Origin of the sequence: Halofilum ochraceum (genome assembly GCF_001614315.2) — a bacterium.
GTDB lineage: Bacteria > Pseudomonadota > Gammaproteobacteria > XJ16 > Halofilaceae > Halofilum > Halofilum ochraceum.
In genome coordinates this window covers 1-57,671 of sequence record NZ_LVEG02000020.1, presented here as the reverse complement: position 1 = coordinate 57,671, position 57,671 = coordinate 1, and the positions used below count along the sequence as shown (strand labels likewise).

At 63.1% G+C, this 57,671-nt stretch carries 44 protein-coding genes (1 of these 44 running past the window's edge); 41 read left to right on the top strand and 3 right to left on the bottom strand.

The window, feature by feature from the left end:
- On the top strand, nucleotides 1-235 hold the 3' portion of the coding sequence (locus A0W70_RS15255) for an SCO family protein (protein ID WP_067563921.1). Its footprint begins 374 nt before the window's first position; only the last 235 of its 609 coding nucleotides appear in the window; the start codon falls outside the window, past its left edge; the stop codon is at nucleotides 233-235.
- A 576-nt stretch (nucleotides 236-811) separates the two neighbouring features.
- Here the strand turns inward: A0W70_RS15255 and uvrA are convergent.
- The gene (gene uvrA, locus A0W70_RS15250) at nucleotides 812-3,670 is read right to left on the bottom strand and encodes an excinuclease ABC subunit UvrA (RefSeq protein WP_067563918.1); all 2,859 of its coding nucleotides are present in this window, start codon (nucleotides 3,668-3,670) and stop codon (nucleotides 812-814) included.
- A 596-nt stretch (nucleotides 3,671-4,266) separates the two neighbouring features.
- Between uvrA and A0W70_RS15245 the strand changes: the two genes are divergently transcribed.
- The 36 genes from A0W70_RS15245 to miaB all read left to right on the top strand — a co-directional run bounded on the left by A0W70_RS15245 (nucleotide 4,267) and on the right by miaB (nucleotide 50,928).
- Nucleotides 4,267-5,625, top strand: coding sequence for an MFS transporter (locus A0W70_RS15245; protein WP_067563915.1), 1,359 nt, complete (start codon nucleotides 4,267-4,269; stop codon nucleotides 5,623-5,625).
- A gap of 370 nt (nucleotides 5,626-5,995) precedes the next feature.
- Nucleotides 5,996-6,472, top strand: coding sequence for a single-stranded DNA-binding protein (gene ssb / locus A0W70_RS15240; protein WP_067563910.1), 477 nt, complete (start codon nucleotides 5,996-5,998; stop codon nucleotides 6,470-6,472).
- 187 nt (nucleotides 6,473-6,659) lie between these two features.
- Nucleotides 6,660-7,949 carry a nucleotide sugar dehydrogenase gene (locus A0W70_RS15235; protein ID WP_067563907.1) on the top strand — a complete coding sequence of 430 codons (1,290 nt, stop codon included), beginning with the start codon at nucleotides 6,660-6,662 and terminating at the stop codon, nucleotides 7,947-7,949.
- Nucleotides 7,950-8,227: 278 nt separating this feature from the next.
- Nucleotides 8,228-9,232: an NAD-dependent epimerase gene (locus tag A0W70_RS15230; protein ID WP_067563903.1), complete on the top strand. Its 1,005-nt coding sequence runs from the start codon at nucleotides 8,228-8,230 to the stop codon at nucleotides 9,230-9,232.
- Nucleotides 9,233-9,807: 575 nt separating this feature from the next.
- Nucleotides 9,808-11,535, top strand: a complete 1,728-nt coding sequence (locus A0W70_RS15225; protein WP_067563898.1) for a bifunctional sulfate adenylyltransferase/adenylylsulfate kinase — start codon at nucleotides 9,808-9,810, stop codon at nucleotides 11,533-11,535.
- Between the two features lie 110 nt (nucleotides 11,536-11,645).
- The gene (locus A0W70_RS15220) at nucleotides 11,646-11,990 is read left to right on the top strand and encodes a four helix bundle protein (protein ID WP_067563893.1); all 345 of its coding nucleotides are present in this window, start codon (nucleotides 11,646-11,648) and stop codon (nucleotides 11,988-11,990) included.
- Between the two features lie 120 nt (nucleotides 11,991-12,110).
- Complete coding sequence (locus A0W70_RS15215) at nucleotides 12,111-13,469, top strand: UDP-glucose dehydrogenase family protein (RefSeq protein ID WP_067563890.1); 1,359 nt, start codon at nucleotides 12,111-12,113, stop codon at nucleotides 13,467-13,469.
- Between the two features lie 252 nt (nucleotides 13,470-13,721).
- Nucleotides 13,722-15,074 carry a flippase gene (locus A0W70_RS15210; protein WP_067563888.1) on the top strand — a complete coding sequence of 451 codons (1,353 nt, stop codon included), beginning with the start codon at nucleotides 13,722-13,724 and terminating at the stop codon, nucleotides 15,072-15,074.
- A 9-nt stretch (nucleotides 15,075-15,083) separates the two neighbouring features.
- Entirely contained in the window at nucleotides 15,084-15,860 is a 777-nt protein-coding gene (locus A0W70_RS17210) for a sulfotransferase family 2 domain-containing protein (protein ID WP_342670086.1), read from the top strand.
- Nucleotides 15,861-16,098: 238 nt separating this feature from the next.
- A complete protein-coding gene (locus A0W70_RS15200) occupies nucleotides 16,099-16,965 on the top strand; it encodes a sulfotransferase family protein (RefSeq protein ID WP_067563880.1) in 867 nt (288 codons plus the stop codon).
- A complete protein-coding gene (locus tag A0W70_RS17355) occupies nucleotides 16,958-17,836 on the top strand; it encodes a sulfotransferase (RefSeq protein WP_075109894.1) in 879 nt (292 codons plus the stop codon). The genes A0W70_RS15200 and A0W70_RS17355 overlap by 8 nt, the downstream gene beginning before the upstream one ends.
- A gap of 154 nt (nucleotides 17,837-17,990) precedes the next feature.
- Nucleotides 17,991-19,154 (top strand): glycosyltransferase, encoded by a 1,164-nt coding sequence (locus A0W70_RS15195; RefSeq protein ID WP_070989950.1) that lies wholly within the window; start codon nucleotides 17,991-17,993, stop codon nucleotides 19,152-19,154.
- The gene (gene asnB / locus A0W70_RS15190) at nucleotides 19,155-21,089 is read left to right on the top strand and encodes an asparagine synthase (glutamine-hydrolyzing) (RefSeq protein WP_067563873.1); all 1,935 of its coding nucleotides are present in this window, start codon (nucleotides 19,155-19,157) and stop codon (nucleotides 21,087-21,089) included.
- Nucleotides 21,089-22,216, top strand: a complete 1,128-nt coding sequence (locus A0W70_RS15185; protein WP_067563869.1) for a glycosyltransferase family 4 protein — start codon at nucleotides 21,089-21,091, stop codon at nucleotides 22,214-22,216. Before asnB ends, A0W70_RS15185 begins: the two co-directional genes overlap by 1 nt.
- On the top strand, nucleotides 22,213-23,076 hold the full coding sequence (locus A0W70_RS15180) for a sulfotransferase family protein (protein WP_067563866.1): 864 nt from the start codon (nucleotides 22,213-22,215) through the stop codon (nucleotides 23,074-23,076). Before A0W70_RS15185 ends, A0W70_RS15180 begins: the two co-directional genes overlap by 4 nt.
- Nucleotides 23,069-23,707, top strand: coding sequence for a sugar transferase (locus A0W70_RS15175; protein ID WP_083331060.1), 639 nt, complete (start codon nucleotides 23,069-23,071; stop codon nucleotides 23,705-23,707). Before A0W70_RS15180 ends, A0W70_RS15175 begins: the two co-directional genes overlap by 8 nt.
- Complete coding sequence (locus tag A0W70_RS15170) at nucleotides 23,704-24,870, top strand: DegT/DnrJ/EryC1/StrS family aminotransferase (protein ID WP_067563861.1); 1,167 nt, start codon at nucleotides 23,704-23,706, stop codon at nucleotides 24,868-24,870. The genes A0W70_RS15175 and A0W70_RS15170 overlap by 4 nt, the downstream gene beginning before the upstream one ends.
- Nucleotides 24,871-25,008: 138 nt before the next feature.
- Nucleotides 25,009-26,928 (top strand): nucleoside-diphosphate sugar epimerase/dehydratase, encoded by a 1,920-nt coding sequence (locus A0W70_RS15165; RefSeq protein WP_067563857.1) that lies wholly within the window; start codon nucleotides 25,009-25,011, stop codon nucleotides 26,926-26,928.
- A 532-nt stretch (nucleotides 26,929-27,460) separates the two neighbouring features.
- Nucleotides 27,461-28,828, top strand: coding sequence for an MBL fold metallo-hydrolase RNA specificity domain-containing protein (locus A0W70_RS15160; protein ID WP_067563852.1), 1,368 nt, complete (start codon nucleotides 27,461-27,463; stop codon nucleotides 28,826-28,828).
- 285 nt (nucleotides 28,829-29,113) lie between these two features.
- Nucleotides 29,114-30,112 (top strand): DUF2235 domain-containing protein, encoded by a 999-nt coding sequence (locus A0W70_RS15155; RefSeq protein WP_075109893.1) that lies wholly within the window; start codon nucleotides 29,114-29,116, stop codon nucleotides 30,110-30,112.
- Between the two features lie 355 nt (nucleotides 30,113-30,467).
- Entirely contained in the window at nucleotides 30,468-30,974 is a 507-nt protein-coding gene (locus A0W70_RS15150; RefSeq protein ID WP_067563850.1) for a transcriptional activator RfaH, read from the top strand.
- A gap of 185 nt (nucleotides 30,975-31,159) precedes the next feature.
- A complete protein-coding gene (locus A0W70_RS15145; protein WP_067563846.1) occupies nucleotides 31,160-31,534 on the top strand; it encodes a MarR family EPS-associated transcriptional regulator in 375 nt (124 codons plus the stop codon).
- Nucleotides 31,531-32,847: a nucleotide sugar dehydrogenase gene (locus A0W70_RS15140; protein ID WP_067563842.1), complete on the top strand. Its 1,317-nt coding sequence runs from the start codon at nucleotides 31,531-31,533 to the stop codon at nucleotides 32,845-32,847. Before A0W70_RS15145 ends, A0W70_RS15140 begins: the two co-directional genes overlap by 4 nt.
- 74 nt (nucleotides 32,848-32,921) lie before the next feature.
- A complete protein-coding gene (locus tag A0W70_RS15135; RefSeq protein ID WP_067563837.1) occupies nucleotides 32,922-33,875 on the top strand; it encodes a Gfo/Idh/MocA family oxidoreductase in 954 nt (317 codons plus the stop codon).
- 13 nt (nucleotides 33,876-33,888) lie between these two features.
- On the top strand, nucleotides 33,889-34,491 hold the full coding sequence (locus A0W70_RS15130) for an N-acetyltransferase (RefSeq protein WP_067563832.1): 603 nt from the start codon (nucleotides 33,889-33,891) through the stop codon (nucleotides 34,489-34,491).
- A 2-nt stretch (nucleotides 34,492-34,493) separates the two neighbouring features.
- Entirely contained in the window at nucleotides 34,494-35,603 is a 1,110-nt protein-coding gene (locus A0W70_RS15125; RefSeq protein WP_067563829.1) for a DegT/DnrJ/EryC1/StrS family aminotransferase, read from the top strand.
- A gap of 32 nt (nucleotides 35,604-35,635) precedes the next feature.
- Nucleotides 35,636-37,234, top strand: a complete 1,599-nt coding sequence (locus A0W70_RS17205; RefSeq protein ID WP_245675901.1) for a glycosyltransferase family 4 protein — start codon at nucleotides 35,636-35,638, stop codon at nucleotides 37,232-37,234.
- The gene (locus A0W70_RS15115; RefSeq protein ID WP_067563820.1) at nucleotides 37,235-39,280 is read left to right on the top strand and encodes a sulfotransferase; all 2,046 of its coding nucleotides are present in this window, start codon (nucleotides 37,235-37,237) and stop codon (nucleotides 39,278-39,280) included.
- Between the two features lie 478 nt (nucleotides 39,281-39,758).
- Nucleotides 39,759-41,675, top strand: a complete 1,917-nt coding sequence (locus A0W70_RS16505) for a sulfotransferase family protein (protein ID WP_075109892.1) — start codon at nucleotides 39,759-39,761, stop codon at nucleotides 41,673-41,675.
- Nucleotides 41,676-41,892: 217 nt separating this feature from the next.
- Nucleotides 41,893-42,783, top strand: coding sequence for a hypothetical protein (locus A0W70_RS16840; protein ID WP_139150897.1), 891 nt, complete (start codon nucleotides 41,893-41,895; stop codon nucleotides 42,781-42,783).
- An 11-nt stretch (nucleotides 42,784-42,794) separates the two neighbouring features.
- Nucleotides 42,795-43,862, top strand: coding sequence for an ABC transporter ATP-binding protein (locus A0W70_RS15110; RefSeq protein ID WP_067563817.1), 1,068 nt, complete (start codon nucleotides 42,795-42,797; stop codon nucleotides 43,860-43,862).
- Nucleotides 43,863-44,413: 551 nt separating this feature from the next.
- Nucleotides 44,414-44,995 (top strand): class I SAM-dependent methyltransferase, encoded by a 582-nt coding sequence (locus A0W70_RS16500; protein ID WP_075109891.1) that lies wholly within the window; start codon nucleotides 44,414-44,416, stop codon nucleotides 44,993-44,995.
- A 364-nt stretch (nucleotides 44,996-45,359) separates the two neighbouring features.
- Nucleotides 45,360-46,574, top strand: a complete 1,215-nt coding sequence (locus A0W70_RS15105) for a glycosyltransferase (RefSeq protein ID WP_083331057.1) — start codon at nucleotides 45,360-45,362, stop codon at nucleotides 46,572-46,574.
- Nucleotides 46,575-46,621: 47 nt separating this feature from the next.
- The gene (locus A0W70_RS15100) at nucleotides 46,622-47,875 is read left to right on the top strand and encodes a glycosyltransferase family 4 protein (protein WP_070989944.1); all 1,254 of its coding nucleotides are present in this window, start codon (nucleotides 46,622-46,624) and stop codon (nucleotides 47,873-47,875) included.
- Between the two features lie 324 nt (nucleotides 47,876-48,199).
- Nucleotides 48,200-49,270, top strand: coding sequence for an MraY family glycosyltransferase (locus tag A0W70_RS15095; protein WP_175443135.1), 1,071 nt, complete (start codon nucleotides 48,200-48,202; stop codon nucleotides 49,268-49,270).
- Between the two features lie 287 nt (nucleotides 49,271-49,557).
- A complete protein-coding gene (miaB, locus tag A0W70_RS15090; RefSeq protein ID WP_067563809.1) occupies nucleotides 49,558-50,928 on the top strand; it encodes a tRNA (N6-isopentenyl adenosine(37)-C2)-methylthiotransferase MiaB in 1,371 nt (456 codons plus the stop codon).
- Nucleotides 50,929-51,248: 320 nt separating this feature from the next.
- Here miaB and A0W70_RS15085 read toward each other — a convergent pair whose 3' ends face one another.
- Nucleotides 51,249-51,635, bottom strand: a complete 387-nt coding sequence (locus A0W70_RS15085; protein WP_067563804.1) for a rhodanese-like domain-containing protein — start codon at nucleotides 51,633-51,635, stop codon at nucleotides 51,249-51,251.
- A 246-nt stretch (nucleotides 51,636-51,881) separates the two neighbouring features.
- On the opposite strand from A0W70_RS15085, the gene A0W70_RS15080 reads away from it, so the two are divergent.
- The 3 genes from A0W70_RS15080 to A0W70_RS15070 are packed head-to-tail and all read left to right on the top strand — an operon-like array spanning nucleotide 51,882 to nucleotide 54,286.
- Entirely contained in the window at nucleotides 51,882-52,859 is a 978-nt protein-coding gene (locus A0W70_RS15080) for a PhoH family protein (protein ID WP_139150899.1), read from the top strand.
- Between the two features lie 6 nt (nucleotides 52,860-52,865).
- The gene (gene ybeY / locus A0W70_RS15075) at nucleotides 52,866-53,381 is read left to right on the top strand and encodes an rRNA maturation RNase YbeY (protein ID WP_067563796.1); all 516 of its coding nucleotides are present in this window, start codon (nucleotides 52,866-52,868) and stop codon (nucleotides 53,379-53,381) included.
- 8 nt (nucleotides 53,382-53,389) lie between these two features.
- Nucleotides 53,390-54,286 (top strand): CorC family transporter, encoded by an 897-nt coding sequence (locus tag A0W70_RS15070; protein WP_245675899.1) that lies wholly within the window; start codon nucleotides 53,390-53,392, stop codon nucleotides 54,284-54,286.
- A 253-nt stretch (nucleotides 54,287-54,539) separates the two neighbouring features.
- On the opposite strand, the gene A0W70_RS15065 is transcribed toward A0W70_RS15070, so the two are convergent.
- Nucleotides 54,540-55,169 (bottom strand): LysE family transporter, encoded by a 630-nt coding sequence (locus A0W70_RS15065; RefSeq protein ID WP_067563793.1) that lies wholly within the window; start codon nucleotides 55,167-55,169, stop codon nucleotides 54,540-54,542.
- A 638-nt stretch (nucleotides 55,170-55,807) separates the two neighbouring features.
- On the opposite strand from A0W70_RS15065, the gene lnt reads away from it, so the two are divergent.
- Nucleotides 55,808-57,355, top strand: a complete 1,548-nt coding sequence (gene lnt, locus A0W70_RS15060; protein ID WP_067563789.1) for an apolipoprotein N-acyltransferase — start codon at nucleotides 55,808-55,810, stop codon at nucleotides 57,353-57,355.
- Nucleotides 57,356-57,671: the final 316 nt, after the last annotated feature.

The window sequence follows — 57,671 nt, the reverse complement described above, 5'->3', positions numbered from 1 at the left end:
ACGCTTCGTCGGCCTGCGCGGACCCATCCCGTACCTTCGGGATCTCACCAAGCGCTACCGCACCACCTTCGGCTACGGCAAGCCCGACGACAGCGGGTTCTACGATGTCTCGCACTCCAACGCGGCCTTCATCTTCGACCGCGACGGAGAAATCCGCCTGCTCGGCCGCGAAGACGACGACATCGACGACCTGGCCGCGGATCTGGAACGCCTCGCCGAATCGGACGGGTGGTAGGGCGAAGGGCGAAGGGCGAAGGGCCAAGGGCCAAGGGCCAAGGGCCAAGGGCCAAGGGCCAAGGGCCAAGGGCCGAGGAGCGCGTCCCGCGTCTGACGGAATCGAAAAGCCGTCAACGTAGGTTGGGTTGACGAAGGAAACCCAACGCGACAAGCGGTCCGTCGCCCCGGCGGACACGCGCATCGAATGCGGCCGCCGCTACTGTGTAGGCCGGCCTTGTGCGGTCTGCACAGCCGGATACCGGCCCTGGCATTTCACCGCGCAATGCCGGCATTCCCCGGCGGCGAGTGACGGTGCACGTCTCGAATCGAATGTGGGGACGCGCCGGGGAAGGCCGGCCTACGTGGGCGTTCGTCATTGAATGGACCTCCCGACGTAGGCGCGTCTTCGACCGGGCCACCGTACCGGTCGAATGCGCGCGGTGCGCCCGAAGCGATCGAGTCTGCCGTACCGCCGGCCGCGCGCGTTCGCCTCCGGCGAAAACGCGCCTACCGCCGCTCCCGAAGCAAACCGATCATCCTTCGCCCTTCGCCCTTCGCCCTTCGCCCTTGGCCCTTGGCCCTTGGCCCTTGGCCCTTACCCCCGCTTCTCACCCCGCTGCGCGGCCTTGACCCGATCGCCCAGGATCTCACGCAGGTAGCGCCCGGTATGCGAGGCCTCGACCGTCGCGACCTCCTCGGGCGTGCCCGTCGCCACGATCTCGCCGCCTTTCTCGCCCCCTTCGGGGCCGAGATCGACAACCCAATCCGCGGTCTTGATCACATCGAGATCGTGCTCGATCACGACGATCGTATTGCCGTGGTCGCGCAGGCGGTGCAGCACCTTCAGCAACTGATCCACGTCATGGAAATGCAGGCCCGTGGTCGGCTCGTCGAGGATATACAGCGTCCGCCCGGTATCGCGCTTCGACAACTCGCGCGCCAGCTTCACCCGCTGGGCCTCGCCGCCGGAGAGTGTGGTCGCGTTCTGGCCGAGCGTGATGTAGGACAGGCCGACATCCATCAGCGTATCGAGCTTGCGCTTGAGCACCGGGACCGGTGCAAAAAACTCCCACGCCTCTTCGACCGTCATCGCCAGCACATCCGCGATGCTCTTGTCCTTGTACTGGATATCGAGCGTCTCGCGGTTATAGCGCGCGCCTTTGCACACCTCGCAGGTCACGTACATGTCCGCCAGGAAGTGCATCTCCACCTTGATCACGCCATCGCCCTGGCACGCCTCGCAGCGCCCGCCCTTCACGTTGAAGCTGAAGCGCCCGGATTTGTAACCGCGTGAGCGCGCCTCGTGCGTGCCCGCGAACAGCTCACGGATGGGCGTGAACAGCCCCGTGTAGGTGGCCGGGTTCGAGCGCGGCGTGCGCCCGATCGGGCTCTGATCGATATCGACAACCTTGTCGAAGTACTCCAGTCCATCGATGGATTCCAGCGGAGCCATTTCCCGCGTGGATCCATACAGATGATGGGCCATGTGCGGATAGAGCGTGTTGTTGATGAGCGTCGACTTGCCCGAGCCCGAGACCCCGGTCACGCAGGTGAACAGGCCGCAGGGGATCTGCGCGGTCACGTCCTTCAGGTTGTTGCCGCTGGCCGCGTGCAGAACCAGGGCGCGCTCGTCGCGGGCATGGCGCTCCGCCGGGATCTCGATGCGCCGGTGCCCGGACAGGTACTGCCCGGTGAGCGAGGCGGGGTTGCGCTCGACCTCGGCCGGGGTCCCCTCGGCCACCACGTGACCGCCGTGCACGCCGGCGCCCGGGCCGATGTCGACCACGTGATCGGCCGTGCGGATCGCCTCCTCGTCATGCTCGACCACGATGACCGTGTTGCCCATGTCGCGCAGGTTCGAAAGCGTCTGCAGCAGGCGATGGTTGTCGCGCTGGTGCAGGCCGATCGAGGGCTCGTCGAGCACGTACATCACCCCCACCAGCCCGGCGCCGATCTGGCTCGCGAGGCGGATGCGCTGGGCCTCGCCGCCGGACAGGGTCTCGGCGCTGCGCTCCAGAGTCAGGTACTCGAGGCCGACGTTGACCAGGAACTCGAGCCGCTGGCGGATCTCCTTGACGATCTTCGCCGCGATCTCACCACGGTGACCCGGCAGCGACAACTGACCGAACCAGGCCGCGGCGGGCCCGATCGGCATGCGCACGACCGCGGGCAGCGGCGTATCGTCAACGAACACGTAACGCGCATGCTCGTTCAGCCGCGATCCCTGGCATGCGGGGCAGACCTGCTGGCTGATGTATTTGGCCAGCTCCTCGCGCACCGCCATCGAATCGGTCTCCTGATGGCGCCGCTCCATATTGTGGACGATACCCTCGAACGGGCGCCGCCGGCTGACCGTGTGACCGCGCTCGTTGACGTACTGGAACTCGATCTCGCGGTCGCCGCTGCCGTAGAGCAGCAGATCGCGGACCTCCTGCGGCAGTTCCTCGAACGGCGTCTCCGGATCGAAGTCCGCGTACTTCGCCAGCGACTGCACCATCTGGTAGTAATACGCGTTGCGCCGGTCCCAGCCGCGGATGGCACCGCCCGCCAGGCTCAGGTGCGGGTGCGCGACGATCCGGTCCGGATCGAAGAACTGGTGCGTGCCGAGCCCGTCGCAGGTCGGACAGGCGCCCGCCGGATTGTTGAACGAGAACAGCCGCGGTTCCATCTCCGCGACCGCGTAGCCGCACTCCGGGCAGGCGAACTTCGACGAGAAGGTGATCTCGGCCGCGTCCGGGTCATCCATCCAGGCCAGGCGCATGATCCCGTCGGCGAGGTTGAGCGCGGTCTCCACCGACTCGGCCACGCGCAGGCGCTGATCCTCGCGCACCCGCAGACGATCGACGACGATCTCGACCGTATGCTTGCGCCGCGGATCCAGTTTCGGCGTCGCATCGAGCTCGTGGATCTCGCCGTCGATCCGCGCGCGGATGAATCCCTGCGTGCGGAATTTGGCCAGCAGGGCCGTATGCTCACCCTTGCGGTTGTCCACCACCGGCGCCAGCAGCATCAGCTTGCTGCCCTCCGGCAGCGCCAGGATCTGGTCCGTCATCTGGCTGACCGTCTGCGCCTCGAGCACGGTCCCATGCTCCGGGCACTGGGGGGTGCCGGCGCGGGCGTAGAGCAGGCGCAGGTAGTCGTAGATCTCGGTGATCGTGCCGACCGTCGAGCGCGGATTATGCGAAGTCGCCTTCTGTTCGATCGAGATCGCCGGCGACAGGCCCTCGATGCTGTCGACGTCAGGCTTCTCCATGACCGACAGGAACTGCCGCGCATAGGCCGACAGCGACTCGACATAGCGCCGTTGCCCCTCGGCGAACACCGTGTCGAACGCGAGCGAGGACTTGCCCGAGCCCGACAGCCCGGTGACGACGATCAGCCGATCGCGGGGCAGGTCGACATCGATGCCCTTGAGATTGTGGGTGCGGGCACCGCGGACGCTGATACTGGCCATGGAGAATTCCGGGAGTGTCTACTGCAAAGAAAAAAGTAATCAAGCCGCCTCGTTGCAGACGTAGGCCGGCTTGCGACCGAAGGGAGCCAGCCGGCGAGCGAGTCCGGGGCGCTTTACAGGTGCACGCCGGCTGTTGCCTTCGGCAAAAGCCGGCCTACGCTCCGGCAACGCGCCCCTGTAGGAGCGAGCTTGCTCGCGATCGTGCCCGCACCACGCATCGGCCCGGCAGGCCCATGCAGATAGCACTGCCGCGATCCCCGACAACGCCCCACCGCAACGCTCGAATGCACACCGCCCGCGAAACGTACCCCGGCGGAGTACGGCGATGCATACCCGAAATGCCTTGGGCGCCGGGAAAGACCGGCCTACACTCTGCCAGCTTGGCCCTTGGCCCTTGGCCCTTGGCCCTTGGCCCTTGCTCTGTCGCCACCTGTCGATGCGCGCGGCCAACCTGCTAATATACGCCGTCCCCGCGGTACCAGGCAAAAGCACATGCACTTTTTCACCCCGTGCGCGACGCCGGTCCGCTTGCGGCCGCGTGCGGCGATCATGACCGGGCCCGCACGGCCCATCCAACCTGCTTGCGAGGCCGATCGATGCGGATGATCGCCGCGGAATGGCGCGCGGCCGGCGCGCTCGCGGGGATCTATGCCCTGCGCATGCTGGGCCTGTTTCTCGTGCTGCCGGTGCTGGCGCTGGCGGCGCGCGACTTCGGCGGCGCCACGTCGCTGCTGATCGGCGTGGCGGTCGGCATCTACGGCCTCACCCAGGCCGCGCTGCAGATCCCCTTCGGATTCGCCTCCGACCGCTTCGGCCGCAAGCGCGTGATCGCCGTCGGCCTGCTCCTGTTCGCCGCCGGCAGCGCGCTCGCCGCGGTGGCGGATACGATCACCGTCCTGATCCTCGGCCGGGCGCTGCAGGGCGCGGGCGCGATCGCCGCCGCCCTGATGGCGCTGGCGGCCGATCTCACCCGCGACGGCGTACGCACACGGGTGATGGCCATCATCGGCATCAGTATCGGCGCCTCCTTCTCGCTGGCCCTGGTCGTCGGCCCTCTGGTGAACGCCTGGTTTCATCTGGCGGGGGTGTTCTGGCTGGCCACCGGGCTCGGGCTGCTGGCGCTGCTCCTGCTGTATACCGTCGTGCCCACTCCGCGCGTTCAGCGGGTGCACCGGGATGCCCGCCCCTCCGGCGCGCAACTGCGCGCCGTGCTCGCGAATGCAACGCTGCTGCGCCTCAACGGCGGCATCTTCGTCCTGCACATGATCATGACCGGCACGTTCGTCGCCGCGCCGCTGGCGCTGGACGCGGTCGGCCTCGCCGCGGCCAGCCACTGGGAGGTGTATCTGCCGGTATTCGGCGGCTCGCTCGCGCTGATGGGCCCCTTGGTGATGCTGGCCGAGCGCCACGATCGCACGCGGCCGGTGTTCATCGTCGCGCTGGCGCTGATCGCCGTCGCCCATGCCGGGCTCGGCGTATACGGCGATACGGTCTTCGGGATCGGTCTGGCGCTGCTGCTGTTCTTTGCCGGCTTCAACGTCCTGGAGGCCAGCCTGCCGGCGCTGGTCTCCCGGGCCGCGCCGGTTGCGCAGAAGGGGACCGCGATGGGCGTGTATTCGACCTGCCAGTTCCTCGGCGCCTTCGTCGGCGGTGTCGGGGCCGGGTTGCTCGAAGGCATCGGCGGCCCGCCCCTCGTATTCGCCGCCCTCGGCGTCGCCGCCGCCGGCTGGCTGTTCGTAGCCCGCTCCATGCGCGTACCGCCCCCCGTTACCAGCTACGTCGTCCCGCTCGATGGCGAGGCGGGCAACAACGCCGAGAACATCGCACGACGCCTGTCCGGCCTGCCCGGCGTCGAGGAGGCCGTGGTCGTCGCCGAAGAAGGCGTCGCCTACCTCAAAGTCGACCGCCAGACCTTCGACCAGACCGAACTGCAGCGAGCCGGCTTCAACAAGTAGGCCGGCTTGCGACCGAAGGCATCGCTGCGAGGAGCCGCAGGCGACGTGGCAGGAGCCAGCCGGCGGACGAGGCCACGGTCTTGTGCGGCGGCTGCCGGCTGTTGCCTACGGCAAAAGCCGGCCTACGATCCTTGGCCCTTGGCCCTTGGCCCTTGGCCCTTGGCCCTTGGCCCTGCCGCCTGCCGCCTGCCGCCTGCCGCCTGCCGCCTGCCGCCTGCCGCCTGCCGCCTGCCGCCTGCCGCCTGCCGCCTGCCGCCCGCCTGTGGCATAATCCGCCGTTCCGCCGCGGGAACCATCCACCCGCTCGCGGGACCCGGCATACGAATTCAATAACGGCGCGAATGGACCTGCGCCGCGAAGGAGAAGACCCATGGCCAGAGGCGTCAATAAATGCATCTTCATCGGCAACCTCGGTGCCGATCCGGAGACCCGCTATACCCCGAGCGGTGTGGCGGTCACGAACATCCGCATCGCGGTGTCGGAGACCTGGAAGGATCGGCAATCCGGCGAGCAGCAGGAGCGCACGGAATGGGTGCGCGTCGTCGGCTTCAACCGCCTCGCCGAGATCATGGGCGAGTACCTGCAGAAGGGCTCTCAGGTCTATGTCGAAGGCCGCATGCAGACCCGCAAGTGGCAGGATGACCAGGGCAACGACCGATTCAGCACGGAAATCGTCGCCAACGACATGCAGATGCTCGGCGGCCGCGGTGGCGGCGCCGGTGGTGGCGGCGGCGCGCCCGGTGGTGGCGGTTCCGCTCAGCGCGGTGGCGGCGGCCAGCAGGGTGGTGGTCAGCAGGGCGGCGGTCAGCCCCCGGCGGACGATTTCGACGACGACATCCCGTTCTGAGGCCACGCGCTGCATGCCGGTAGCGTCGCGGTGACGCGCCGGTGTGCAGCGACCTTGCCGGCCGCGCACGAGCAGCTATAGTTGATCGGCCGGACAGCGAACCGGCCAACGCCTGCGGGGGAGGTCGTCCGGATGATCCGGGCGCGCCCTGCGGGCCGTTTCCGCAGCACGCAAGGACGGATAACGCATGTCGCTCCCCCCGCTCGATCAGGCCCGCGTCGGCATCGTGGGCCTTGGCTACGTCGGCCTCCCGCTGGCGGTCGAATTCGCGAAGCACTTCGAGACCGTCGGTTTCGATATCAAAAGCGATCGCATCGCCCATCTGCGCGAAGGGCGTGACGACACGCGCGAGGTCACGGCCGATGAGCTCGCCGACGCCGATCGCCTCCACCTCACCGACGACCCCGCGGCGCTGCGCGGCTGCGATATCTTCGTCGTCACCGTGCCCACGCCCATCGATGCCCATCGCCAGCCGGATATGCGGCCGCTGCTGGGCGCCAGCGAGACCATCGGACGGGTGATCGGCAAAGGCGCGATCGTCGTCTACGAATCCACCGTCTACCCGGGCGCGACCGAAGACGTCTGCATCCCGGTCGTCGAGCGCGTATCCGGCCTCGCGTACAACACGGACTTCTACGCGGGCTACAGCCCCGAGCGCATCAACCCCGGTGACCGTGAGCACCGTGTCAGCGGCATCATGAAGGTGACGTCCGGCTCGACGCCGGAAGTCGCCGAGTACGTCGATGCGCTCTATGCCCGCGTCATCACCGCCGGCACGCATCGCGCCGGCAGCATCCGCGTCGCCGAGGCCGCCAAGGTCATCGAGAACACCCAGCGCGACGTCAACATCGCGCTCATCAACGAACTCGCGGTCCTGTTCGATCGCCTCGGGCTCGATACCGAGGACGTGCTGCGCGCCGCCGGCACCAAGTGGAACTTCCTGCCGTTCCGCCCGGGCCTGGTCGGCGGGCACTGCATCGGCGTCGACCCGTATTACCTCACGCACAAGGCGCAGTCCGTCGGCCATCATCCCGAGATGATCCTCGCGGGCCGCCGCCTGAACGACAGCATGGGCGAGTACATCACCTCGCGCGTAATCAAGCTCATGCTCCAGCGCCGCCTGCAGATCGTCGACTCGAAGATCCTGGTGCTCGGGCTTGCGTTCAAGGAGAACTGCCCTGATCTGCGCAACACGCGCGTGACGGATATTATCCGGGAATTCCGCAGCTACAGCGCCGCGGTGACCGTGCACGATCCCAACGTCGATCGCGATGAAGCGATGCACGAGTACGGCCTCGCACTCGCGGACGTGGACGAACTCGGCGAGGGCGCCTTCGACGCCGTCGTCCTGGCCGTCGCGCACCAGCAGTTCCGCGACCTGGGCGCCGAAAAGCTCCGCCGCTGGCTCAAGCCCGATGGCGTGCTGTTCGACGTCAAATACGCACTCGATCGCGATGTGGTCGACGGGCGCCTGTGAGGGCAGGGCCAAGGGCCGGGAATGGTCGGTTCGTTTCCGGCTTGCGTAGGCGCGTTTTCGGCGAAGGCGAACGCGCGCATTCGGCGTGCACCGGCCCTGATGGGCCCGATGCGGCGTGCGGGTACGATCGCGAGCAAGCTCGCTCCTACAGGTGAACGTGCACCGACCGTCAGGATTCATGCAGGAGCGAGCTTGCTCGCGATGATTCGCTGCACACGGCCCTGTCACGCACGGACGTTGCATAGAATCCGGATCACGCAAGGATCAACGGAGCCAAAATGAAAGTCCTCGTCACCGGCGCCGCCGGCTTCATCGGCTATCACGTCGCCCAGGTGCTGCTCGAGCGCGGCGACACCGTCGTCGGGCTGGACAACCTCAACGATTACTACGACGTCACGCTCAAAGAGGCGCGACTTGCCCGCTTGCAGCCGCATGAGCGGTTCCGTTTCGAGCACGTCGATGTGGCCGACCGCCCGGCGATGGAGCGCGTCTTCGGTGACGGCTTTGACCGCGTCATCCACCTCGCAGCCCAGGCCGGCGTGCGCTATTCCATCGAGAACCCGCATTCGTACATCGACAGCAACGTCGTCGGCTTCATGAACATCCTCGAGGGCTGTCGCTACAACGCCGTCGAACACCTGACCTACGCCTCGACCAGCTCCGTCTACGGCGCCAATACCGCCATGCCGTTCTCCGAGAGCCAGGGCGTCAATCACCCGCTCGCCATCTACGCCGCCACCAAAAAGGCGAACGAGATGATGGCGCACAGCTACGCACACCTGTTCCGGCTGCCGACCACCGGCCTGCGCTTCTTTACCGTCTACGGCCCCTGGGGCCGCCCGGACATGGCGCTGTTCAAGTTCACCAAAGCGATCCTGAACGGTGAGCCGATCGACGTCTTCAACTACGGCGAGCACAAACGCGATTTCACCTTCGTCGACGACATCGCCCAGGGCGTCGTGGCCGCCAATGACCACACCGCCGAACCGGATCCCGACTGGGACAGCGATAACCCCGACCCGGCCAGCAGCAACGCCCCGTACCGCATCTACAACATCGGCAACAACAAGCCGGTCGACCTGATGCGCTACATCGAAGTGCTGGAACAGGAACTCGGCCGCAGCGTCGAGAGAAACCTCCTCCCCATGCAGCCCGGCGACGTGCCCGACACCTGGGCCGACGCCAGCGCCCTCCAGCGCGACTGCGGTTACAGTCCCGACACCCCGGTGGAAGAGGGCGTGCGCCGGTTCGTGCAGTGGTACCGCGACTACTACGGCGTCTGATTCGCCTGCCTCGTTACCACTTGCCCGGAACGTAGGCCGGCTTGCGACCGAAGGGAGCCAGCCGGCGGACGAGGCCACGGCCTTGTGCAGATGCATGCCGGCTGTTGCCTCCGGCAAAAGCCGGCCTACGCTGCTCGCCTCGGACGTAGGCCGGCCTTGCGCGGTTCGGGACGGTCGATAACGGCCCGGGCATCTCACCGCGCAATGCCGGCATTCCCCGGCGGTCGCTGCCGGTGCATACCCCGAATGCGAGGCACGCCGGGAAAGGCCGGCCTACAACCCGTCGCCCAAAGTATCCCGTATTGCCGCGTTCCGGCACGGCGCCACTGTAGGAGCGAGCTTGCTCGCGATCGTGCCCGCACGACGTATCGGGCGCACCAGCGCCGGTGCACAGCGAATGCGCGCGTTCGCCTCCGGCGAAAACGCGCCTACGATCCTGCCGCCTGCCGCCTGCCGCCTGCCGCTCCACCTCCCGCAAACGCCCCAAACCGCGTACAATGCGCGCCCTGACGCGCATCGCAGCGCCTCCCCGGGCCCCGCCCGATGACCCCGCAAGCAAGTACGGAAAGAAGAACATGACACGACTCGTCGAGCCGCACGGCGGCAGCCTCAAAGTAGGCTATCTCGCATCGGACGCCGCCGCCGAACTGGCCGCGCAGGCCGGTGACTTCCCCGAATGGAGCCTGACGCACCGCCAGCTCTGTGACCTCGAACTGCTCCTCAACGGTGGCTTCTCGCCGCTCGAGGGCTTTCTCACGCAGGCCGACTACGAGTCCGTGCGCGACGACATGCGCCTCGCCGACGGCACCCTCTGGCCGATGCCGATCACGCTGGACGTCTCCGAGGAATTCGCGACCAAGGTCGAGGGCGCGAGCGCCGACAAACCCATCACCGTCGCGCTGCGCGATGCCGAACACGTCCTGATCGGCGTGATCGACGTCACCGACGTCTACCGCCCCGACAAGTCGCTCGAAGCGAAACACGTCTTCGGCGCCGACGACAGCGCGCACCCGGGCGTGCACTACCTCCACAACCGCGCCGGCTCGGTCTACCTCGGTGGGCGCGTGCGCGGTATCGAGGCGCCCACGCACTACGATTTCAAACACCTGCGCAACTCGCCCACCCAGCTGCGCGAGTTCTTCGAGAAGGTCGGCTGGACGCGCATCGTCGCCTTCCAGACGCGCAACCCCATGCACCGCGCCCACCAGGAACTCACGTTCCGGGCCGCCCAGGAGGCCGAGGCCAACCTGCTGATCCACCCGGTCGTCGGCATGACCAAGCCGGGCGATATCGACCACTTCACGCGGGTGCGCTGCTACGAACTCATCCTCAAGCGCTACCCCGAGCAGACCACGTCACTTTCGCTGCTGCCGCTGGCCATGCGCATGGGCGGGCCGCGCGAGGCGGTCTGGCACGCCATCATCCGCAAGAACTACGGCTGCACCCACTTCATCGTCGGCCGCGACCACGCGGGCCCCGGCAAGAACTCCGCCGGCGAGGACTTCTACGGCCCCTACGACGCCCAGGACCTCATGGAGCGCTACCGCGACGAGCTGGGCATCGGCATGGTCCCGTTCAAGGAAATGGCGTTCGTCGAGGAGCGTGGCCAGTACGCTCCGGCCAGCGAGATCGACGCGAGCGAGACCGTCCTGAAGCTCTCCGGTACCGAGGTGCGCCGCCGCCTGGAAGAGGGGATCGACATCCCGGACTGGTTCTCCTATCCCGAGGTCGTCCAGGAACTGCGGCGCTCGCGCCCGCCGAAGAACCGCCAGGGCTTCACGGTCCTGTTCACCGGCCTCTCCGGCTCCGGCAAGTCGACCATCGCCCATGCGCTGCTCAGCAAGCTCATGGAACTCGGGGGCCGTCCGGTCACGCTGCTCGACGGCGACGTCGTGCGCAAACACCTGTCGAGCGAACTCGGCTTCTCGAAGGAACACCGCGAGCTCAACATCCAGCGCATCGGCTTCGTCGCCAGCGAGATCACCAAGAACGGCGGTATCGCGCTGTGTGCCCCGATCGCCCCGTACACGGCCACGCGCCGAATCGTACGCGAGATGATCGAGGCCGAGGGCGGCTTCGTCGAAGTCCACGTCGCCACACCGCTCGAGGTCTGTGAAGAACGCGACCGCAAGGGCCTCTACGCCCGCGCCCGCCGCGGCGAGATCAAGAACTTCACCGGCATCTCGGACCCCTACGAGGAACCGCAGAATCCCGAAATCCGCCTCGACACCCAGGACGTCAGCCCCGACCAGGCGGCGCACGATATCGTGCTGAAGCTCGAGAAGATGGGGTACATTAAGTAGGGCCAAGGGCCAAGGGCCAAGGGCCAAGGGCTGAGGGCTGAGGGCTGAGGGCTGAGGTGGGGCGTGCCGAGGGGCTGCTTCTGGTACGCAATCAGATAGCGGAGCCATGGATGCGCTTCGAAGACCTGGATGTATGGAAGCGGGCCGCTCGCCTCAGTGCGGGCTTGTACCGGGCGCTCGAAGGTTCCCGCGAATACGGATTCAAGGATCAGATAACCCGGTCCGCGCTCTCTGTTGCCAGCAATATTGCCGAGGGCTACGAGCGTGACACAGACCGAGACCGCGTAAAGTTCCTTCACTACGCCAAGGGTTCTTGCGGAGAGCTGCGCAGCCAACTCTATATCGGGATGGAAGCTGGATATGTGCCGTCCGAACAGGGCCGGGCTTGGATCAAAGAAACCCGCGAACTGTCAGCAATGCTGCGCGGCCTCATCAAAGCCTGGAAAAGCACATAATCCTCCCTGAACTTTAAATCCTTGGCCCTTGGCCCTTGGCCCTTGGCCCTTAGCCCTCAACCAACGCATCCGGTATCCTACCCACCCAATGCCAACCAAAACCCCCGGGATTTCACAAGGATGAACGTAACCGTCTTCGGCTCAGGCTACGTAGGCCTCGTCACCGGCGCCTGTCTCGCCGACGCCGGCAACAAAGTCCTCTGCGTCGACATCGACCCAGACCGCGTCGAGCGGCTGAAGCGCGGCGAACTCCCCATCTACGAGCCCGGCCTCGCCGACCTGATCACCGGTGCTCGCGAACTCGGCCACATCGACTTCACCACCGACGCCGCCCGCGCCGTCGCCCACGCCGAAGTCCAGTTCATCGCGGTCGGGACGCCCTCGGACGAGGATGGATCCGCCGACCTGAAGCACGTCCTCGCCGTCGCCCGTACCATCGGCGAGCAGATGACCGCGCCGAAGATCGTCGTGACCAAATCCACGGTCCCCGTCGGTACCGGCGACAAGGTCGAAGCGGCCCTGCGCGAAGCCCTCGACAAACGCGATGCCGACCACCGCTTCGACGTCGTCTCGAATCCGGAATTCCTGAAAGAGGGCGCCGCGGTCGCCGACTTCATGAAGCCCGACCGCATCATCGTCGGCGGCGAAGACCATGACGCCATCGAACGTCTGCGCGAACTGTACGTCCCGTTCTCGCGCAGTCACGAGAAACTGATCGTCATGGATCGCCGCTCCGCGGAACTGACCAAGTACGCGGCCAATGCCATGCTGGCCACCAAGATCAGCTTCATGAACGAGATGGCCAACCTGGCCGAGCGCCTCGGCGCCGACATCGAGCACATCCGCAACGGCATCGGCTCCGATCCCCGTATCGGCTACAGCTTCATCTACCCCGGCTGTGGCTACGGCGGCTCCTGCTTTCCCAAGGACGTAAAGGCGCTCGAATGGACCGCCCGCGAGCACGGCTACCAGGCCCGCCTCGTCCAGGCCGTCGAGGCCGTCAACGACGACCAGAAACGCACCCTCGTCGACAAGGTCCAGCGCCATTACGACGGCAATCTCAAGGGCCGCACCTTCGCCATCTGGGGCCTCGCCTTCAAACCCAACACCGACGACATGCGCGAAGCCCCCAGCCGTGTGCTTATGGAAGCCCTGTGGAAAGCCGGCGCCAACGTGCGCGCATTCGATCCTGAAGCGATGGACGAATGCCGGCGCATCTACGGCGAACGCGACGACCTGACCCTGTGTACCACGCCGGAAGAGACCCTGAACGGCAGCGACGCCTTGGTCGTCGTCACCGAGTGGAAAGTCTTCCGCAGTCCCGACTTCGAATTGATCCACAAAAAAGTGGCCGACCGCGTCATCTTCGATGGCCGTAACATCTACAGCCCCGAGTTTGCCAGGCGGCACGGCCTCATGTATTACGGTATCGGCCGTGGTCGGACCAGTCTTGAAACCACATCGCACCGGGGGGCTTAAACGAGGCATTGTTATCCGGCGTAAGTGCTCGCCGCGGCAGGTTGGACAGTGAATCGCCGCGCATAAGCCGATCGGCTCCAACAGGAGATAGAGCGAGGACCGTCAGCGGATCAGGCTCCCTGCCATTCCGTGAATTGCCCCGTACGGAGGCGGCAAGGGGGGAGGGGTGGCAAACGCATTCCACCGGCCCCGGCGACAGCGGGTGGTCTATAAAGGCACCCGATCGCCTTCAAATAATCGGTAGTCAATCATATGGCCGACCGATCCAATAAGAGTCTCTCAGACTGGCTCTTGGCTCACGCGAAGGGATCTGGCCTGAAAGCGCAACTGCTGCGCGGCGCGGCGGGCAGCGCTGGGATTCTCGCCGGCGATCGCCTGATCGCACTCCTGCTTAGTATCCTTCTCGCCCGGTTGCTTGGCGCCGAGGGTTTCGGCGTCTACGCGCACGCAGTCGCAATAATGACGCTTGCGAGTGTGCTCGCCGAAGCAGGGGTTCCCACCCTTCTTATGCGAGAAGTCGCGGCAGCCCGAGTAAGGCGCGATTGGCCAACCGTTCAGGGTGCAGTACGACGCGGGTCGCAGTTAGCGGTAGCCGCCGCTTCAATCGTCGCATTGGCGGGGCTTGGTCTGCTTACAATTTTCTCCGACAGATTGCAGCAACCCGCGCTTTTGACCTTGAGCCTAATGCTCGCGATGCTGCCCATCGCAGCAGCGGCGAAGGTTGTCGTTTTTGCCCTGCGTGGGTTGAATCGGGTGTTGATCGGCATTGCGATCAATTCAGTCGTGAAAAAGGCCCTGGTGTTGGTCATTGTCGTTACCGTATTTGCGATCTGGCCTGCACTCCGCGAACCCCACGTCGCAATGCTCGCTGAGCTTTTGGGCGTGCTTGCCGTGCTCACTATCGGTGTGGTTATTCTCTCGCATAGCTGGTCGATCGAAATGGGTTCCGCGCCGCCGAAACACGAGGATCTTAAATGGCTGAAAAGCCTTCCACCGTTTATTGTTATCAGCGGCGCAAGCGTTATCAACGCGCAGATCGACCTGATAATGCTTGGAATGCTCCGGACACCCGAGGACGTGGGCGTGTACCGTGCAGTGGTTCACGGCGCAACGCTTGTCGGTCTCGGATTGCAGGTGGCAAATCCGATCCTTTCTCCTCGGTTCGCAGGCATGTACGCGTCCGGAGAAATGCGCACCCTCGAAACATTGGTACGCCGTGCCACCCGCGTTATCTTTATTGTAGCGATCCCGGTGATCGGGGCATTCTTTATCGCCGGGGACTCGATACTCGCGACCGTATTTGGTGTCGATTTCGCACGAGGGCATACCGCGCTCGCGGTACTCGGAGTTGCGCAACTGATTAATGTGGCGACGGGGCCGATGGGGATACTGTTGAGTATGACCGGAAACGAGGCAACGAACAGCAAGCTTTTGCTTGCCGGGGCCGCAGTAAATATTATCCTGAACGGCGTCCTTATTCCGATATTTGGTATTTTAGGTGCTGCAGTCGCGACATCGTGCGCGTTGGTACTGCGTAATTGCCTTCAGGCATGGATGGCGTACAGAATCCTCGGAATATCAATTATGGGCGCAGCGCGCGAATAATATGGTCGAATGCGAATGATATTGGGAGCTGCATGTAGGAAGCTGGGTAGATACGCTATGCTCGCCGAGAGTCGATGTCGACTCTCGGTCGAACGTTTTCAGGGGAGATGTATAGTCCATTTCGTGCATATGGGGAAAACGGCCGGAACGGCACTGCAGAACGCATTGATTGACTACAACTCTCGGAAAAACCGAGAGTACTACTTTGTTCCGCATCGACACACATTCACTATTTCGGACGTGCCGGTCGAAGAGTTTTGTCTGTTTACGATCCGGGATCCTATAGCGCGGTTCGTGAGCGGGTTTTACAGCCGTAGAAGGGAGGGGCTACCACGTCTTCGCAGCGCGCACACAAGAGCCGAAGCGGCCGCATTTTCGCGGTACGGGAACGCGGTTGAACTGGCGGAGGCACTCTGTGGGAGTGCATCTGATCGGGCGTGGGCTGCCAATGCAATGAACGCGATCGGACACGTGAAATCATCGTATTGGGATTGGTTCCGCGGCGAACTCCTGCTGGAAGAAAATAGAAGCAAAGTTGTCGGTGTATTGCGCCAGGAAAAGCTCTCGGAGGATGTCGGCTACCTGCAGAAGGGGCTTGATCTGGGGTCGGGACTTCAGCTTCCGGGGTCCAGTATCCACCGACATCAGAATCAGTATGGGGACGAAACTGAGCTTTCCGCGATCGCCAGGGAAAATCTCAAACGATGGTACGCCCGAGACTACGCGTTTATCGTCGCGGTCGAAGAGATATTTGGGACACCATATGCAAGACGGCCAATGGAGTAATGTCCTAATGCATGCGTAAACGGCCGCGTTTACGAGTGCGGTGGGTTGGACGGCGCCGCCCCGTCGCCGGGTGATGGCCTGTCGGTCCACCTGCTCTAGGTATTGATGGATATCCTGCGGCCGGTCCGCCTGCGGGGTCATCAGGGCACGAGCGGCGCTGGTCTCGGTGGTGTGTAGGGAGCGGCGTAGTGAAGGATAGAACACTCATACCGCACGCGAACAGGCTGCGAAGTGATAAATGGATGATCTGAACTTTCTCATTGTTGGGGCCCCCAAGTGCGGGACCACGGCGCTGGCGCAGTATCTCGGGGAGCACCCGGATATATATGTAACCAGTCCGAAGGAACCGCATTTCTTCCTATGCGAAAAGGACCGTCACCGGAAAATTACAACTCTGGCGCACTATCGCGCGATTCTCGAAAAAGGACATAACTGCATCGTCAGTGGTGAGGCCTCGGTATGGTACCTTTTTTCGGACCATGCTCGTGAGGAGATATTCCGGTACAACCCGTTCGCGAAAATTATCATCCTGGTTCGGGAGCCGGCGGAGTTCGTGGCCTCCCTGCATGCCCAGTTGGTCTTCGGCGGGTACGAGGCCGATCCGGAACTGGAAAGGGCTTGGGAGCGTGAACGGAAACGTAAGGCTGGAATCCCCGCAAACACAATCGAGGAGATCCCAGGGTGGAGAACACGGTATCGCGAACTAATTCGAATGCGTGAGTACGCGGTTCGCTATGTTGAACGGTTCGGTGATGAAAATGTTCTCATCCTGAATTATGAAGCCTTGGTCGCGGACGCGGGGTCGGTTTACCGTAAGACGCTTGAGTTTTTGGATATAGAAGATAATGGGAGAGAGGATTTCCCGCCGGTAAACGTACGGAAAGCGCACCGGAGCCGGGTACTCGGCAGACTTCTTCATGCCGCAAACAGACAAAAAATCGGCAGCGGTCTCGCGAGGCGGGCGAAGTCGGCGTTGGGCGTCGGGTCGCTCGGGATTGTCTCCGCTGTGAAACGCTTTAACATCAAAACGGTTCCACGAAGAACCATTCCCGAGCGACTTCGATCAGAAATCAACGGCATGGCCGATACGGGAGATCATGATTAAGCCGGATCTGATATATGTGGCCGGTGCCGGACGTAGCGGCTCGACGTTGTTGGATATACTGATCGGGCATCAGGAAGGATATTGTTCGTGCGGAGAGCTTAGGCGACTTATACCGGCATATTTGGCCGGCGAATTGTGCTCGTGTGGGAGGCGGCTGAATGAGTGCCCGGTCTGGCATCGGGTCGTTGAGCGATGGGCGGCGGATAGCAATCTGGATCAAGAGGGTATCAAACGATTCGCCAGGATGGAACTAGAATACACGCATCCAGTCGGCGCCCGGGCATGGTATGCGATTCTGGGCCCGATGCGAAGTTGGAGCTACCGGTGGTATCTCGATAATAAGCGGCGTTTACTCGAGGTTCTTACGAGTGACCTGGCAGGGCAGGTTATCGTTGACTCATCGAAGAGCCCCGTGAATCTCATCCATACGGCTCGGGCACTTAGGGGCGGGGTGATGGTCGTGCATCTTGTTCGGCATCCGTGGGCGGTTATCGAATCCCTGAGTCGAGGTCATGATAAGGCGCATGAGAAAGGAGTCCAAAGGGATATTCCGCCTCGGTCAAGGGTCAGAACCGCAGTGTATTGGCTGATCATCAATTGGGCGTGCCAAGTGTGTATCCGGCTGAGCCGTTGCGAATCCAGAAGGATAAGATATGAGCATCTGGTGGATAATCCGACTGACACGATCAGAAAGTTATGCGCGGATGCGCGGATTCATGGAGAGATTCGGGTGGGTCATTTATGTGCCGGTAATCGGCTGCGGATGCAACGTACGGTAATGGTCAATGCGGGCGCTGGCTTGGTCGCTGGGGCGCCGGACCGCTTGGCATACCGTCTGCTTGACCGGCTGTACAGGCATTATGGATGCTGAATGATGCGTTCGGGGCTGGTCGCCAAGGCATCCCCCGATTACGGGGTGCGAACTCGGGAAACCATGTGGGTAGGCACAAGGATGTTCCAAGGTGGATGTCGTTATCGACAGCGATATCGCAACCATATAATCGTGATCGACTGATTGTCCGGCGATGAGCGTCCTACACGTGATTACGGGACTTGCAACGGGCGGCGCGCAGCAGGTGCTCCATCGTGTACTGGTGCACGGCACGAGTGAATCTGGCCGTGTGACGGTGCTTTCTTTGGGCGACGAAGGGACTTATGGCTCCCGTATACGTGCGCTCGGTGTTCGCGTATATACGCTGGGCATGCGGCGCGGTTTACCGGGGCCGGCCGCTTTGGCTCGCTTGAACGCCGTTGTACGAAAAACTCGCCCCGACTGCATACATGGCTGGATGTACCACGGCAATCTTGCTGCGTGGCTTGCCCGTAATTTGGCCCCTGGGCGCCCCGCGCTCGCCTGGAACATCCGACATAGTCTCTCCGATCCGTCCGCCGAGAAACCCCTTACCCGCCAGGTTCTTCGCTGGAACCGCCGACTCTCCGGGGCGCCGGAGGCGCTTATCTATAACAGTCACCGCGCGCGTGAACAGCATGAGACTTTCGGTTTTTGTTCTGGGAAAGGACGCGTCATTCCGAATGGCTTTGACCTCCCGGCTTCGCCGCCCGATCTGGGTACGATGGCGGAAGTGCGCGCCTCGGTGGATCTGCCTAAGGATGCATTAGTTGTCGGTCATGTAGCGCGTTTCCATCCGATGAAGGATCATGCCGGCTTTTTGCGGACTGCTGTGCGTATTGCCCAAACGCGGGACGACGTGTATGTCGTGTTGATCGGTCAAGGCGTCACGCCCGATAACGCGGAGTTGACGGCGCTGATACCGAAGACTCTCGAATCCCGCTTCAGATTTCTGGGCGCGCGAACGGATGCGCAGGACCTCATGCGGGCCATGGATGTGCTCTGCCTGAGCAGCCGGGGGGAGGCGTTCCCGAACGTGCTTGGCGAAGCGATGGCCCGCGGGGTTCCCTGTGTCGCGACTGATGTCGGGGACAGCGCCGCCCTCATCGGTGAGACCGGTTGTGTAGTGGCGCCGCGCGACGATGCGGCCCTCTTCCGTGGGTTGACGTCTATGCTGGAGCGGACCCCGGACGAACTTCGGGCCTTGGGGGTGGCCGCCCGAGAGCGGGTCGAAGCCTGTTTTGGAATGAATATGATGATCCATCAGTACGATGCGCTTGAGCGACAGTTGCTGCGGGCGCGATTCGAGGGAACGCGCACGCCGAGAGGGCCTTTGTGAATGTGCGGCATCGCGGGCTTCTGGTCGTCAAACAGCGCCCCGGATGCCGCCGTGGTGGAACGGATGGCGCGCCGGATTCAGACGCGCGGACCGGACGATGCCGGCACCTGGACGGACGGATCGGCCGGCTTGGCGATGTCTCATCGCCGTCTTTCGATACTCGATTTTTCGCCCGCCGGCCGCCAGCCCATGAAATCGCCCTGCGGACGCTACGTGCTGGTCTTTAATGGCGAAATCTACAACCATGAGGATCTGCGCGCCCAACTGGAGCGGGAAGGTGGCTACTTCGCCTGGCGCGGGCATTCGGATACGGAAACGCTGCTTGCGGCCCTGCGTCACTGGGGGCCACCCGACGCGTTACCCCGGCTCAACGGGATGTTCGCGCTGGCGCTGTGGGACACGGTCGAACGCACGCTGTTTCTGGCCCGAGACCGTATGGGCGAGAAGCCGCTCTATTATGGCCGTAGCGGCGATACATTCCTCTTCGGCTCGGAGCTCAAGGCACTGGCGGCGCACCCGGAGTGGCGTGGCGCGGTTGATCGGGAGGCGCTAAGCCTCTATCTGCGCCATAATCGTGTGCCGGCGCCTTGGAGTATCTATCAGGGGATCGCGAAACTCCCGCCGGCGCATTACCTTGTCGTGCGCGAAGATGGCAGGGCAGTCGGTGAGCCCGAATGCTACTGGGATCTCGCGTGGATCGCAGAACAAGGAACGGCCCGGGCCGGTGGGGAACCAGCGGATCTGATCGAAGAACTGGATCGGCTCCTGCGCGATTCCGTCGGACGCCAGATGGTCGCGGATGTGCCGCTCGGTGCGCTGCTTTCCGGCGGCTATGATTCGACCGTCGTCGCGGCGTGCATGCAGGCGCAGAGTGAACGGCCGGTAAACACCTTCTCCATCGGCTTTCACGAGCAGGAATACAACGAAGCGAACCAGGCGAAAGCCGTAGCGCATTACCTGGGGACGAATCACACTGAACTCTACGTAACGCCGGAAGAGGCGATGGCGGTCATACCGCGGCTGCCCACCCTGTACGACGAACCGTTCGCGGATTCTTCACAGATCCCCACCTTCCTCGTCAGCCAGCTCGCCCGCAGGCACGTGACGGTCGCGCTCTCCGGCGACGGTGGCGATGAACTCTTCCATGGTTATGAACGGTATGTGAAAGCCGCGCAACTGTGGGGGCAAGTGAGCCGCGTGCCAGCGCCATTGCGGCGCGCCGCCAGTTTTGCACTGACTCATGCCCCCGGGCGGGCAATGGAAAAGGTGATGTCGTTGCTGCCGAGGGCGCTGCGGATCAACCATTTCGCCGATCGCCTGCCGAAGCTCGCGGAAGTCCTCGGCCATGCCAGCGGCGAAGTCCTGTACCGCGAGCTCGTGTCGCACTTCAGCAACCCCAGTCAGCTCGTCATCGGCGGCCACGAGCCGGAGACGATCCTGGGCAATCCGGGCCGGTTACCGGATCTGCCCGGTCTCCGCGAACGCATGTTGTATCTCGACATGATGACGTATCTCCCGGACGATATTCTGACCAAAGTCGATCGCGCCAGCATGGGCGTGGGCCTCGAGGTCAGAGTACCGTTGCTCGATCACCGCATCGTGGAGTTTGCCTGGCGGGTGCCAACTCACCTCAAGTACCGGCAGGGGCAGGGCAAATGGTTGTTGCGGCAGGTGCTCGATCGCTACGTTCCAAGGGAACTGGTAGACCGCCCCAAAATGGGCTTCGGTGTGCCGATCGAACACTGGCTGCGAGGCCCGTTGCGCGACTGGGCCGAGGATTTGCTGGATGAGCGGCGCCTGCGGGACGAGGGATACTTCGACCCGGGGCCCATTCGGACGATGTGGGAGGAGCACGTGTCCGGCAAACGGCGCTGGCATTACTACCTCTGGGACGTGCTCATGTTCCAGGCGTGGCTCGCGGAGACAGGGTCGTAATGACGTCACGTTGCGTGGCCTTTGTCGCCAATCGCGGCTATGCCCTGACCAGCTCCCGCAGCGGTCTGATCCGGCGATTTCTTGACGCTGGGTGGGATGTCATCCTTGTCACGGCCGACGACGCGGAGAGCCGATCGCTCTGCGCCTCGGGCGCGCGCCTGGAGCCAGTGATATTCAGGCGCGGGGGACTGGCGCCGGTCTCGGATCTCCGGGCGTTTCGCCGGTTGCTGGCCATATACTGCCGATGGCAGCCCGCACTCATTCAGCATTTCCATGCCCGACCGGTCATTTTCGGTAACGTGGCGGCCCGGCGGGTACTCGGCGATTCCGTCCGGATTGTGAACACGATTACCGGCCTGGGACGGACGTTCGCCGGTGGCCGCCTCGCGGCACGGCTCGCCGGCTGGGGGTATGCCGCCGGTATGCGGCGGGCGGACGCCGGAATATTCCAGAACCGGGATGATTACCGGCTCTTTCTCGAGCGGGGCTGGATCAGCGACGGGCGCGCGTGGCTGATCGCGGGCTCGGGGGTGGACCTGGAGCGGTTCGTGCCGGTCGATCGCAGCCACCGGAGCGATACGGCGCCGGTCGTGGTGATGCTCGCACGCCTGTTGCGACAGAAAGGTATCCTCGAGTTCGCGACGGTAGCAGCCCGGATCCGTGAACGCTGGCCGGATGCCCATTTCCTGCTCGCCGGCGAGGAAGAGCCGGCCCATCCGGATGGCCTTACCGCTGAATGGGTGAAGGCGCAAGAGCATATCGAATACTTGGGCCGTCTTGCGGACGTTCGCCCCGTGCTGGCCGAAGCCGATGTCTTCCTTTTCCCTTCCCGATATCGCGAAGGCCTGCCCCGCGTCGTGCTCGAGGCTGCCGCGACCGGACTGCCGGCGGTCGCCTTCGACGCACCCGGTGTGCGCGAGGCCGTGCTCGATGGCGAAACCGGTTGTCTGGTTTCGGAGGGGGACGTGGATGCGCTGACCGGGCGCGTGACCGCGCTGCTCGAAGACGGAGTCCGGCGCCGGGCGATGGGGAGGGCGGCACGGCGCATGGTCGAAGAATCGTTCGACGTGCACGCGATAGAGGACCAGTACCTCTCCATCTACCGCGATCTGGGGATCCCGATATGAGTCTCGCTGCGCGGCCGGTCATCATCATTGGCGCACCGCGTTCCGGCACCAACATGCTGCGGGATGTCCTCGTCCATTTGCCGGGGGTCGCGACATGGCCGGCCGACGAGATCAACTACATCTGGCGTCATGGCAACCTTCGATACCCTTCCGATGCGTTCGGGGTGTCCATGGCGCGCCCTCGCGTGCGCCGTTACATCCGGGCCCGGTTCGACCGGGTCGCGCGGCGTTATGGTGCGTCGACGGTGGTCGAGAAGACCTGCGCGAACTCGTTGCGAGTACCGTTCGTCGATGCGGTGGTCCCCGAAGCCCGTTACCTGTTCATCCGGCGAAACGGGTTCGACGCGATCGGCTCGGCCATGGAACGCTGGAAAGCCCCGCTGGATGTCCCCTACCTCGCCCGCAAGGCCCGTTTCGTCCCGCTGACCGACCTGCCGTATTATGGCGGCCGTTATCTGTGGCATCGGGGGTATCGCCTGTTTTCGCCCGAACGGCGGCTGGCCTCTTGGGGACCGAGACTCGACGGCATGCCGGAACTGCTTGCGCGGCATCCGCTTGACGAAATCTGCGCGCTGCAGTGGCGACAGTGTCTCGAGGCCGCGCATGGTGCACTCGAAACAATGGCTGCGCACCGCTGGATGGAAATTGTCTACGAGGATTTCGTGCGTGATCCGGAAGCGGAACTGGCCCGGATAACGGCATTCCTCGATCTCGATGTATCCGGCGAGAATCGTGCCGAAGCCGTCGTGGGCGTCCGGGCGGACAGCATCGGCAAAGGCCGTGACAGGCTGGATACCGAAGCGCGCCAGCGGCTCGAGCCGCTCCTCGGGAATACGCTGCAGCGATTCGGTTATGCATGAGACCGCGCGGACAACGGTGGAGCGTACGGAGGGCCTGTCCTCTCCTCAGGCCACCGCCAAACGCGGATTCGATCTGCTCGTTGCCGTGGTCGTTCTCGTGCTGACTTTCTGGCTGATCCTGTTTGCCTGGATTGCCGCCACGCTCGACACTCGTGCGAACGGCTTCTTTACGCAGGAGCGGGTGGGGCACCGGGGCCGCCCCTTTCGCGTGATCAAATTGCGCACGATGCGGAGCGACGCATCGGAACCCACGAACGTCACGACGAGCGCGGACGCACGGATCACCCGTCTCGGACGAGTGTTCCGGCGGACGAAACTCGATGAACTGCCACAGCTGATCAACGTACTGAAAGGCGACATGAGTCTGGTTGGTCCGCGACCGGATGTCCCGGGCTTCGCCGACGAACTGAACGGCGGCGATCGCTTGATCCTGACGGTGCGCCCCGGCATTACCGGGCCGGCCACATTGAAATATCGCGATGAGGAGGCGTTACTGGCGGCGGTCGGTGATCCGGAGGCCTGGAATCGTGACGTGCTCTGGCCGGACAAGGTCCGCCTCAATCGTGAGTACGTGCGCAACTGGTCGTTTCGACGTGACCTCTATTACTTATGGAAGACCCTGTTCGCATGAGTCCATGGCCGCATCATGAAGAAGACGAAGTCGCTGCCGTGGAGGGTGTTCTCGCGTCCGGCCGCGTCAACTACTGGAATGGCGACGAAGGCCGCGCCTTCGAGCGTGAATTCGCCGACTACTGTCGCGCGGCGCATGCCATCGCCGTCGCCAACGGCACGCTCGCGCTCGAGCTCGCGCTACACGCGCTAGGGATCGGGCCCGGAGACGAGGTGATTGTCACGCCGCGCAGCTTCATCGCCTCCGTTGCGTGTGTCGTCAACGCGGGTGCGCATCCGGTGTTCGCGGATATCGACCCGGATAGCCAGAATATCACCCCGGAGTCGGCACGCACCGTGCTGTCGCCCCGGACGCGGGCGGTGCTGCCGGTCCACCTCGGGGGCTGGCCTTGCGACATGGATGGGTTCCGCGCGCTGGCCGAGGAGCACGGGCTGTATCTGATCGAGGACTGTTCCCAGGCACACGGCGCCACCTGGAATGGTCAGCCGGTGGGGTCGTTCGGTGATGCGGCCGCCTTTTCCTTCTGCACGGACAAGATCATGTCCACGGGCGGCGAGGGCGGTATGCTGCTGCTCCACGACCAAGCCGCGTGGCACCGGGCATGGAGCCGCAAGGATCACGGCAAGGCCTGGGATGCGGTGTATGAACACGAGCACCCGCCCGGGTTCCGTTGGCAGCATGCGTCATTCGGTACCAATGCGCGCATGACCGAGATGCAGGCGGCGATCGGCCGGATCCAGCTGCGGAAGCTCGACGGTTGGCTTGAACTTCGCCGCCGCAACGCGGCATTGCTCGAAGAATTGCTGACGCCGCTCGATACGCTGGATGTGCCGATCCCGCCAGTTCACGTGGGCCACGCCCGTTACCGCTTTTACGCATTCGTGCGCCCGGAACGGCTCAGCCCGGGCAGCGACCGCAATACCATCATGAGCGCGCTGCAGGCGGACGGGGTACCCTGTGCGCAGGGGAGTTGCCCGGAGATCTATCGGGAAGCGGCGTTCCGCAATACCGGAATCGCGCCGGCCAAAAGGCTGCGCGTGGCGAAGCAATTGGCGGATACCGCGCTGGCATTGCCGGTGCACCCGACGCTCGGGCCGGATGAAGTGCGAACAATGGGCGCGCGAGTCGCAGCAGCAGTCCGCCAGGCAACGGGGAGTCCGTAGGTCGGGATTTAACCCGACAGGTGCACGCCATTGATCTGTCGGGCTGACCCCGACCTACGGCGTTATCCAGCCGAAGGCGATACGCCCCGGCAACGAACGGACCAGTCCACACCGCATGAAACGACACGGCGATCACGCATGACGGCTACGGAATTCGGCGCACGCATTGCACGATTCGGGCAGGCGCTCACGCACCTGCCGCGCGGTGGCAAGCGCGTGGTCCTCGCCGGTACCGATCTCATCGTGATGGCCGTCGCGTTCTGGGCGAGTTTCGCCCTGCGCCTCGACGAGCCGTTGCCGCAGCGCTTCCTCGATGTCGCCTGGCTGGTGGTCGCCGTCCCGCTACTCAGTTTGCCCGGTCTCTATCTCGCCGGCGTCTACCGCAGCGTCGTCCGTCTCATGGGCACGCCCGCGATCATCGCAATGCTCAAGGGCGCGACCGTATCGGTGGGCGTATTCGCGGGGCTCGTGCTGCTGTTCCGCTACGAGGGCGTCCCGCGCTCCAGCTACTTCATCTACTGGTTCCTCGTCGCCGGTGGCCTCGGTGGCGCGCGCTTCCTGGCGCGAGGCCTACTCCCCCGACCGGGCGTGGCGCGCCGGGATCGTCAACCGGTCCTGATCTACGGAGCCGGCATGGCCGGTATACAGCTTGCGGGGCTGCTGGAGCACGGCGATGCCTTTCGGGTCGTGGGTTTCATCGATGACGATCCCTCCATGCACGGCACGGAAATCCGGGGCGTGACCGTCCACTCGCCGGACAGGATTGAACGACTCATCAAACGCTTCGGCGTCCACCAGGTCTTCTTGGCCATCCCGTCGGCCTCGCGCGTACGCCGGCGCGAGGTCATCTCGCTGCTCGAACGGTATCCGGTCCGGGTGCGCACGATTCCGGGCCTCGCCGAGATCGTCAGCGGCGCCGCTGGTATCGACCAGTTACGCGATATCGAAGCGGACGACCTCCTGGGCCGCCCGCCCGTGCCGCCGAATACGGCACTGCTCGATGGCTGTATCAGCGGGCGCGTGCTGATGGTCACCGGCGCCGGGGGTTCCGTCGGATCCGAACTCAGCCGCCAGATCGTCCAGCGCGGCCCGCGTCGGATCGTCCTGTTCGAGCGCGCCGAATTCCCGCTGTACCGCATCGAACGCGAACTGCGGGGGCTGGCGGAAGCGGACGGACGCGGGATCGAGATCCTGCCCGTGCTCGGCGATGTACTGGACCAACAGCACCTCGAGATGGTCATGCGCACGCACGCCGTGGAGGCCGTCTACCATGCCGCCGCGTACAAACACGTCCCTCTGGTCGAAGCCAACCCGGTGCAGGGCCTCCACACCAATCTCTTCGGCACGCTCGCCGCCGTCCGCGCGGCGCAGGCCACCGGGGTTCGGACCTTCGTCCTCGTCTCCACGGACAAGGCCGTTAACCCGGAGAACGTCATGGGCGCCAGCAAGCGCCTCGCGGAGCTTACCGTCAGCGCCCTGGCCCGCGAAGGCGACAGTCCGACGCGCCTGTGTGCCGTGCGCTTCGGCAACGTCCTCGACTCTTCCGGCTCGGTCGTCCCCGTATTCCGCGATCAGATCCGCCGCGGCGGTCCGCTCACGGTCACGCACCCGGACGTCATCCGCTACTTTATGACCATCCCGGAGGCCGCCCAGCTCATCCTCCAGGCCGGGGCGATGGCCGATGGCGGCGACATCTTCGTCCTCGATATGGGCGAACCCGTGCGCGTGCTCGACCTGGCTCACCGCATGATCCGCCTCAGCGGCCTCGAAGTCCGCAATGAAAGCAACCCGGAAGGTGACATCGAGATCGAATTCACCGGCCTTCGCCCTGGCGAGAAGCTTTACGAAGAACTGCTCACCGGGGATCCCGCCAGCGCCAAACCCACCAGCCACGACATGATCGTCCGCGCCCACGAGACAGGCCTCCCCTGGCCCGAACTCGAGTCCCGCATCCAGGAACTGAAAAACCTCTGCACCACCCCCGGCCACGACAACGTCCGCGCTCGCCTCATGGCGATCGCCACAACCGAACCGCAAAACGCTGACGCGACCCCGTAGGCGCGTTTTCGCCGAAGGCGAACGCGCGCAGCAGGCCCGAAGCGCCCGCGCCCACCACAACCGAAACCGCACCCGTTTTCGTCCTTCGCAAACGCGCCCAGACTCAAGTCCCTCTCATTCGTAGGCCAGCTTTGCACGGTCCAGGGGCATTGGGTCCCGGCCGGGGAGTATCACCGCCCAATCCCGGCATTCCCAAGCGACAGATCTCGGTGCATGCCTTGAACGCGAGCGGCGCCGGACAAAGCCGGCCCACCCGATAATCCACCGCCACCGTCATTGAAGGAGCGAGCTTGCTGGAGATCGCATCCGCACGAGGCATCGGGCTCATCGGCTCCGTAGGTTGCGTTGACGAAGGAAACCCAACGCGTCCAGCGATCCGCGGGTGCCATGTTGAGTCGTTCGATGGATTACGTCTCGACGCGTTGGGTATCGCTGGCGCTGAACCCAACCTACGGTGTTCCTGCCACCTTGCCCCCACGCGTCGCTGCTGCTCTAATCCCCGCCCACATTACCCACGCTCAGGGAAGAGCCCATGCAGATCCACCACCACGGTGGCGCCACCGGTGTCACCGGCAGCTGCCACCGCCTGCAGATCACCCCGCAGCAATCCCTGCTGATCGACTGCGGCCTCTTCCAGGGCGCCGATCACGGCGAAGCCGACACGCTGGAACGCCACCGCATCGACTTCCCGGTCGACGACATCGCGGCCCTGATCGTCACCCACGTGCATATCGACCACATCGGCCGCCTGCCGCACCTCCTCGCCGCCGGCTACACCGGTCCGATCCTCTGCTCCACGCCCTCCGCCCGTCTACTGCCGCTGGTCATAGAGGACGCCCTCAAGATCGGGTTCACCCGTGATCACGATCTCATCGAGCGCTTCCTCGCCACCGTTGATGACCGCCTGCAGCCGCTCGACTATGACCGCTGGACCACCGTCATCAGTGACCCGGAACGCGAAGTCCGCGTCCGCCTCCAGCGGGCGGGCCACATCCTCGGTTCGGCCTACGTCGAGATCGACGTTCGCGGGGCAGGAGAGGCACGCGGCGAACGCGTCGTCTTCTCCGGCGACCTCGGCGCCCCCGGCGCGCCGCTGCTTCCCGCACCGGAGCCGCCCACCCGCGCGGACCGCCTGGTCCTCGAAAGCACCTACGGCGACCGTCGCCACGAAGGCCGCGAAGATCGCACCGCCCGTCTGCGCAACACCATCGAACGCGCGCACACCAATGGCGGCACCGTCATCATCCCGGCGTTTAGTATCGGCCGCACCCAGGAACTTCTGTACGAACTAGAGGCGATGATCCACGCCGGCGAGGGCGAATGGCCGCAGCTCGACATCATCGTCGACTCCCCGCTGGCCGCCCGCTTCACCGAGGTCTACCGTGAACTGCGCCCGTTCTGGGACGCCGAAGCGCAGCAGCGCCTCGAGACCGCCCGCCATCCGCTCGATTTCGACAGCCTGCACACCGTCGACAGCCACGAAGAGCATCAACGTATGGTCGCGATGCTGGCGGCGAGCGGCCGCCCGGCAGTCGTCTTGGCCGCCGCGGGCATGTGCACTGGCGGCCGCGTCGTCAACTACCTCCATGCCATGCTCGAAGACGAACGCCACCACATCCTGTTCGTCGGCTACCAGGCCGCCGGCACCCCCGGCCGCGCCATCCAGCAGGCCGGGCAGGGCGGCCAGGTCGAACTCGACGGCCACCGCTACACCATCCAGGCCGGCGTCGACACCATCAACGGCTACTCCGCCCACGCCGACGCCCAGGATCTCAGAGACTTCGTCCACGGCATCGAACAGCCGCCCAAAGAAATCCGCCTCGTCCACGGCGACCCCGAAGCCCGCCACGCACTGGCCGAATCCCTGCAGCACATCACCAGAATCATCCCAGACCCGTAGGCCATTCCCGTAGGTTGGGTTGAGCGCCAGCGAAACCCAACGGCACAACCTCTACAAAGCCCGCACGGACGGATTATCCGCACAAGAAACAACCTTCATTGCGAGGGAGCGAAGCGACCGCGGCAATCCAGCGCCAGCACTGCACCCCGGCGAGAACCCCGCCCACACGAAGTCCCACCAACCTCACCAACCCACCACTGGCATGGCCACCCGGCACCGATTACCATGACAACAGGCCGGCCAATGGCCCCAGACAACCCGAGCCCCGTTCAAGGAAGAACGCCCATGACCACTCCCCAACCCCGCAACCTCGTCTTCTGCTGCGATGGCACCGCCAACCAGTACGGCACCGTCAATACCAACGTCGTCCACCTCTACCAGCGCCTCGCGGCCGATTCCGCCACCCAGATCGCCCGCTACGAACCCGGCGTCGGCACCTTCTCGCCGCTCGGCCTCATCGACGGCGGTAGAATCGGCATCACCATCGGCAAACTCTTCGGCCACGGCCTCACCGAGAACATCGAAAACGGCTACCGCTTCCTCATGCGCCACTACCGCCCCGGCGACCGCGTTTTCCTGTTCGGCTTCAGCCGCGGCGCCTACGCCGTGCGCGCCCTGGCCGGCATGCTCGCCAAGTGCGGCATCCTATACCCCGAACAGGACAACCTCGTCCGCTACGCCACCCGCCTCTACAACGAACAGGGCAACGACAAAGCCGCCGCGGGCTTCGCCGCCACCTACGGCCGCCCATGCCCCGTCCACTGCATCGGCGTCTGGGACACGGTTGCCTCGCTCGGCTACCTCTACAGCAACCGGCGCTTCTTCAACGCCCGCCTCGGTCCGGAGGTCACCCATGCCTACCACGCCCTCGCCATCGACGAACGCCGCCCGAAGTTCGAACCGCTCCTGTGGGAAGAACACCGCGCACACGACCACCAGACCCTCGAACAGGTCTGGTTCCCCGGCGCCCACGCCGACATCGGCGGCGGCTACGCCGAACGCGGCCTCGCCGAGATCAGCCTCCAGTGGATGCTCGACCGTGCCGCGGCGGCCGGCCTACAGATCAACGACGCCGCCGAACCACCGCAGCCCCCGAACCCCGCCGGTCAGATGCATCGCCCATGGAAAACCTGGAAGGGCCGCGCCCTCAGACTCCTCTTTCTCGGCAACCGCCCACGCGAAATCGAACCCCGAGCCCGCATCCACACCGCCACCGGCAAACGCATCAACCGGACCGACTACAACCCCAAAGTCCTCCCGGACCAATTCCAATGGATCCGCTGATCGCCCAGGAAATGCCCAGAAAGTAGGCCGGCTTGCAACCAAAGGGAGCCAGCCGGCAGATCGAAGTCGCGGCCACGTGAAAGGCCCCAATCGCGAGCAAGCTCGTTCCCACAGGTACGTTCCACCGCGGTGGCAGACGTCATGTAGGAGCGAGCTCGCTCGCGATACCGCGCCCAAGCGGCATAACATCTCCATCCGCCCTCCGCCGCCACCCAGCGCCCCACCACGCATCGAAATCAACCACCCCGCAGGTTGGGTTGAGCGCAGCGATATCCGACAAACCGCGCTCCAACCACCCACTCCAAAATGTTATATTTCGCAGCCCAAGAACCGCCCCCGGCAGGACCAAGACACCATGACCGACCCAGCCTGGTACCTGGTCCACACCAAACCGGCCCGCGAAACCACCGCCGCCGAACACCTCGAACGCCAGGGCTTCGCAGCCTTCCTCCCGCGCATCCGCCGCCAGATCCGCCACGCCGGCCGCTGGCGCGAACGCGTCGAAGCCATGTTCCCCCGCTACCTGTTCGTGCGCCTCGACACCGACGTGGACAACTGGGCGCCCATCAACGCCACCATCGGTGTCAGCCGCCTGGTGCGTTTCGGCAACCGGCCCAGCGTTGTCCCCGCGGGACTGATCGAAGACCTCCGCGCGCGGGCTGATGGGGAAAACATCGTCGCAATCGAGTCCGCGGGCGAGTTCCAGCCCGGGCGCCGTGTGCGCGTGGTCGACGGCCCGTTCGCTGGACTCGAAGGCATCGTCCAGGCAAAATCCGCCCGCGACCGGGTCGACCTCCTGCTTGCCATCGTGGGGCAGGGCGCGACCACCCGTCTCAGCACGCACCATCTAGTTCCCTGTTAGCCCGCGGAGCCCTCGGGGGCGGCGCAACCGCCGACTCCTGCAACTTGCTCCGGCGGATGCCCAATGATTTAATGGAACGTTCAATCGTTGAACACTCGGAGGCGGCCTTTCGGGGATCCCGCCTTGGCGGTAGCGTGTCCGGCCCCCCACTCCGGGCCCGCTGAAACGCCCGCGATCCAATAACAATGCCCTCAAATCCACTAGACACAGAAACCCGATACCGACTTCTGAGGCTGCTGGAACAGAACCCGGAACTGAGCCAGCGCGAACTGGCTGCGGAACTCGGCATCAGTCTGGGCAAAGCCAACTACTGCCTCCGGGCCCTGATCGATCGCGGTTGGATCAAAATGGTCAATTTCGGCAACAGCCGTAACAGGACGGGGTACTTCTATCGCCTCACGCCGACCGGCATGGTCGAGAAAACGAAAGTCGCGCGCCGCTTCCTCGCCCGCAAACTGGAAGAGCACGAGCGCATTGCCGCCGATATCGAGATCCTGCGCGGAGAAGTGCAGGCCGCGCACGAAGAAACGCGCGCCTATAGCCAGAGGAGCAAAACTTGACGGACCACCTCCACGCCAGCCGCCAACGCATCCATGACCGCGAGGCCGTCATCGGCATCATCGGCCTCGGTTACGTTGGCTTGCCGCTGGTCGTGCGCTTCGCTGAGGAAGGCTTCCAGGTTCTCGGCTTCGACAACGACGCGAGCAAGGTCGCCAGACTCAACCGCGGCGAGAGCCCGATCGAGCATCTGGATGCCGCGGACATCCGCGCCGCCCTCGACGCCGGCTTCGAGGCCACCGCGGATCTTGACCGCGCAGGCGAGCCCGACGCCATGCTTATCTGCGTACCCACCCCGCTGGATACGCACCGCCAGCCCGATCTCGGCTTCGTCCTGAGCACGGCCGAGCGCATCGCCCCGCATCTGCGCGCCGGTCAGCTCGTCAGCCTCGAGAGCACCACCTACCCGGGCACCACCGAGGACGAACTCGGTCCGCGCCTGGCGCGCGACGACCTGCGCATCGGCCATGAACTGTTCCTCGCTTACTCCCCGGAGCGTGAGGACCCGGCCAACCCCAACTTCAGTACTCGGACCATCCCGAAAATCTGCGGCGGCGTCACCGACGCCTGCCGCCAGCTGGCGCTCGATCTCTACGGCGCCGTCATCGATCGGGTGGTCCCCGTCAGTTCGCCGGCAGCGGCCGAAATGACCAAGCTGCTGGAGAATATCCACCGCGCGGTCAACATCGGCCTCGTCAACGAAATGAAAACCGTCGCGGATCGCATCGACATTGATATCTACGAGGTGATCGATGCTGCGGCCACCAAGCCGTTCGGTTTTGTCCCGTATTATCCAGGGCCGGGCCTCGGCGGCCACTGCATCCCGATCGACCCGTTTTACCTGACCTGGAAGGCCCGTGAGTACGGGCTCAACACGCGTTTCATCGAGCTCGCAGGCGAGGTCAACAGCGCCATGCCGGCCTGGGTGCTCGGGAAAACGGCCGATGCCCTCAACGACCACGGCCGCGCCATCCGCGGCAGCCGGATTCTAGTGCTTGGCGTCGCCTACAAGAAGAACGTCGACGATATGCGTGAGTCCCCGGCACTGGAACTCATGGAAATGCTCAGCGCCAAGGGCGCCGAGATCGCGTACTCGGATCCGCACGTTCCGCAAATGCCCCGATTGCGCAAGCATTCCTTCGATATGGCCAGCACCCCCGTCGAACCGGGCACGCTGGCGGACTTCGACGCGGTCCTGATCGTCACCGACCATGACGACTTCGACTACGAACTGCTCGCGGAAGAGGCACCACTGATCATCGACGCCCGGGGCCGTTACCGGAACCGGTCGGCACCACACATCGTTCGCGCCTGAAGGGCATCGATCGAATCAACACGATCGATGCCGGCTGCAGGCAGCAAACGGACACGGAGGGAGAAGCCACAACCATGAAGAACTTTGCACTCATCGGCGCGGCCGGCTACGTCGCGCCCCGGCACATGCGCGCCATCCAGGACACCGGCAACAACCTCGTCGCCGCGTTGGATACGAACGACTCCGTCGGCATCATCGACAGCTACTTCCCGGATGCCGATTTCTTCGTCGAGTTCGAGCGCTTCGACCGCCATCTCGACAAGCTGCGACGCAAAAGCAACGATCGCCAGGTGGACTACGTCTCCATCTGCTCGCCCAACTACCTGCACGATTCGCACGTGCGCTTTGCGCTGCGTACCGGTGCCGACGCGATCTGCGAAAAGCCCCTCGTCCTCAACCCCTGGAACATCGACGGATTGAAGGAAATCGAGGCGGATACCGGTCGTCGCGTCCACTCCATCCTGCAGTTGCGCCTGCACCCGTCGATCATCGCCCTGCGCGAGCGCGTCGCCCAGGAACGCGGCTGGGGCAAGCACGAAGTGGATCTGACCTACATCACCTCCCGCGGCCACTGGTACCAGGTGTCCTGGAAGGGCGACGAGCATAAATCCGGCGGCATCGCCACGAACATCGGCGTGCACTTCTACGACATGCTGCACTTCATGTTCGGGGAACTGCAGGAGAACCGCGTGCACCACTACTCGCAGACCTGCGCGGCCGGCTATCTCGAGTACGAGCACGCCCGCGTGCGCTGGTTCCTCTCGATCGATGCCAACGACCTGCCGGATGCCGCCCTCCGCGAGGGCAAGCGCACCTACCGCAGCATCACCGTCGATGGCGAGGAGATCGAATTCTCTGGCGGCTTCACCGACCTGCACACGCAGAGCTACCAGCAGATCCTGGCCGGTAATGGCTTCGGCGTGGACGAGAGCCGCGTCGCGATCGAGACGGTCGCCGACATCCGCCACGCCACCCCGGAAGGCGCGATGGGCGACTACCACCCGCTGCTGCACGCACACTCGGCCTGAAGGAGTACCGGATATGGATTACAAGGTGCATGACACCGCAATCGTCGATGAAGGCGCGAGCATTGGAGCCGGCAGCAGGATCTGGCACTGGGTCCACGTCTGCGGCGGCGCAAAGATCGGTGAACGCTGCTCCTTCGGGCAAAACGTATTCGTCGGCAACCGCGTAGTCATCGGCAACAACGTCAAGATCCAGAACAACGTCTCCGTATACGACGACGTCACCCTGGAAGACGACGTCTTCTGCGGCCCGAGCATGGTATTCACCAACGTCTACAACCCACGCTCCGCCGTGCCGCGCAAGGACCAGTACCGCCCGACGCTGGTACGCCGCGGCGCCACCATCGGTGCCAACGCCACCATCGTCTGCGACATCACCGTCGACGAGCACGCCTTCATAGCGGCCGGCGCGGTGGTTAACCGCAACGTGCCGGCCTTCGCGCTCATGGTCGGCGTACCAGCTCGGCAGATCGGCTGGATGAGCCGCTACGGCGAGCAGATCCCGCTGCCGGTCGACGGCGAGGGCGAGTACCGCTGCCCGTACTCCGGCGACCTTTACCGCCTGCAGGACGGCGCCATGCAGCTCGCCGAGGCCGGCAGTCTCACGGAGGGTGGCTGACCGTGCAGTTCATCGACCTCGCCGCCCAACAGGCGCGCATCCGTCCCGAGATCGACCGGCGGATCAACGCCGTGCTGGCCCACGGCAAATACATCATGGGCCCGGAGATCGGCGAGCTGGAAGAAAAGCTGGCCGGCTACACCAACATGCGCCACGCGATAACCGTCTCCAGCGGCACGGACGCGCTGGTCATCGCGCTGATGGCGCTCGAGATCGGCCCCGGTGACGAAGTCATCACGAGCCCGTTCAGCTTCATCGCCACCGCCGAGGCCATCACCCTGGTCGGCGCCACGCCTGTATTCGTCGACATCGACCCAGCGACATACAACATCGACCCGCAGCGCATCGAGCCGGCGATCACGGAAAACACCCGCGCGATCATGCCCGTCAGCCTGTACGGTCAATGCGCGGACTACGACACGATCAACGAAATCGCCGCCCGCCATGCACTGCCCGTGATCGAGGACGGCGCCCAGAGCCTTGGCGCCACCCACAACGGCCGGCCCTCCTGCGGCCTCACCACCATCGGCTGCACCAGTTTCTTCCCGAGCAAACCGCTGGGCGGCTACGGCGACGGCGGGGCCTGCTTTACGAACGACGAGACCCTGGCCCAGCGCATGCGTGAGATCCGCGTGCACGGGCAGGAGCGGCGCTACCACCACACCCGTATCGGCGTGAACGGCCGGCTCGACACCCTGCAGGCCGCCATCCTGCTCGCCAAGTTCGATATCTTCCCGGACGAGATCGAGCGCCGCCAGCAGGTCGCCGCAGCCTACACGAGGCTCATCAACGAGCAGACCGACGGGGCAATCACGCCTCCGCACATCGCGGCAGGCAACACCTCCGCGTACGCCCAGTATACGATCCGCATCCAAAGGCGCGACGCTGTCCAACGTGCGCTGAACGAAGCGGGCATACCGACCGCCGTGCACTATCCGGTGCCACTACATCACCAGCCTGTGTTTGGACTGGCTGAATCAGGGAATCTGGAAGCGTCAAGCAAAGCCGCATCGGAAGTGCTCAGCCTCCCGATGCATCCTTATATGCAAGAATCCAATGCGGCGCAGGTGGTAGACGCAGCCTGCACGGCAGCAAACAGAATCACCGCCTGATGCATCCGGAGTTCACCAAGGATACACGGTCAATGCATGTGGTCATGCTTGTGAACAACTCCTGCGTGAACGACAGTCGTGTGATCAAGTCGGCGGAGGCGTTGGTGCATGTAGGCCATGAGGTCACCGTCGTGTGTCGTCAGTTCGGTGATCTTCCCGTACGTGAGGAGCGTAACGGTGTGCAGTACCATCGGGTAGAGCCGGTACCACTGGACTGGCCAACCCTGAAAAGCAGAGTGCGCACAGCCGTTATTGGTCGATCCCGTTTGGGCGGAGTCGGCAGCGTGCGAGTCCAGGCGCCTGATAAAACTCAAGCGACGACGCCTTCAGCCGCCGACTCCCAAAACAATGGTGAAACAGACGGTTTGGCCCGAAGCGCGGGCAAAACCACCGTTCCCGCGTCCGAGGTCACAAGTTCTCATGACACGCGTCGTTCACCTGTGTCCGGAAACGACTCCGGAGAGAACTCGCCAAAACCAGCGGGAGTTTCTTGGCGTTGTGCCACACGAAATCTGCCGCCCCCTGTAAAACGGCTAGCCCAAAAACTATTACGTGGGGTTAAACGTATCGTTCGCGGCGCAATACGCATCGCCAAGAAAACCTTGAGCAAGGTCAAGCGCCTTGGCAAGCGGATCATGGCGACGATGTACTGGTTCTCAGAGACGGACGAATTCGGAACGGCAGCTCGTCGACACATCGCGGAACTCAGACCGGACGCTGTGCATGCACACGATCTCACCACGCTGCCTGCCGGTGGCCGAGCCGCGGCGGATGTCGGTGGGTGGTTGGTGTATGACTCGCACGAACTGGAAATGCACCGGAACTCCAGCTATCCGTGGTTCGTTTGGCTTCGGCGGCGCATACTCGAACGCAAATACATCCGCCGAGCCGATGCGGTCGTCACGGTATCGGAAAGCATAGCGGATCATCTGCGAACCGACTACGGCATACCACGACCCGCCGTCGTCATGAATGCCCCGCTGTTCGACGCGAATATCACTCCGGGAACAACTGTGCGGCAGGATATCGGGTTGGGACCAGACGACAAACTGTGCGTCTATGTCGGCAACGTCACCGTCAACCGGGGGCTGGACCTGGTCGTGCGCGCACTCGCTACGATGCCCGATCTCCACTTTGCAACCGTTGGGCCACGCCGGCTGGCGACCGAAACCGAGTTGGTTGCACTGGCGATCGAGCTTGGTGTTCGGGATAGGCTGCACTTGATCGATCCGGTGGCACCGAATGAAGTCGTTGGCTACATCGGTACCGCCGACGTGAGTGTGTTGCCAATCCAGAATGTCTGTCTCAGTTACTACTACTGTATGCCCAATAAATTGCTCGAAAGCGTCTTTGCGGGCGTACCTGTCGCAGTTTCTGATCTTCTGGAGATGCGGCGATTCGTTGACGCGAACGCCTGTGGTGTAGTGATGGACGAGACGGACCCCGAAGCGATCGGGCGAGCTATCCACCAGGCGATTACCGCGCGGGCAAGGTACATTCTGTCGCCGGAGCGCCGAGTCGAACTCGCCGAGCAATACGGGTGGCCTGCACAGGCGGCACATCTGCAGGCATTGTACAGCAGATTTTGCACCGCTATGCCTCCAAAGTCCCTGGCCGATGAGTCCCGATAAATGGCGATCCTCGAGGAATACAGCCGATACCTCGAGCATTTCGGAGAGACCGTCCCCCTGCGGGAGCTCCACGAGCAACCCGAGGCGCGAGGGCTCTGCGGACTCCGTCATGACGTGGACTATGACATCGACGTGGCGCTCGAAATGGCGTACTGGGAGCACCAGGCGGGCGCTCGGGCCACGTACTTTCTGCTACCGACCGCCCCGTACTGGACGGATGAGCGATTGGCCGAAAAGTGCCTGCAACTGCAGGACTACGGTCACGAGATTGGGCTGCATGTAAACGCGATGGCCCAATGGGCGGGCGGAGAGATCGAAGATCCCGCGCAAACCATCGCCGAGCAGCTCCAGAAGCTTCGTGAATCTGGGGTTCCCGTTACGGGGATCGCGGCTCACGGGGATCGCCGTTGTTATGAACACAGCGTCAGCAATTACTGGTGTTTCAGCGAACTTAAACCATACGATACGTTCGCGAATGAAGATGGTCGAACCGCCGAAGGTCCTTATGAGTCCGACCATAATCGCCGGCGCCTGCACTACCCGGCGAGTCACGAAGCGCTGCGGCCAGACGGTTGTCGATATCCATTATGGTCGATTCCGATGGCCAAGTTCGGTATCGACTACCATGCTTGGCACCTGGAGTTTGACCGGTATTTCAGCGATAGCGGAGGGGACTGGACACGGAGTCCCGATCCACTTTCGTATGCACGCGGACAGGAGCGTTGGCAGGTACTAATCCACCCGATCCACTGGCGCGGTCCCCCCAGACTCTATTTTTTCCTTTCACCAGCCCGCTCTGGATCCAAATGGCTGAGCGAGGTACTGCAGCAAGCAACTCCGCTGGAAGCGCGCCACGAGTACATCCTGAATCAGGAATACCATAACGGGGACGCTGCCCAGAAGGCGACCGCCGCCGCGCGAATGCTTGAGGAAGAGCCCGAACGTGTCGAAACCCTCTTGGGTGATGCCTGGGAAGAAATCAGCCAGATCTCGAAAGACTACGCCGAAGTCAATGTCTACCTTCCCTCATTCATAAACGACCTGAAGCGATTCTTTCCTGCAGCAACGTATGTTCACCTGCGCCGAAATCCTGCGAACGTAGTCCGATCACTTATGCAGCGCGACTGGTATGACACACCGGAGGATCATGCACATCCCCGACTGCGACACGAGAACGTCGCCGCGATGACGCGTCTCGAAAGGGTGTGCGAGTATGTCGCCGAAGTGAATGAGCGTTTGATTGTCACGTGTAACTCCCATATCTCGCTCGAAAAAATGGCTTCAGGACCGGACGCTCTCGAAACGGAGCTGCAGAAACTCGGCATTCCGTACCATCAGCGCCTCGGCGCGGACCTGATCGGCCGCACCGTGAATGCGTCAAAATCGAATGACTTCCCCAGCTACCCGGACTGGACGATCGAACAGAAACGCCAATTTGCGAAAATTGGCGGTGGAGTCAATGTGCGCCTGGGCTATGGCGAAGTCAGGCCACGCATCGGGCAAGGGTGGAGACGTGCGGTCGATGTGTTTTGGGGGCGATTCTTAAACAAAATCAAACGAGCCCTCGGGAATAGGCCGAAGACAGGTCAATACCCTGAGAATATCCGGATAAATTCGGATCGACTCTATTGTGGGAACTGCGACGTATCCTTTGCGGCGGGTAAGATGGTTGTCGTACCGTATGGAGAGGGTCGTCATGCGTACGTGACGATCGGGGGGAGTCGCTGGAACGAGATGGCTACGACCAAGAACACCGCTTCCGGATGGCCGACGCCATATATGATGTATATACAAGGCGAACTCCGGAAGGAGGCGCCGCGCAATTCATGCGTGACAATCTGGGCATTGAGCTACGCGAAGGATGGAAAACAGATCTACAAACGACGGATTGGGGTACTGGATAAGAATCGAGAAAGCATCAAATTTGCTTTTGCGCCACATCCGTCAAGTCACCGTTTCGACGTCGCATTACATATTTCGAAGTCTGAGTCAGCGTCCAAGGTGGATTTAGGCGGCCTCGAACTCAGGTATAAATCCTATGGTTAATATGCTGCGCGCCTTACAGGGCGTGTAAAGCAAACGGAAGGTCGGAAAATTGCGTAATTTTCGCCCCTTGAATCTCCCTTGCTCGCGCGACCGGCGACTAGGCCTTTGTCTAGCGAACGTTAGCGCAGGAACCGACGGACATCCCTGCGACCAACACTGTGAATTAGAACGCTGAGCCAACGAGGATTCGCATGGCCTGTCGATTGGACTGAACGGTCGTATAAGGATTATATGGGTCCGTCGTTTTGACGGCGGGCTTCAGTCCAGTGTCCATTAGCGCTGCCGAATCCAATATGGTCCTGCTATGAGCGTACGTAGCGCGCACCAATAGCCCGTCGCCGGATCACTGATCCGGCGACACGCGTCTATCCCGATGTAGTTCGGTTGGGCCAGCTGGATTGAGTGGCCACGACTGTGACGAGACATATAGAGATCTGATGACATGACCCGAGACCCTGGTTCTCAAAACGACTATACAATGCAGAAAAAACGCGATGGTGCGATCCCGTTTGAATTCCTGCTGGATTTCTTTCGATTCCTGTACCGAAATCGAGATCTAATCGAGGTAATCACGTACGCGGACCTTTGCTGGCAAGGTGACGAGAATTACGAAGAACACTATATTGATGAGTGGAAAAGATGGAAAGAAGGGCTGAAGAGCGGGCGAATAGATCGAAGTAAGATTTACCTTCTTATCCAGCATGATGTTGATAACAATCCGGACCGCACTACAGCCGCGATAGAAGCCGAGCGGAGTTTTGGTCTGCGATCGAACGTCATGATATTCAATGAGGCGCTAGAGCGAGTCACGTTGGCGAAGCAGGGCATTGTTCGGAAAAAGCCTTATCCAATCTGCTATGAGACTCTTAAGCAGGCTGAACGCGAGGGGTTCGTGATTGGTTATCACTCGAACGCCGTCGAGAGAGCGGAATTTGATCTGGACAAAGCGCAAGAAATATTGCGATCGGATTATGCGCGCCTGAAGGAAGAGTTTAACATTGAATTCTTCTCACCTCATGGCGGCGTTCGTGGTGCTGACGGACAATCCAATGCCGCAATTGAGTTGCCACCTGATCTTCGAAGTAAGTTGAAATGGGTACACAATCGGCACACCGTCCGGGTCGACGGAGGTTATAGCGATGGTGGAATGAACGGTCAACGGGTCGACGTAGCGTCTAGGGACCCGAGGCGATTTATCGAAACGATGCGACCCGGTGGCCGTTATAGAATCCTTTTGCATCCGCAATATTATGCGACCCCTTACTCGGAGACGGCCCGGCTGGCGTCGGCGAAGTGGTACCAGGAAATAATTGCAATGTATGGTCGTGGAGAGTGGGGAGAAGCGGTCTGGCCGGACACGTTGGTGAGGAAGCCGCGTGGTGTTCGATCGAAAGGGAGAGGAACGTGGCTGAAGCGATTTGCAGACGTCGCATTGAGGAACAATCCAACAGTCGACAAGTATAAGCAGGCGTGCTCGCCGCCGGTGTTTATCGGCGGTGATGGCCGGTCCGGGACCACCCTGGCCTCGGTAATCCTTGATTCGCACTCCGAGATGGCGATCGGACCAGAGTTGCACTTTAATGGGAAAAAACTTCCCAATCTCGGTCCCTATATCATGAGATGCCTCGTCGCGCGATCCACAAAGGGGGGGAGTAGTGTCCGCCATGGCAGCAGGACAGATGATGAAGATGCGAAGCCGGGTATTCAATTTATTAACCGTTGTTCGCGAGCCGGTATTTCGCCGAACAGTTTGCGCGACATAATACGGCGCGTGTCTCAAGAGCGTAATTCGGATATCGAGTCCTTCGAGGATCGCTGCGCGCTAGTGGAGCGGTTGGGCCAGTATGCGGCGCGCGAGAGTCGCGCGAGTAGATGGGGCTTTAAAATTATGCGGGAGGTGAAGAACCTCACAAGATACGGCGGGATGTGGCCCGAAGCCTGTTACCTCCACGTAATTCGGGACGGTCGAGATGTCGCTGCTTCGCAACTGGCTGAACATGGTTCGTGGGGCTACCGCGATATAGAGGCGGCTGCAGAAGGATGGGTCGCATTGGTAGAGGGAGCTCGCTCGTCGAGTGCTGGCCTTAAGTATCGAGAAGTAAGGTACGAAGATATCGTCTCGTCGCCGCGGGAAACGTTGGGGCCGATCATGAATTGGCTCGGGGAAGGCTGGCAAGAGGCTCTCTTGTCCCACCAGGAAAATGAACACTCCGTAGTGTCTTCCAGTGTTGCCCACCCGAGTAAAGCGCAGGTGGCTCAACCGATTAATGGAACCTCGGTTGGACGATACAAAAGGGATCTTTCGCCGGAAGAAATCGCGAGATTCGACGCGATTGCGGGCGATTTACTCGTCAACCTTGGCTATGACCTCCATGAGCCTGCCGGAGAATGCTGACCCGGCGCCAGTATGCGGGCCAACGCTAAAACTATACGGGGGGCGCAGCACTCCCGTCCGAGTGTGATAGAAGTTGGAGCAGCCGCGCAGACGACCGTCGCTGCGTCGATTCATTGGATCCGCAGCGGGTCCGGGACAGATCCGTGGCTCTGGTCGGATCGAAATGGAGACGATTGATGCTGTTCCGGGACATGTAAGTGAGAGGGCATAAAGGGACATGAACGCGAAACCGATGAATGAGCAAGCCGAAGAAGGTAACGAAGTTCTCGTAGACTTCGCGCTTGATAATGCGATTTGCAGGACCAGCAGAAAGTGTTCGCGGATGGTAGGTAAATCGCGTGAGCGACTTGGCAATGGAAATTATATAAGTGGTAAGGAGGATGAACCGCCAAAGGTCGTTGCAGCCGTCCTCCGTCTGAGCGGGGTGACGCATGAGCAATATCGGGAAGCGGTACGAAAGAGATCAAAGGGTGAGTCACTACGGCAGGCGAAGAAAGCCGAGAAGTTCGGTATCCGTTGCGCGCCTTTTGATCGCCGTCTATTCGTTCCGGATATCCACGAAATCAATGAATCCAAGGCTGTCCGGAGTGGTGGTGCAATGCGCGATTCGTATCACAAGACGGTTGAGGAACTGGGGGGATGGCCTGATTCTTATCACCGTTGGAGTGAGCCGGCGTGCACGAAACACTATGACATCTGGTGGGGAGCGTTCGAATCGGTTGAAGGCTATTCCCAGGGGCGCGTGCAGACTGATGAAAAATTGGTCGCTTATATTGATCTCCGGCGATTAGGGAACTTCGCCTTGTACTCGCTGATTATCGGTCATGGCGATTATCTGAAAACCGGGGTCATGTACCGCTTGCATCTCGCGATTATGGAATGGTTATTGGATCCGAATAATCCGCATGCGACGGGATTGGACTACCTAGTGTACGCAGGATTTTACCAAGGCGGTGAAGGGCTGCAGCACTGGAAGCGTAAGTTTTTATTTGAGCCAGCTCGTATGTACGAAGTGGAACGCGATGAAAGCGACCAGCCAGATCCAAAATCGGAGACTGTTATCGAAAAAATAAGACGTGCCGGAAAAACATTTCTGGGTCGAGCATAGGAGAGGGCGAAGTGCGTGCGCGTATCAAGACGTATGCGGTTCTTGCGCGACGTGTGTTCTCCGATGGAATTTGGCAGCAGCGGAAGTGGTCGATCCCTGTTGTAGGACTGAGCATATGGGGGCTGGTGGCTCAGTTCAGTGCGCTGGGCGTGGCGGCGCATTACGTTGGTCGGGTGCAGTCGGGCGCAACACTTGTGCCGGGCGTGCAGGGATTGGACGCACTATCTCCGGTCGGGATCGGTTTGTCCGTGTTTATGATCCTGGGGCTTCTCGCTTCCGGAGCGTTAGCGGAGTTCTTGGCGAAAGTGCTTTCGGTAAAGGTTCGCCGTGGGTATGCAGAGTACTGCATCCGAAGAGTCCTACGGGCGCTGGAACGCGCATACGACGTGAGCCAGGTCAAGAAGTTGGACTTTGGCAACAGGAATGACGCGGACAGACTGCTATACAGATCGATAAAAGGGTATGCGACGACGAATGGGCGAGTTGTCTACGTATTCCTCGGAGCCGTATTGCCAGGTTTGATGCTGAGCGTGGGAGGAGTGATCCTGTTTGCGCTGGATCCTGTGGTCACAATGGCGTTGACCGTGGTAGGTGCGGTATCAGTAAAATTCCAGGGGCAAACGAGCATGAAAGCCGCAAAGATCAACGAGGTGTGGGAACGGAGCGAAGCAGGGGCGGCAAAGGCGTACCGAAACGCCGTAAAAGCGCGTGGTTCGAGGTCGGCAACGGAAGGAGACTCTCGGTCGACCTATAGTGATCCTCTGAAAAGTCCTGAAGTCGTGCGAAACCTTAATTCACGAGACGACCGGTTGAAGGTGATTGCCGAAAGCAGCCTAATAAGCGGAATCACGTTGATCGCTGCGGTTACGGTGCTTTTTGTGAGCTTGGCGTATCGCGTCGGAGGTGGGACTGTTGAGTGGGGCATGGTCATTTTGTACTTCCTCGTTTTGCAACGGACATTTTCGGGCCTCAAGGGTTTGATGGCGGCCATCACTAACATCAATAGGTTTTATAGCCAAGTATCGAGGTACTACAAGATTGTCGATACTCTGGAAGGCCAGCAGTCTTTACAGCCGTAGCGATCACTGTGCTGATTCCGTACGTACCCGACAAACGGGGTCGCCGGGGAACCCGATTATGGTAGGTCATGGCGGCGATTCTGTGTGTCTTCTTGATGGTTGGGAATGGCGTCTTTCGGCGCAATGTCTCGTCCAGCGTCTGTGTGCTCGTACTTCCGATTGAATAGATAGCCGTGCTGGCGGCAGGTACGTTTTTACAACTCTCCGAAGACGTCGAGGTCGTGCTGGATCCGGGGGGTGACCGGGTGCGCGTGCCAGGTTCGATTGGCTAGTGACGCGCCGAGCTCGAGCTGGTACGCGCTGATCTTTCCGCCGGTGCGTGTCCGGCGGCGTTGCCCCGCGCATGAGCGCGCGGATCACCATGTCCGGTTGAACTGCGAGCGTAACCGCGGTACCTCTCAACTACACGCCCTGTCGCGTCTTCTGGGGTGGCGAAAAACGGTGAGGCACCATCTCTAGTGCAGGTCCGGGTACTAGTATTTCCCGATTCGTTTGATGCGCTGCAACTGACGGGGCAGGAGGGTTAATGTCAATAGACTGGAGTTTAGAAAATGGGAAAGGAACAACAATCGGATTTCTACGATTCGAGGATGGATCGTGTATTGGTGCCTTATGAAGAATCACCATGGCGGCCGATATACGATACCGTTGTGGAGTTTCTCCATCAGTGGAACCCGGCCGGACCAATATTGGATGTGGGATGCGGAACGGGACGTTGCGCGGAGGCATTGCGTAGAGCCGGATTTGTAAATTATCAAGGTATTGATTTTTCCGGCGTTCGGATTAATGAAGCGCAAGACTACGTCCCATCGTTCACGTTTAAACAAATGGATGTGTTTTCGGCTGACGCGGAGCATCTATTTGCGGAGCATGGAACATTTATCATAACCGAAGTGTTAGAACATATTACGAAAGATCGGGAGCTTATCAGGCGGCTGCCTCGCGGGTCCAAGGTGATTATAAGCGTTCCAAATTATGACTCTGCGGGGCACGTTCGGACATTCTCGAGCGCGCGGGATATTGATGCGAGATACTCTGATCTTCTCGATTTCGACGCGGACCTTCTTAAAGAGATAAGCAGGCCGAAACGGCCTGAGCGACTGGTGTGGGTACGAGGAGCAGTGCGCCGATAGCGTGTGGTGGCCGTCGCGGAGGTATTGCGACAGATTGGCAGTGACGCAGGGTGGGTGTGTTTATTGAAACGATGACAATCGAATTATGATCGTGTGTTGCGAGTGTGCGGAACGACTGGTGAGAGGCGGCGAGTTAGGTCGGGCGATCTGGCCTAACGGCGGTACCGGATTTGCAAGTGTCATGATCAGTTCGGAGTCAGCGATCTTGATCAATCGGGTGATCCCGCGCTGTCTCGGGTAATCGGGTCTATGAAGGTATTGCGGTGAATATTTACGACGTCAGTGTTGGAGAGTCTAAATTCGTATGGTGGTCGATGATCGAACTCGATCAACGGTAGAGCAATTACAATCCTGAGCATGGCGGATGGGCCGGGGTTGGTGTCGGATACATAAGCAACTACTTTATTCGGAACCGAGTGTGGACAGGGAAACCAACGGCATTCTACATATAACGACGGTTCATCGACGCGATGATGCCCGTATCCGGGGCAAGGAGTTACGTGTGCTGACGCAGGCTTGGCCACGCCGGTGCATGCTCATGGTCGCGGATGGAGCGGGTTGTGTTGATCGCGAGTACGCAGGCTGTCGGAGTATCGATGTCGGTATCCTGCCAAGTGGTCGGTTCGGCCGATCAGTAGTTGGAGGTTGGCGTGTTGTTCAGCATGTTAGACGGCTTCGGCCGGTCGTCGTGCATTTCCACGATCCCGAGTTGATTCCGCCGTGCCTGATCCTGTCTCTGCTGGGGTACCGGGTGATTTATGATGTGCATGAGGACGTGCCCCGGCAGATTCTCGCGAAAGCCTGGTTGCCGCGGCCGCTGCGGCGGCCGGTGGGGTGGTTGTTCGCGGGGGTTGAGTGGGTGGCTGGGCGGGTGTTTACGGGGGTCGTTGCGGCGACGCCGCTGATTGCCCGAAGATTCCCCGCCGGCAAGATCGCGGTGGTGCAGAATTTCCCCATCCTGTCGGAACTGGCTCCGGCGGAGGCCATACCCTATGCCCGACGCCCGCCGGATTTCGTGTACGTCGGCGCAATTGAGGCCATCCGCGGGGCTCGGGAGATGGTTCGCGCGCTGGTTCACCTGCCCGAATCGGGAGGTGCCCGGCTGCAGCTCGCCGGTGCGATCCGACCGGACGCGCTGGAAGCGGAAATGCGGGCGGATGCCGCGTGGTCGCGGGTCGTTTTCCATGGGTGGGCTGGGCGGGCGAAGATCGCCGATCTGCTGGGCGGTGCCCGGGCGGGGTTGGTGGTGCTGCACCCGGAGGGTGGCTACCCGGATGCGTACCCTGTCAAGATGTTTGAGTACATGGCCTGCGGGCTCCCCGTGATCGCGTCGGATTTTCCCCTCTGGCGCCGGATTATCGACGAGGCGCGCTGCGGTCTGCTCGTGGATCCGCTCGATCCGAAGGCGATTGCGTCCGCGATGCAGTGGATACTCGATCACCCTGAAGAGGCCGAACGCATGGGCGAGCGTGGACGGGCGGCAGTCGAAGAGCGCTACAACTGGGGGCATGAGGGGGAGAAGCTGCTGGATTTCTACCGTCGGTTGTTGTCCATGGACGGAACTTGCCGGGAACTGTAACCGCTTGTTGACTCCGAACCGGATCGCAAATCGAGAAAGGACGTTGCGTGCGTAGTAACCCGACCGTCTGGCTGGTCCATCAAGAAGCGACTACGCCGGAAACCGGGAACGGCGGGCGCGTGTACTATTACGCGCGGGAGCTGGCGCGGCGCGGGTGTTCCGTCTATCTGGTCGCCGCCAGCTGGCATCATCTCATGAGCGCCCCGCCAGATCTCCCGAACGAGGGCGTGGTCCATAAAAAAGAAATCGAAAGCAATCTGCGGGTTGCCTGGATCCGCATGCGGAGTTATGGGAACGCTCACAGCAGGCTCCGCATCCTGAGTTGGTTTCTCTTCGGATGGCGGCTGCGGCGTAATGCCGCGGCGATTTCGGAAACGCCTGATGTGATTATTGCTTCCAGCCCCCCTTTGATCGGCGTCGGCACGGCACAAGCGTTGGCGCGGCGATTTGGTGCGAAATCAATACTCGATATCCGCGATATCTGGCCGGTTACGCTGGAAAAGATCGGCTCGATATCACACCACAATCCGCTCGTTATGATGATGCGCCATCTGGAGCGGAAGGCATACGACAACGCTGATCATATCACCTCGAATCTGGAGCACGCCCGGCGGCATCTGGAGGCGTTTGGGGTCGATAGTGATCGATTTACATGGCTGCCCAATGGGGTTCCTGTTGAGGATGTTGCCGGTGGTGAGAATGCAAGCAATGAACCTGTCAGGGACGTTGGACCGTCCGCGTTTGTAGTCGGGTACGCGGGGACGATTGGTCTCTCGAACGCGCTCGAGTATCTGTTAGATGCCGCGAGCCTGCTGGAGGTTGAATCCAGCGTACAGTTTATCCTGTATGGGGACGGCAAAGACCGGCAGCGCCTTGAAAGAATCGTTGAAGAACGAGGGATTACGAATGTCCGGTTTAAAGGGGTGATCGAGAAACGACACGTCATGGAAGCGCTCCAGGGGTGTGATGCACTCTACCTTGGATGGGCCGATAGTAGTCTGTACGACTTCGGTATCGGGGCGAGCAAGATTTCGGAGTATCTACTTTCGGGCCGTCCGATATTGCACTCGTTTTCGGGAAGGGGCGATCCGATTGCCCGGTGTGCTGCGGGAGTCACGGTCCCTGCTGGCGATCCGGCGGCAATTGCCGAGGGTGTTCGGCGGCTGCAGGCGATGGATCCGGCACATCGCCGCGAAATGGGCGCTAGGGGGCGCCAGTATGCCCTTCAGAAACTCGATTATCGTGTTTTGGGGGCCGAGTTGTTCAACGTGATTGAGAGGTTCCGGGCGCGCGACGAGTAAGGTTCGGTGTTTGAGTAGGGGCCCTCGCGGTTGTGCTTGAGCGTTGGCAATCGACTCCAGGTGAGCGCGCGGGTTGGGCGACGGCACCTGGCGACGGTTGTGGCCTGTGGAGAGGAGGCGTGGCAGCGGGGCCGTCGGCGTCGAAGCGGGTCCACGCGTGTGACGGAGTGCTGTGACCCGCTACCCCTCCGGTGGTAATATTCGCACGCAATGTCGCGCTCATAGCGGGCCGAGTCCCGTGAGAGGGAACACCGGTATCCCCTGCCGCGAATCGCCACCTACGCTACTACCACAAGTGGAGATCGCTCGGACGCGATGAACGAGTTGCTGCTGCTGTTCCCGGTCGCCTTCGGGCTTACGCTGTTCCTGAACCGTCGCCTTTGGGGGCCGGCCCGTCGTATCGGCATCGTGGACGTGCCCGGCGGGCGCAAGGAGCATGAAAACCACACGCCTTTGATTGGTGGGGTGGGCATTTTTGCGGGCTTCGCGTTCTGTTCGGTGCTGGTCAGTTTCGATCTGTCCTCCTACCGCGCACTGTACGCCGGGATGGGCGTACTCCTGATTGTCGGCCTTCTGGATGACCTCCACGATCTCGGGGCCACCGAGAAGGTGATCGTACAAACCTTTGCGGCAAGTCTGCTGATCTGGGGCGGTGGGCTCGTGATCGCCGATCTCGGCCTGTTCCCCGGCTTGGGCCTGTTCGAACTGGGTTGGCTCGCGGTGCCGTTCACGATCGTGTGCGTGGTCGGTCTGATCAACGCCGTGAATATGCTCGACGGGCTCGATGGGCTGGCCGGATCGGTCGTCCTCGTGATGCTGTTCTGGCTGAGTGTAATCGGGCTGGAGGCGGCTGAATTCTCCGCGCTGGCTTTGCCCGTGCTGCTGGCGAGCGCCCTGGCGGGGTTCCTCGTGCTGAATTTCCCGGTGCCGTGGCGGCGCGGCGCCACCGTGTTCATGGGGGATTCCGGCAGCACCATGCTGGGCTTCGCGCTGGCCTGGTTTGCGATCGATCTCGTGTTCGAGCAGGGGATTAATGTGCCGCCGGTCACTATCGCCTGGATTATGGCCTTGCCAGTGTGCGATACGGTCTCCCTGATGTTGCGGCGGGGCCTGAAGGGCCAGAACCCGATGACCGCCGACCGCGAGCATCTGCACCACATTTTCCTGCGTGCCGGTTTCTCTCCCCGTACCACCGTCTGTATCGCGGTCGTTATCACGTTCTCCCTTGGCGGCATCGGGGTGCTTGGCTGGCGCCTTGGGGTGCCGGAGTGGGCCATGTGGCTGCCGCTCCTTGCCGTATTTGCGCTGCACTGGTTTGTGGTCCGCCACGCCTGGCGAACGATGCGGCTGCTGCGTCGGGCGACTGCATCCGAGCCTATGGAGAAGACGGGGTAGGGAAGGACTCCGTGCGGCGGTGTCGTGTGGCGGACGCTCTGCCGTCGCGGGATCGCCGCGCTCCCCTCGCTCGCTCGCGATGACGGGTTGGTTGCGTTCGACCGCGATGCACCGAGGGCCGCGTAGGCCGGCTTGCGACCGTAGGGAGCCAGCCGGCGGTGTCTGCACGGATTCCCGCGCGCGTCTGCCGGCTGTCGCCCTCGGCGAAAGCCGGCCCACGGTTACGTGTCTCGCCCCGGCGCTCTGGTATCATTCCCGCTTTGCGAACCGACTCGACGGACGAGGCCATGGGCACCAAAGTCTACGTGCAGACGCAGGGCTGCCAGATGAACGAGTACGACTCGGCGAAGATGTTCGACGTCCTCGCCGATTCGGAGGGCGCCGAGCGGGTGGATGACCCGGCTGCGGCCGATCTCCTGCTGCTCAATACCTGCTCCATCCGCGAGAAGGCGCAGGAGAAGGTGTTCTCGCAGCTGGGCCAGTGGCGCCGATTCAAGCAGGAGAACCCGCACGCCATGATCGGCGTCGGCGGCTGCGTGGCGAGCCAAGAGGGCGAGGCTCTGGCGAAGCGGGCGCCGTTCGTGGACCTCGTGTTCGGCCCGCAGACCCTGCACCGCCTGCCGGAGATGCTCGCCTCGGCCCGCGCCGGCGACGGCCCGGTGGTGGATACCAGCTTCCCCGAGATCGAAAAGTTCGACCGCCTGCCCGAGCCTCGTGCCGAGGGGCCGACGGCGTTCGTGTCGATCATGGAGGGCTGCTCCAAGTACTGCACCTTCTGTGTGGTGCCCTACACGCGCGGCGAGGAGATCAGTCGCCCGTTTGACGACGTCATCGCCGAGGTCGTCGGGCTGGCGGAGCAGGGCGTGCGCGAGGTCACGCTGCTGGGGCAGAACGTGAACGCCTACCGCGGCTGGATGGAAGACGGCACGGTCGCCGATCTGGGCCTGCTGATCCGCTACGTGGCCGTGATCGACGGCATCGAGCGCATCCGCTTTACCACCTCGCACCCGGTCGAGTTCTCCGACGAGCTGATCGAGGCCTACCGCGACGTGCCCGAACTCGCGGACTTCCTGCACCTGCCCGTGCAGAGCGGCTCGGATCGCATGCTCGCCGCCATGAAGCGCGGTCACACGCGCATCGAGTACAAGTCCAAGATCCGCAAGCTGCGCGAGGCGCGGCCCGGGATCAGCCTGTCGTCCGACTTCATCATCGGCTTCCCCGGCGAGACCGAGAAGGATTTCGAGGACACCATGAAGCTGATCGAGGAGGTCGGTTTCGACCAGTCGTTCTCCTTCATCTACAGCCGCCGCCCGGGGACGCCCGCCTCGAACTTCCCGGACGACACGCCGATGGAAGACAAGAAGGCCCGGCTCGCGAAGCTCCAGGCCCGGATCGAGGAGAATGCCCGCGCGATCAGCGAGGCGATGGTCGGCAGCACGCAGCGGATCCTGGTCGAGGGCCCGGCCAAACGCGGCGAGGGCGAGCTCAAGGGGCGCACCGAGAACAACCGCGTGGTCAACTTCCCCGGCCATGAACGGCTGATCGGCGCCTTCGTCGACGTGCGCATCACCGAGGCCCGTCCGCACTCCCTGCGCGGTGAGTTCATCGATATCAACGACCGCACCCTGATGGACCGGCGTAGCCCAGAACCGGCGTGAGCGGTGGGGCTGCGGTCGTTTCGTCGATGCCCCCGCTGCAAGCCGGGTGTGGCCAATCCGGAGATCGTTGCGCGCGGTGGCACCTTTATCGCGAGCAAGCTCGCTCCTACAGGGTTCGGTACACCGCTGTGGTTGTTGTGCCTGTAGGAGCGAGCTTGCTCGCGATCGGGCAGTGCGTTACGGCATTGTCCGGCGATCAGCCCCGTAGTTTGGGTTGACGAAGGAAAACCAACGCGTCGAGTTGTACAGTCGGTAGGGGCGCGACTCGCCTCGGTGTTGGGTATCGCTTCGCTCAACCCAACCTACGCCGGTCCGCCGCCTTACTCCTCTTCCTCGTCCTTCGCCGGCACCTGCATCGGCAATTCCGCCTTCTTCCACCCCTCGAAACCGCCCTGGATCGACACTACATTGGTGTAACCGAGTTGCTTGAGGGTCTGCGCGGCGAGGGCGGCGCGGCCGCCGCCCATGCAGTAGACGCAGATCGGGGTGTCCCGGGACTTCAGCGCCTCGTGGTCGCTGGCCTTGAATTCGAGAAAGCCGCGCGGGATGTGCGTGGCGTCCGGGATATGGCCTTCGGCGAGTTCCTCGGCCTCGCGCACATCGAGCGCTATGGCGCCGGCCTCGACGCGCTGTTGGGCCTGTTCCGGGCTGACCTCGGTGATCTGTTTGCGGGCGGCGTCGACGAGTTCCTTCGGTGTTGGGGCCATGGCTGTTCTCCCGTGCGCTGGCACGTGATGGGGGTTGGACAGACCCCCGATCCTGCCAAAACCGGGCGCCGCTGGCGAGGCGGGCGTGGGCTCCAGCCCGCCGCGCCGGGCGCCTCGGCCGGGCGGGGCAACGGGATGATGGCACCCCCGGCGGTGATAGTGGACAATGGGGCCGAATCGATAACAGGAGCGCGGGCCGCGCAGACGGCCGGGAGTTGAACGGGATTGAGCCAGCCTGAAACGTCGCTGTATCCGGAGCCGACCACCCTCGAAGTGGTCCTGACCCCGGAGAGTAACGATCGGCTCGCGAACCTTTGCGGCCAGTTCGACGAGAACATCCGGCAGATCGAGCGCCGGCTGAATGTCGAAATCCATAATCGTGGCAACCGATTCCGCGTCGTGGCGCCGCCCGAGTCGGGCGAGGCCGCCATCGAGGTCCTGAAAGCCCTCTACAGCGCCACCGCGCGCGAGCACGTCTCGCCCGAGCGCGTGCACCTGGAGTTGCAGGATTCCGCCATGGACGCGCGCGCCCCGGACGCCGAGCGCGACGACGTCTCCGACGACGTGATCCTGCGCCGCGGCACGGTCGAGGCGCGCGGGCCGCACCAGGTCGATTACCTGCAGAGCATCAACGCCCACGACCTGACCTTCGGCATCGGCCCGGCCGGTACCGGCAAGACGTACTTGGCCGTGGCGAGCGCGGTCGCCGCGCTGGAGGCCGAGCGCGTGCGCCGCCTCGTGCTCGTACGCCCCGCGGTCGAGGCCGGCGAACGCCTCGGCTTCCTGCCGGGCGACCTGGCCCAGAAGGTGGACCCGTACCTGCGTCCGATTTTCGACGCCCTGTACGAACTCATGGGCGTCGAGCGCACCAACAAACTGATCGAGCGCAATATCATCGAGGTCGCGCCGCTGGCCTACATGCGCGGGCGCACCCTCAACCACGCGTTCGTCATCATGGACGAAGCGCAGAACACCACCATCGAGCAGATGAAGATGTTCCTCACCCGTATCGGCTTCGGCTCCACGGCCGTCGTCACGGGTGACATCACGCAGACCGACCTGCCGGCGAAGCAGGTTTCCGGGCTGCGGCACGTGCTCGACGTGCTGGACGGAGTGGAGGGCATCGCCTTTATCCACTTCGATTCACGCGATGTGGTTCGCCACCCGCTCGTACAGCGTATAGTGGACGCGTACGCCCGCATGGAAAACGAGTCCGAAGAATAGCCCCGCATGGACAGCCCGATCGAAATACAGAACGCCGCCGACGCGGACGACGTCCCCGAACCTCCGCGACTCGGCGCCTGGGCCGAGGCGGCACTCGCCGCCATCGAGCGCCCGGGCGTGGCCATTACCGTACGCATCGTCGACGCCGAGGAAGGGCGCGCGCTCAACCGCGACTTCCGTGGCCGCGACTACGCGACCAACGTCCTGTCGTTCCCGTTCCCCGAACTGCCGCCCGAGGCCATGGCCGAGCTCGGCGGGCCGTACATCGGCGATCTCGCGATCTGCGCCGAGGTCGTCACCCGCGAAGCGGGCGAGCAGGGCAAGAGCCTGGACGCCCACTGGGCGCATCTGATCGTGCACGGCGTACTGCACCTAGTAGGCTACGATCACCAGGACGACGACGAGGCCGAGCGCATGGAAACGCGCGAGCGCGCGATCCTCGCGGACCTCGGCTTCCCCGATCCGTACGCCGGCGAGCCGAATTCCACCGACCCGAATCCCACTGACTTCGAAACGAGCTGAACCAACCGATGGGTATCCTGATGGCCGACGACCTCCCCGAGTCTTCTTCCAGCGAAGGCCGATCGCTGCTTTCGCGCCTGGCCAAGGCCCTGGGCGGAGAGCCGCGCGACCGCGATGAACTCCTGACGCTGCTGCGTCAGGCCCAGCGGCGCGAACTGTTCGGCCACGATGCGCTGGCCATGATCGAGGGCGTGTTCCAGGTCGCCGATATGCAGGCGCGCGACATCATGATCCCGCGCTCGCGCATGGTCGTGGTCGAGGCGGATGCCGCCCTCGACGACATGCTCCCGGACATCATCGAATCCGGGCACTCGCGCTTCCCCGTGATCGACGACAACCGCGACGAAGTCGTCGGCGTGCTGCTCGCGAAGGACATCCTGCGCTACTTCCCCGAGGACCAGCGCAGCCGCTTCGACCTGCGCGATATCCTCCGCAGCGCCGCCTTCGTGCCCGAAAGCAAGCGCCTCAACACGCTGCTGCAGGAGTTCCGCACCAGCCGCAATCACATGGCCATCGTGGTCGACGAGTACGGTGGTACCGCCGGGCTGATCACCATCGAGGACGTCCTCGAGCAGATCGTCGGCAACATCGACGACGAACACGATTCCGAGGACGAAAGCCCCATCCACGAACACGGCCCGGGGCGGTACACCGTCGACGCCCTCACGCCGATCGACGAATTCAACGCGCACTTCGGCACCGATTACAGCGACGACGACTTCGATACCATCGGTGGCCTCGTCATCAACCAGATCGGCCACGTGCCCAACACCGGCGAAACCGCCACCATCGACCGCTTCTGGTTCCGCATCCTCGACGCCGACTCAAGACGCATCCGCCAGCTCCAGGTCGTCTGGCTCGACCAGGCCACCGGCGATACCGCCGAAGCCGACAAGACGCACTGAGCCAGGGCGGTTGCAACGCCGCGCGCATTCGCCTTCGGCGAAGACGCGCCTACGGCGAGCGGGCATCCGAACGCGCGCATCTTGCCCACACGTTGCGCACCTCGGCGTAGGCCGGCTTGCGACCGAAGGGAGCCAGCCGGCGCACAAGGTCAAGGCCTCGCGAAAGCGCATGCCGGCTGTTGCCTCCGGCAAAAGCCGGCCTACGATTCCTCAGCCCTTCGCCCTTCGCCCTTCGCCCTTCGCCCGTGGCCCTTCACCCCCCAGGCCGATACACCGCCAACAACACCGCCGCCGCGACGAACAGCAACCCGAGCACCCGATTCGCCATCGCCAGATGCCTTGGCTCGCGCCAGAAGCGCGCGAGCTGCGCCGCCAGGCCCGTGTAACCCGCCATCACCACGATATCCACCCCGATCATCGTGGCCGCCAGCACCAGATACTGCGGCGCCAGCGCCATCGACGGATCAATGAACTGCGGCAACACCGCGAGCATGAACACCGTCGCTTTCGGATTGCTCGCGTTCACCAGGAATCCGCGCAACACCATCGCGCCACCGCTCTGCGCCATCGCCCGGGAATCGGCCAATCCCTCGAGGCGCGCCCCGGCACGCCACTGCCGGATCCCCAGCCACGCCAGATACACCACGCCACCCCAGCGCACGAGCTCGAACGCGAGCGGCGAGGCCGCGATCGCTGCCCCCACGCCGATCCCCACCACCACGATCTGCAGCGTCAGACCGAACTGCTGCCCGATCGCCGTCACCAGCCCACGCGGCATACCGTTGCGCAGACCACTGGTCATCGACGCGACCGCGCCAGCGCCGGGAGAGACGCTGATCGCCCCGCAGGCGACCAGAAAGGCAAACCACAGATCGAGACTCATAAAAGCAAACGGGATCCGAAGGAGGCGCGATTGTAGCGTCCCCGGTTCATGGCGTCCCTCCGGCCGCAAGCCGCCCGAGCCTCCGGGCGTGCCCCGGCCCGTAGGCGCGTTTTCGCGAAGCGAACGCGCGCATCCCGTCCGGGGATTACACATCCCCACGTAGGCCGGCTTTTGCCGAAGGCAACAGCCGGATTCACCGGCGGTCCGACGTGTCGTGGGCGACCGGAGGCGTCTCACAGCGAATCGACCAACCACGCGCGCATTCGCCTGTCGGCGAAGACGCGCCTACGAATGGCAACCGGCATCAACGGCCCCGGCCCGTAGGCGCGTTTTCGCGAAGCGAACGCGCGCATCCCGTGACCGGGATCAAACATCCCCACGTAGGCCGGCTTTTGCCGAAGGCAACAGCCGGCATGCCCGTGTACGGCGCCTTGTGTGGTGCGACACGATCGCCGGCTGGCTCCCTTCGGTCGCAAGCCGACCTACGTGAACCGCCTCCCTCGGGGATGGATGAAACTCGACCGTTCACCACGAACAAGTGACACGGAGCCTCGATTTAGCCGATCATTCGCGGAACCGGTGGCCCTGGGCAGCCGGCACAAGAATATTCTGACAATCTCCATCTGCGGAATCCCTCCATGGCGGCACGTGCGGCACTCTACCGACGCCAGCGCCTGCGCGCGGCGCTCACCGGCACACGCGCACGCGATCTCCTCGCGCTGGCGGCCGGGGCCGCGCTCGCGTTCGCTTTCGCCCCCTGGGGGGTCTGGCCCCTCGCCATCGCGAGCCCGGCCATACTCTTCATCCTGTGGCTGGACTGCACGCGCCGCCGCGCCGCCTGGCGTGGCTGGCTGTTTGGCGTCGGCGTCTGGGGCGCCGGCGTCTACTGGATCTACCACAGCCTGCATCTCTTCGGCGCCGCCGTGGCACCGCTCGCCGGCGCGCTCACCGTCGGCTTCATCCTCGCGCTGGCGCTTATTCCGGCGGCGCTCGGCGCGCTCGTCGTCGGGCGCGACGCCGAACGCCGCGGCGCCGCCTGGTTCCTGCTCGTGCTGCCGGGCGCCTGGGTACTCATCGAGTGGGTCCGCAGCTGGCTGCTGACCGGCTTCCCCTGGCTGCTGCTCGGCACCAGCCAGACCGACAGCTGGCTGGCCGGTTATGCCCCCGTCTTCGGCGTCTACGGCATGAGTTTGGCCGTGGCCCTCAGCGCCGGTGCGCTGGCATACGCCTGGCGCGGCAGCTGGCACGGGCGCACGCTCGCGCTCGTGGTCGCCGTCGGCATCTGGGGTACGGGCGCGGTGCTGTCCGGCACGCACTGGTCACGGGCCGGCGGGCAGCCGTTCGACGCCGCGCTCATCCAGGGCAACATCGAGCAGGAGCAGAAGTTCAATACCCAGGAAAAGGCGCTTACCCGCTACGAAGACCTCACGCGCGAGGTCGCCCACCGGGCCGAACTCGTGATCTGGCCCGAGACCGCCGTGCCCACGTTCTACCGGCGCGTCGCCGACCGCCTGAACGAGTTCGGGAAGGCCATGGAGACCGAGAACACGCGCGTCGTCACCGGCGTGTTCACCCTCGATCCCGAGACCCGGCGCTACTACAACGCCGTCCGCCCGCTCGGCATCAACCGCATGGCCTACCGCAAGCAGCGGCTGGTGCCATTCGGCGAGTACATGCCGCTGCGCAGTTACCTGGAATTCCTCGAACGGTATATCCAGATCCCGATGTCGGACATCGCCCCGGGCGTGCCCGGCCAGGCGCCGCTGGAAGTCGGCGCCAATCGCCTCGGCGCGTCCGTGTGTTACGAAGCCGCCTACCCGGGCGTGATCCGGCGCATGGCGGTCGATGCCAACGTGCTCGTCAACGTCAGCAACGACGGCTGGTTCGGCGACTCCACCGCGCCCCACCAGCACCTGCAGATCGCCCGGCTGCGGAGCATGGAAACGGCCCGCCCGATGCTGCGCGCCACCAACACCGGCATCACCGCCATCATCGACCACCAGGGCGAGGTCATCAGCCGCGGCCCGCAATTCGAAGTCGCCGTCGTCGAAGCCCGCATCGACCCCCGCGCCGGCCTAACACCCTACGTCCAGATGGGCGACATCCCGGCCCTTGGCGCCGCGGCGGCGTTGGCGTTTCTGCCGTACCTCATCGGTGCGTGGCGGCGGAGAACAGGCACGGCGTAAAAAAGGGCATGTAGGCCGGCTCTTGCCGAAGGCAACAGCCGGCCTCAACAGCGGTTCGATGCGTCCTGAACGATCGGAGGCGCCTCACAGCGCATCGACCAACCATGCGCGCATTCGCCTGTCGGCGAAGACGCGCCTACGAAATGCATCCGGCAGCAACGCCCTGGACCCGTAGGCGCGTTTTCGCGAAGCGAACGCGCGCATCCCGTCACCGGCACCGCACATCCCGACGTAGGCCGGCTTTTGCCGAAGGCAACAGCCGGCTTAAAGAGGGGGGATGTCTCGTGAGCGACCGGAGACGCCGTCGCCGGCTGGC

Excerpts from the sequence above, each read along its gene's own strand:
- uvrA (WP_067563918.1), bottom strand. The coding sequence starts at position 3,670 with ATGGCCAGTATCAGCGTCCGCGGTGCCCGCACCCACAATCTCAAGGGC.
- A0W70_RS15245 (WP_067563915.1), top strand. The coding sequence starts at position 4,267 with ATGCGGATGATCGCCGCGGAATGGCGCGCGGCCGGCGCGCTCGCGGGG.
- ssb (WP_067563910.1), top strand. The coding sequence starts at position 5,996 with ATGGCCAGAGGCGTCAATAAATGCATCTTCATCGGCAACCTCGGTGCC.
- A0W70_RS15235 (WP_067563907.1), top strand. The coding sequence starts at position 6,660 with ATGTCGCTCCCCCCGCTCGATCAGGCCCGCGTCGGCATCGTGGGCCTT.
- A0W70_RS15230 (WP_067563903.1), top strand. The coding sequence starts at position 8,228 with ATGAAAGTCCTCGTCACCGGCGCCGCCGGCTTCATCGGCTATCACGTC.
- A0W70_RS15225 (WP_067563898.1), top strand. The coding sequence starts at position 9,808 with ATGACACGACTCGTCGAGCCGCACGGCGGCAGCCTCAAAGTAGGCTAT.
- A0W70_RS15220 (WP_067563893.1), top strand. The coding sequence starts at position 11,646 with ATGCGCTTCGAAGACCTGGATGTATGGAAGCGGGCCGCTCGCCTCAGT.
- A0W70_RS15215 (WP_067563890.1), top strand. The coding sequence starts at position 12,111 with ATGAACGTAACCGTCTTCGGCTCAGGCTACGTAGGCCTCGTCACCGGC.
- A0W70_RS15210 (WP_067563888.1), top strand. The coding sequence starts at position 13,722 with ATGGCCGACCGATCCAATAAGAGTCTCTCAGACTGGCTCTTGGCTCAC.
- A0W70_RS17210 (WP_342670086.1), top strand. The coding sequence starts at position 15,084 with ATGCGAATGATATTGGGAGCTGCATGTAGGAAGCTGGGTAGATACGCT.
- A0W70_RS15200 (WP_067563880.1), top strand. The coding sequence starts at position 16,099 with ATGGATGATCTGAACTTTCTCATTGTTGGGGCCCCCAAGTGCGGGACC.
- A0W70_RS17355 (WP_075109894.1), top strand. The coding sequence starts at position 16,958 with ATGATTAAGCCGGATCTGATATATGTGGCCGGTGCCGGACGTAGCGGC.
- A0W70_RS15195 (WP_070989950.1), top strand. The coding sequence starts at position 17,991 with ATGAGCGTCCTACACGTGATTACGGGACTTGCAACGGGCGGCGCGCAG.
- asnB (WP_067563873.1), top strand. The coding sequence starts at position 19,155 with ATGTGCGGCATCGCGGGCTTCTGGTCGTCAAACAGCGCCCCGGATGCC.
- A0W70_RS15185 (WP_067563869.1), top strand. The coding sequence starts at position 21,089 with ATGACGTCACGTTGCGTGGCCTTTGTCGCCAATCGCGGCTATGCCCTG.
- A0W70_RS15180 (WP_067563866.1), top strand. The coding sequence starts at position 22,213 with ATGAGTCTCGCTGCGCGGCCGGTCATCATCATTGGCGCACCGCGTTCC.
- A0W70_RS15175 (WP_083331060.1), top strand. The coding sequence starts at position 23,069 with ATGCATGAGACCGCGCGGACAACGGTGGAGCGTACGGAGGGCCTGTCC.
- A0W70_RS15170 (WP_067563861.1), top strand. The coding sequence starts at position 23,704 with ATGAGTCCATGGCCGCATCATGAAGAAGACGAAGTCGCTGCCGTGGAG.
- A0W70_RS15165 (WP_067563857.1), top strand. The coding sequence starts at position 25,009 with ATGACGGCTACGGAATTCGGCGCACGCATTGCACGATTCGGGCAGGCG.
- A0W70_RS15160 (WP_067563852.1), top strand. The coding sequence starts at position 27,461 with ATGCAGATCCACCACCACGGTGGCGCCACCGGTGTCACCGGCAGCTGC.
- A0W70_RS15155 (WP_075109893.1), top strand. The coding sequence starts at position 29,114 with ATGACCACTCCCCAACCCCGCAACCTCGTCTTCTGCTGCGATGGCACC.
- A0W70_RS15150 (WP_067563850.1), top strand. The coding sequence starts at position 30,468 with ATGACCGACCCAGCCTGGTACCTGGTCCACACCAAACCGGCCCGCGAA.
- A0W70_RS15145 (WP_067563846.1), top strand. The coding sequence starts at position 31,160 with ATGCCCTCAAATCCACTAGACACAGAAACCCGATACCGACTTCTGAGG.
- A0W70_RS15135 (WP_067563837.1), top strand. The coding sequence starts at position 32,922 with ATGAAGAACTTTGCACTCATCGGCGCGGCCGGCTACGTCGCGCCCCGG.
- A0W70_RS15130 (WP_067563832.1), top strand. The coding sequence starts at position 33,889 with ATGGATTACAAGGTGCATGACACCGCAATCGTCGATGAAGGCGCGAGC.
- A0W70_RS17205 (WP_245675901.1), top strand. The coding sequence starts at position 35,636 with ATGCATGTGGTCATGCTTGTGAACAACTCCTGCGTGAACGACAGTCGT.
- A0W70_RS15115 (WP_067563820.1), top strand. The coding sequence starts at position 37,235 with ATGGCGATCCTCGAGGAATACAGCCGATACCTCGAGCATTTCGGAGAG.
- A0W70_RS16505 (WP_075109892.1), top strand. The coding sequence starts at position 39,759 with ATGCAGAAAAAACGCGATGGTGCGATCCCGTTTGAATTCCTGCTGGAT.
- A0W70_RS16840 (WP_139150897.1), top strand. The coding sequence starts at position 41,893 with ATGAACGCGAAACCGATGAATGAGCAAGCCGAAGAAGGTAACGAAGTT.
- A0W70_RS16500 (WP_075109891.1), top strand. The coding sequence starts at position 44,414 with ATGGGAAAGGAACAACAATCGGATTTCTACGATTCGAGGATGGATCGT.
- A0W70_RS15105 (WP_083331057.1), top strand. The coding sequence starts at position 45,360 with ATGGGCCGGGGTTGGTGTCGGATACATAAGCAACTACTTTATTCGGAA.
- miaB (WP_067563809.1), top strand. The coding sequence starts at position 49,558 with ATGGGCACCAAAGTCTACGTGCAGACGCAGGGCTGCCAGATGAACGAG.
- A0W70_RS15085 (WP_067563804.1), bottom strand. The coding sequence starts at position 51,635 with ATGGCCCCAACACCGAAGGAACTCGTCGACGCCGCCCGCAAACAGATC.
- ybeY (WP_067563796.1), top strand. The coding sequence starts at position 52,866 with ATGGACAGCCCGATCGAAATACAGAACGCCGCCGACGCGGACGACGTC.
- A0W70_RS15070 (WP_245675899.1), top strand. The coding sequence starts at position 53,390 with ATGGGTATCCTGATGGCCGACGACCTCCCCGAGTCTTCTTCCAGCGAA.
- A0W70_RS15065 (WP_067563793.1), bottom strand. The coding sequence starts at position 55,169 with ATGAGTCTCGATCTGTGGTTTGCCTTTCTGGTCGCCTGCGGGGCGATC.
- lnt (WP_067563789.1), top strand. The coding sequence starts at position 55,808 with ATGGCGGCACGTGCGGCACTCTACCGACGCCAGCGCCTGCGCGCGGCG.